28 protein-coding genes are annotated in these 46250 nt (G+C 57.7%); 12 read left to right on the plus strand and 16 right to left on the minus strand.

Features of this window, described 5'->3' with window-relative positions; genetic code table 11:
• Positions 1–97: 97 nt before the first annotated feature.
• From KGB27_RS19135 to KGB27_RS19160, 7 genes are all read right to left on the minus strand, one after another.
• Positions 98–1420 (minus strand): MFS transporter, encoded by a 1323-nt coding sequence (locus KGB27_RS19135; protein ID WP_008041981.1) that lies wholly within the window; start codon positions 1418–1420, stop codon positions 98–100.
• A gap of 287 nt (positions 1421–1707) precedes the next feature.
• Positions 1708–3033 carry a sigma-54-dependent transcriptional regulator gene (locus KGB27_RS19140; RefSeq protein ID WP_008031720.1) on the minus strand — a complete coding sequence of 442 codons (1326 nt, stop codon included), beginning with the start codon at positions 3031–3033 and terminating at the stop codon, positions 1708–1710.
• Entirely contained in the window at positions 3027–4835 is a 1809-nt protein-coding gene (locus KGB27_RS19145; RefSeq protein WP_411736708.1) for an ATP-binding protein, read from the minus strand. Before KGB27_RS19145 ends, KGB27_RS19140 begins: the two co-directional genes overlap by 7 nt.
• Before the next feature lie 24 nt (positions 4836–4859).
• Positions 4860–7688: an RHS repeat domain-containing protein gene (locus tag KGB27_RS19150; protein ID WP_223555813.1), complete on the minus strand. Its 2829-nt coding sequence runs from the start codon at positions 7686–7688 to the stop codon at positions 4860–4862.
• Between the two features lie 2 nt (positions 7689–7690).
• Positions 7691–9259 carry a hypothetical protein gene (locus KGB27_RS31625; RefSeq protein ID WP_411736709.1) on the minus strand — a complete coding sequence of 523 codons (1569 nt, stop codon included), beginning with the start codon at positions 9257–9259 and terminating at the stop codon, positions 7691–7693.
• A 72-nt stretch (positions 9260–9331) separates the two neighbouring features.
• On the minus strand, positions 9332–12337 hold the full coding sequence (locus KGB27_RS31630; protein ID WP_411736710.1) for a SpvB/TcaC N-terminal domain-containing protein: 3006 nt from the start codon (positions 12335–12337) through the stop codon (positions 9332–9334).
• Between the two features lie 185 nt (positions 12338–12522).
• A complete protein-coding gene (locus KGB27_RS19160) occupies positions 12523–14046 on the minus strand; it encodes a fumarate hydratase (protein ID WP_008041971.1) in 1524 nt (507 codons plus the stop codon).
• A 472-nt stretch (positions 14047–14518) separates the two neighbouring features.
• On the opposite strand from KGB27_RS19160, the gene KGB27_RS19165 reads away from it, so the two are divergent.
• Genes KGB27_RS19165 through KGB27_RS19175 form a run of 3 tightly spaced genes read left to right on the plus strand, consistent with a single transcriptional unit; the run spans position 14519 to position 17331 of the window.
• Entirely contained in the window at positions 14519–15625 is a 1107-nt protein-coding gene (locus tag KGB27_RS19165; protein WP_223555777.1) for a GGDEF domain-containing protein, read from the plus strand.
• Positions 15618–16553, plus strand: a complete 936-nt coding sequence (locus KGB27_RS19170; protein ID WP_223555779.1) for an iron-sulfur-binding ferredoxin reductase — start codon at positions 15618–15620, stop codon at positions 16551–16553. Before KGB27_RS19165 ends, KGB27_RS19170 begins: the two co-directional genes overlap by 8 nt.
• Positions 16554–16581: 28 nt before the next feature.
• The gene (locus tag KGB27_RS19175) at positions 16582–17331 is read left to right on the plus strand and encodes an enoyl-CoA hydratase-related protein (protein ID WP_223555782.1); all 750 of its coding nucleotides are present in this window, start codon (positions 16582–16584) and stop codon (positions 17329–17331) included.
• A gap of 212 nt (positions 17332–17543) precedes the next feature.
• On the opposite strand, the gene KGB27_RS19180 is transcribed toward KGB27_RS19175, so the two are convergent.
• Entirely contained in the window at positions 17544–18854 is a 1311-nt protein-coding gene (locus tag KGB27_RS19180) for a delta-60 repeat domain-containing protein (RefSeq protein WP_223555785.1), read from the minus strand.
• 397 nt (positions 18855–19251) lie between these two features.
• Here KGB27_RS19180 and KGB27_RS19185 point away from each other — a divergent pair, with 397 nt between their 5' ends.
• Positions 19252–22032, plus strand: a complete 2781-nt coding sequence (locus KGB27_RS19185; RefSeq protein WP_223555789.1) for an RHS repeat domain-containing protein — start codon at positions 19252–19254, stop codon at positions 22030–22032.
• Between the two features lie 75 nt (positions 22033–22107).
• Here the strand turns inward: KGB27_RS19185 and pyk are convergent, their stop codons facing one another.
• Complete coding sequence (gene pyk, locus KGB27_RS19190) at positions 22108–23559, minus strand: pyruvate kinase (protein WP_008031711.1); 1452 nt, start codon at positions 23557–23559, stop codon at positions 22108–22110.
• A gap of 157 nt (positions 23560–23716) precedes the next feature.
• Between pyk and KGB27_RS19195 the strand changes: the two genes are divergently transcribed.
• From KGB27_RS19195 to KGB27_RS19215, 5 genes are all read left to right on the plus strand, one after another.
• Positions 23717–24091, plus strand: a complete 375-nt coding sequence (locus KGB27_RS19195; RefSeq protein WP_008031709.1) for a tetratricopeptide repeat protein — start codon at positions 23717–23719, stop codon at positions 24089–24091.
• 252 nt (positions 24092–24343) lie between these two features.
• Positions 24344–24703, plus strand: a complete 360-nt coding sequence (locus KGB27_RS19200; RefSeq protein WP_223437210.1) for a PilZ domain-containing protein — start codon at positions 24344–24346, stop codon at positions 24701–24703.
• A 417-nt stretch (positions 24704–25120) separates the two neighbouring features.
• On the plus strand, positions 25121–30274 hold the full coding sequence (locus KGB27_RS19205) for a Tc toxin subunit A (protein WP_223555792.1): 5154 nt from the start codon (positions 25121–25123) through the stop codon (positions 30272–30274).
• 154 nt (positions 30275–30428) lie between these two features.
• On the plus strand, positions 30429–35000 hold the full coding sequence (locus KGB27_RS19210) for a neuraminidase-like domain-containing protein (protein ID WP_223555796.1): 4572 nt from the start codon (positions 30429–30431) through the stop codon (positions 34998–35000).
• Positions 35001–35093: 93 nt separating this feature from the next.
• The gene (locus tag KGB27_RS19215) at positions 35094–35630 is read left to right on the plus strand and encodes a hypothetical protein (protein ID WP_223555799.1); all 537 of its coding nucleotides are present in this window, start codon (positions 35094–35096) and stop codon (positions 35628–35630) included.
• A gap of 62 nt (positions 35631–35692) precedes the next feature.
• Here KGB27_RS19215 and KGB27_RS19220 read toward each other — a convergent pair whose 3' ends face one another.
• Genes KGB27_RS19220 through KGB27_RS19245 form a run of 6 tightly spaced genes read right to left on the minus strand, consistent with a single transcriptional unit; the run spans position 35693 to position 42412 of the window.
• A complete protein-coding gene (locus KGB27_RS19220) occupies positions 35693–37024 on the minus strand; it encodes a DUF58 domain-containing protein (protein WP_223555802.1) in 1332 nt (443 codons plus the stop codon).
• Complete coding sequence (locus KGB27_RS19225) at positions 37021–38022, minus strand: AAA family ATPase (RefSeq protein WP_008041951.1); 1002 nt, start codon at positions 38020–38022, stop codon at positions 37021–37023. The genes KGB27_RS19220 and KGB27_RS19225 overlap by 4 nt, the downstream gene beginning before the upstream one ends.
• Entirely contained in the window at positions 38019–39182 is a 1164-nt protein-coding gene (locus tag KGB27_RS19230) for a DUF4350 domain-containing protein (RefSeq protein ID WP_223555804.1), read from the minus strand. The genes KGB27_RS19225 and KGB27_RS19230 overlap by 4 nt, the downstream gene beginning before the upstream one ends.
• Positions 39179–40726, minus strand: a complete 1548-nt coding sequence (locus KGB27_RS19235) for a DUF4129 domain-containing protein (RefSeq protein ID WP_223555806.1) — start codon at positions 40724–40726, stop codon at positions 39179–39181. Before KGB27_RS19235 ends, KGB27_RS19230 begins: the two co-directional genes overlap by 4 nt.
• Positions 40713–41690 carry a stage II sporulation protein M gene (locus KGB27_RS19240; protein WP_223555808.1) on the minus strand — a complete coding sequence of 326 codons (978 nt, stop codon included), beginning with the start codon at positions 41688–41690 and terminating at the stop codon, positions 40713–40715. The genes KGB27_RS19235 and KGB27_RS19240 overlap by 14 nt, the downstream gene beginning before the upstream one ends.
• Positions 41687–42412, minus strand: coding sequence for an RDD family protein (locus KGB27_RS19245; RefSeq protein ID WP_223480238.1), 726 nt, complete (start codon positions 42410–42412; stop codon positions 41687–41689). The genes KGB27_RS19240 and KGB27_RS19245 overlap by 4 nt, the downstream gene beginning before the upstream one ends.
• Before the next feature lie 184 nt (positions 42413–42596).
• On the opposite strand from KGB27_RS19245, the gene sbcB reads away from it, so the two are divergent.
• A complete protein-coding gene (sbcB, locus tag KGB27_RS19250; protein WP_223555810.1) occupies positions 42597–44027 on the plus strand; it encodes an exodeoxyribonuclease I in 1431 nt (476 codons plus the stop codon).
• Positions 44028–44126: 99 nt separating this feature from the next.
• Here the strand turns inward: sbcB and mvaT are convergent, their stop codons facing one another.
• Positions 44127–44504, minus strand: a complete 378-nt coding sequence (mvaT, locus tag KGB27_RS19255) for a histone-like nucleoid-structuring protein MvaT (RefSeq protein WP_007933316.1) — start codon at positions 44502–44504, stop codon at positions 44127–44129.
• Positions 44505–44843: 339 nt separating this feature from the next.
• On the opposite strand from mvaT, the gene purU reads away from it, so the two are divergent.
• Both purU and KGB27_RS19265 read left to right on the plus strand, forming a co-directional pair.
• Entirely contained in the window at positions 44844–45692 is an 849-nt protein-coding gene (purU, locus tag KGB27_RS19260) for a formyltetrahydrofolate deformylase (protein ID WP_008031689.1), read from the plus strand.
• A gap of 86 nt (positions 45693–45778) precedes the next feature.
• On the plus strand, positions 45779–45970 hold the full coding sequence (locus tag KGB27_RS19265; protein WP_008041931.1) for a hypothetical protein: 192 nt from the start codon (positions 45779–45781) through the stop codon (positions 45968–45970).
• Positions 45971–46250: the final 280 nt, after the last annotated feature.

Here is a 46250-nt window from a genome sequence, read left to right on the forward strand (position 1 = left end):
ATCGCCAGCAAGCCGGCTCCTACAGGGTTTTGTGCTGGGGCAAAAAAAGGGGCAGACCCGCTAAGGTCTGCCCCATTTTTTTGTTGCGCTGACGAGCTTAGTCCGTCTCGATCCGCGAATGTTTGCGGGTGTCTTTCATGGTGATGTACACCAGCAACGACACGGCAATACACGCGGTGACATACCAGTAGTAACCGGTTTCCATGCCGATGCTCTTGAACCACAGCGCGATGTATTCAGCGGTGCCGCCGAAGATCGACACGGTCAGGGCGTACGGCAGGCCAACGCCCAGGGCGCGGATTTCGGTCGGGAACAGCTCGGCTTTCACCACGGCGTTGATCGAGGTGTAGCCGCTGACGATGATCAGCGCCGCCATGATCAGGAAGAACGCGCCCCACCACGACTGGATGGTGTGCAGGGTGGTGAGGATCGGCACGGTGAACAGTGTGCCGAGGATGCCGAAGGCGATCAGGATCGGCCGACGACCGACCTTGTCCGACAGCCCGCCGATGATCGGTTGCAGGCACATGAACAGGAACAGCGTGGCAGCGGAAATGGTGGTGGAGTCGGAGATGCTCATGCCGACGGTGTTCACCAGGTATTTCTGCATGTACGTGGTGTAGGTGTAGAACGCCAGGGTGCCGCCCATCGTCAGGCCGACCACGGTCATCAGTTCCTTGGGATGGCGCATCAGCGTGCGCATGGCGCTTTCTTTTTTCTCTTTCTTGACCTTGGTGAACGACTCGGTCTCTTCCATGCCACGGCGCAGGTAAAGCGCGACCACGGCACACAGCGCGCCGATGGCGAACGGAATACGCCAGCCCCACGCGTACAGCTCTTCGGTGGTCAGCACTTGTTGCAACACGATCAGCACCGCCAGTGCGATGAGCTGGCCAGAGATCAGGGTCACGTACTGGAAGCTGGAGTAGAAACCGCGACGCTCCTTGGTCGCCATTTCGCTGAGGTAGGTGGCCGAGGTGCCGTATTCGCCACCGACCGACAGGCCTTGCAGCAGACGGGCGAACACCAGCAGGATCGGCGCGCCGATGCCGATGGTTTCATAACCGGGGCTCAGGGCAATCAGCAGCGAGCCGAAGCACATCAGGTACACCGAGGCCATCAATGCGCGTTTACGCCCGGCCTTGTCGGCGTAGAGGCCCATCAGCCAGCCACCGATCGGGCGCATCAGGAAGCCCACGGCGAAGATCGCGGCGGTATTCAGCAGTTGGGCGGTGGTGTCGCCTTTGGGGAAAAACGCTTTGGCGAAGTACAGGGAGAAGGCGGCATAGACGTACCAGTCGTACCACTCGACCATGTTGCCGACCGAACCGCTGAAGATCGATTTGATACGACTGGCGGTGGTTCTTTCTTTGACCGGCACGGCAGCCGACCCAAGGGGCAGGGCGTTGGAGTTATCCATTGAAGGATCCTTCGTTTAATTGTTTTTGTGGAGCGCGTTTAAACGCAGCCTGCGAGGGCTATAGCAGGAGGTGTGCCAACGGGGGGAGGGCCGGTTTAGAGGGGGGTTGAGGTTTGAGTGAGCGGAAATCCGCTTATGGTTGGCGGAGTAACGAGCGAAAATCCGCGCATCTTCGTAATCCTGTAGGAGCGAGGCTCGCCCGCGAAGAACGATAATGCGGTGTTTCAGGTAGACCGCGCTGACTTCTTCGCGGGCAAGCCTCGCTCCTACAGGGTTTGTGTTGGCCGTTAGAGGAACATCTCGCGGGTCAGGCCATGCCGCTGCATCTTTTCATTGAAGGTGCGGCGCGGCAGTTGCAGCTCTTCCAGCACCGCTTTCACATCGCCCTTGTGCCGCGTCAACGCCGCGCGCAGGCAATGCGCTTCGAACGCTTCCTGCTGCGCTGCCAGCGACTGCCCCGGATCGATACCCGCAGGCGTGGGCTCTTCCAGCCCCAATACTTGCCGTTCGGCCACGTTCGCCAGTTCGCGCACATTGCCCGGCCAGTCGTGGCTCAACAGATGGCTCAACTGCGGGCCGCTCAGCGGCGCAATCGTGCGACCCAGTCGCTCGGCAGCCTTGTGCGCAAACGACTCGAACAACAACGGAATGTCTTCGCGTCGATCACGCAACGGCGGCAAGCGCAACTCGGCAACGTTCAGCCGATAGGCCAGATCCTCGCGAAAACGCCCGGCCCGCGCCTCGTCCAGCAAATCCGGTTTGGTCGCAGCAATGATCCGTAAATCCACGCGAATGCTCTGATTGGAACCCAAGCGCTCCAGCTTCTGCTCCTGCAACACCCGCAGCAATTTCACCTGTTGGGCCAGCGGCATGCTTTCGATTTCATCGAGAAACAGCGTGCCGCCATCGGCGTATTCAAGCTTGCCGATGCGTTTGCCCTGAGCGCCGGTGAACGCGCCGCTCTCGTGTCCGAACAGCTCGGCCTCGAACAATTGCTCGGGAATCGCCGCACAGTTCAGCGCGACAAACGGCTTGTCGGCACGCGGACCGAAGTCGTGCAGGCAACGGGCGACCAGCTCCTTGCCGCTGCCGGTTTCACCGCGAATCAACACGTTGACCGGCAACGCCGCCAGATCCAGCACTTGCCGACGCAATGTCTGCAAGCCACGGGACACGCCGAGCAAGGTCGCGTCGAGTTTGGCGCGGTTATCGGCCTGCTCGTGCAACGCGCGGTTTTCCAGCACCAGTCGGCGCTTGTCCAGCGCACGGCGCAGGCTGCCGAGCAGGGTTTCCGGGCTGAAGGGTTTTTCGAGAAAGTCGTAGGCGCCATCGCGCATCGCATCGACCGCCATCGGCACATCGCCGTGGCCGGTCAGCAGAATCACCGGCAAATCGGCATCGCGGCGCTGCACTTCGGCGAGCAGTTCCAGCCCGGTCATGCCGGGCATGCGCACGTCGCTGAGGATCACACCGGGGAAATGCTTGGGCAGCTGAGCCAGGCATTCATCGGCGCGGCTGAACAACTGCACCTCGAAACCCGACAGGCTCAGCCATTGTTCGACGGCGCTGCGGATGCTGCTTTCGTCGTCGACCACCATCACAGAATTCAGCATGCGCCAGGCGCCTCCGGATCGATGGGCAGGGTGAGGGCGAACACCGCGCCGTTGTCGTGATTAGCGGCGCTCAGGCGTCCGCCCGATTCGTGAACGATGGCAAAGGATACGGCCAGACCGATGCCCAGGCCATCGCCCACCGGTTTGGTGGTGAAAAACGGATCGAAGACCTTCGACAGATTTTCTTCGGCGATGCCGCCACCGTTGTCGATGACGCTCAGACGCCACAGTTGTTCGTCGGCTTCGAGGCGGATTTCCAGGCGTTTGCAGGGTTTATCCTGCATCGCATCCAGGGCGTTGCGCAGCAGATTGATCAGCACCTGCTCCAGGCGAATCGCATCGCCGCGCACCCACGCCGGGCGTGTCAGGTGCAGCACGGTGCTGACTTGCTCATCGCGCAGGCGCGTGTCGAGCAGTTGCAGCGATTGGTCCACCACCGAAGCCAGGTCCAGGCGTTCGCGCAAGCCGCTGGGGCTTTTGCGGGCGAAGGTTTTCAGGTGGCCGGTGAGGGCGGCCATGCGCGTCAGCATCTCATCCACCGGTTTCAGTGCCTTGTAGGCGTCTTCGACCCGGCCGTGATCCAGCAGCAACCGCAGCGTCGCCAATTGCATGCGCTGGGCGGTCAGCGGCTGATTGATTTCATGGGCCAGCGCTGCCGACATCTGGCCGAGAGCGGCCAGTTTGGCCGATTGCACCAGACCGTCCTGCGCCGTGCGCAGGTCGCGGGTACGTTCTTCCACTAACTGCTCGAGTTCTTCGCGACTGCGCTGACGCATCTTGGCCAGGCGCCAGCGCTGGTTGAGGAACAGCAGCAGAAACACCAGCGTCAGCCACAACCCGGCAGCGGCGAGGGCGGCATTGCGACTGTCTTCGAACGCCACCTGCGGACGACGCAGCAAGTGCAGCGTCCAGCCCTCGGCGGTCAGCGGCAGGGATTCCCACAGGTAATCCGCTTTGCCGTCCGGGCCTTCGACCCGCGCCAGTTCGCTGTTGTCGTCAAAGCGCCGCAATGTTTGATAGCCGAGCAGCGTCAGCGGCTGCTTGTCGTATTGGCGGGTGGCCTTGAGTTCGGCGTGGTCGCTTTCACTCAGCGGTTTCAACTGGCGATAGCGCCAGCCCGGCTGATTGGCGATGAAGATGATCCCGCGTGCATCGCTGACCAGCAGCGTGTCGCTGCCCTGACGCCATTCGCGCTCCAGTTCGGGAAATTCGAGCTTCACCACCATGGCGCCGAGAAACTTCCCGCCGTCATCGGTGACGGCGCTGGACAGGAAGTAACCGGGAATCCCGCTGGTCACGCCCACCGCATAAAATCGCCCGGTGCCTTGGGTGCGGGTCTGGCTGAAGTAGGGGCGAAAACCGTAGTTGTGACCGACGTAACTGCTGGGCAAACGCCAGTTGCTCGCCGCCACGGCGAGGCCGGTGTGATCGAGCAGTTCCAGGGTCGAAGACTCTGCTGCGCCATTGATCTTTTCCAGTTTGCGGTTCAGCGCGTCCTGCTGTTCCGGTGTCACCGGACCGTTTAGCGCCGAACGCAGCTCCGGGTCCAGCGCCAGCACGGCGGGCAGGGCGCGGTAGCGTTCGATCAGGGTGTGCAGGGACGTGGCGTACAAGCCCAGTTGCAGATTGGCGCGGGCGGCATCTTCCACCAGGGCCTGGCGCTCGGCGTGGCGCATGGCTAGCGTGGCGGCGATGGCGGCACCGGCAACGATGACAAGGGAGTAGAGTGTCAGGCGCACAGCGCGGGCAGTCTGGATCATGCAATGAGTAACACGCAGCCGTATGGGCGGGCACAATAGCATGTGTTTACAGAGGGTTCATTCTATTTACCAAGTGCCCATTCCTCCAGCATCTATATATCGGGAGAGTGGCATTAGTATGTCCGATTGCGTTATAAGCTCTTCGTTAAGGACCGTGGTTCTACCTGCCTCGTAATCAGCGAAGTGGGTGACAATACTGTCGAATACAGGGTCTCTTTGTCTTAAAATATCCGTCAGAACACCGGCACCCACCATTGATGTCAGAAGGTTTGTCCTGTCTAGTTTTTTGTCGTGAAGCGTCATGAAACCCAAGCCCATTGGGTCTAATTTTTCAACTGATTTAACTGCTTTATTATAACGTATGACCATTTCATCCAGTATTGCGCTTAATGATGCATTGTTTGCGTGGGCGGCGAATGAGCTGTTGTATATGTGAGGAGTTTTGTTCCAGTCACTAGTGCCAGGTAATAATGTAAGCACTTGATCGGGTTCTGCTTCCAGTGGCGTAGATCCTAGTCGGGAATATCTTCCCTTTTTGTTATCGTCGTAATAGATGTCGTCGGAGTCGGAGTAAAGGCCGCCGCGTTCGTTTACTAAATGCATTCTTAATACATCTACTGCAAACGCCAGATTTTTTTCGCCAGAATTCCTGAAATCGTCGTAGAGGGCCGATGCGGGAGTAGTGTAGAACTTGTTAAAGATATCACTGCCTTGCAATGAGTGCACCTCATGCACTTTTAGGTCTTTGAGGGTTTCGTTAAATGAATCCTCAACATAACTGTCCAGGAAAAGATGTACCTTGTAACCGTCGGCTTGTGAAACGATATTGTTAATGTTTTCTGAGCGATCTTTCAGTTTTTCAGGGTTTTCGCCAGCCCATATTAAAATTATCTCTTTGTTGATTGGAGTTTTTTCCCGACCTTGCATATCTCTGTACGCAACGGGGTTGTTGCCTACCATTTTAAAAAAATTAAGCCCATCAACATCTCCCGCAGGATCCGGATTCACCCACCGCCCCAACCACGGCGCAAAATACCGAAACCCATAATAATAAAGCCCACACGCATCCCGTTCCTTGCCCGAATACCGAACGGTCTTGTAATCCGCATCGACCTTCGAACGCGCCGCCCACCACGCCGTCCCGCCATAGGGGTAATAACCCTCGTGGCTGATCACACCCGCGTGTTTATCCAGTTCCAGGCTGCAAGACCCCAGATGATCGTCAACGCTGTAGCGCAACTGATCGGCCTCGATATCCCCGGGCTTGCCCTTGACCCAATGCAGGCACCGCACGCTGCCACGGGCCAGCGGAACGCAGATGACCTGAAGTTCTTCGTCGTCATCGCTGGTGCGCACTTCCAGCCCCGGAAGGTAATGAACGACACGCCGATGAGCCACGGCATGGGCCTGTTGGCTGCTGAACTTGGCCACCCGTTCACCGGCTGCGTTGTAGCGATACCCTTCAGCGTCATCGGCCTCGGTCGGGCGGCCGACGGTGGTCACGCTTTGCAAATGATTCAACGCGTCCCAGGACATCGGCTGTGCACCGGGGGCCAGATATTGCTGGTTGCCGTTTGCGTCGAAATTGCGTGGGAAGTCCGGCTCGTCTTCACCGTCGTTCCAGGGCAGGGCGCGGTTGCTCTGCGGATCGACGCGCAGCTGTTGCCTGAACGGATTTCCATCACTGACATGACGCAGTTCGGTGCGGTTACCACTGGCGTCGTACGCGTAGTATTCGGTGTAGTTGAGCAGCCGCCCGGGGTCGATGGGACTGGGCGTGATCAGTTCCGGCAGACCGGGGATCTGCCCGGCATTGGCAGTCTCACGACCCGTGGCGCAGATCAGTTGGTAAAGACTGTCGTAGGTGTAAGTGTTTTCTGCCGCTACACGCTGGTTGGCGAAAAACGTGACGGGTTGGGTATGGTCCACCAGTCGCAGGATGTTGCCGACCGGGTCGTACTCATAACGCAGGTCCTGCAAGCGAGCACATGCCGAGGTGGTGGCGGTCAAGCGCTTCAACCGGCCGCTCGCCGCCTCGTAGGTTGCGCTGCTGGTGACGTCGTTGCCGGTCACCTGAGTCAGCAGTTGGCCTTCGGCGTTGTAGCTCGCCGCTTTCAACAGCGGTTGCGGGCCTTGAGAGTCGAGGGTCAGGTCAATGCGTTGCAATTGCCCGGCGCGATCAACGCTGAAGTGTTGTCGATGACCACCGGCATCGGTCTGTTCAAACACTTGCCCCGACGGCCCGAAACGGCTCGCTGTGATGTAACCCGCGCCGGGTTGCAGCAGGGCGTCGCGTTCCGCTTCGTCAGCGGACCAATCGACCTGCACATCAGAATTTTCAGGTAAAAAGCGCCGGGTCTGGCGGATCAAACCACCGCTCAGCGCCTGTTGATTGAGCCAGACGCAACCGGCCCTATCATCGTGACGAATCACCTGTCCGCACTGATTGCGCTCCACGAACTCACCAGCGTTGTCTGCATAGGTCAGGCGTTCGACAGTACGTAAGGTCGAGCCTCGGGTTTGTTCAAGGACTGCGGTCAGCCGTCGCTGTGCGTCGTACTCATTCTGCCAATGACTGCCTCGACCATCCCAATGCTCGCGCATGTGCCCGGTCCTGTCCGGCAAGCCCAGACGCCATCCGGCGTCGCGACTTTCAGTGCACAACGCCGCGCCAGACAGGCTGTAAACCGTGGCCATGTTCGGGCGGGACGCGGGCGCGAGGAAGCGCGGATCCCGTTGCGCCACCAGGCGACCGGCGCCGTCATGCTCCTGAGCCGTCACCAGCGCTTCGGGCCTGAGCTCAGCCGCGTCTCGCCGCCAGTACGCGACCTGACGAACTGGCAGGCCACGGTTGTCGATGACCGCCAGTTGTGGCGTATGCGAATGGATGCTCATGTTCAATGGAGCGTTCTGTTGGTTCGGCGCTTTTCGGGTGGTGGCGGCTCAAACAGATCATTCTCGTCAAACGCCACGGTGCACCAGATCCAGTACCACATTTCCCGGCGCAGCGGTTTCAGCTCCGGTGGATCACCTTGCAGCATTTTTTTCGCCAGCACGGTTTCGGTCGGACGCCCTGCAGCATCGTAGAACTGCTGGTCGTGATAGGCGTGTTTACGCATTGAGTGGTCTTTGATGTTTATCCACCTATCCGCGAAATACGGCCGGTAGATCCGCACTTTTTCACCCTTGTTGTTGTATTCGACCGGCTCGCTGACCCGCCAGCGTCGCGCGGCTAAGGCTTCGTCCGGGGTGCCATCGTCCTTGAGTTTCAAGGTGCCGTCGTCCAACACCACCCAAGCCTTGCCCGGTTCGACCTCCTGCTTGGTTTGCAGTACCCGGCTGAAGCCGTCCTGATGGCTGATGGCGATGCGAATCTGTAACTCCGGATCGCCGGGATAACGGTCTGCTTGCAGGATCGCGATGTGAACCGGCTCACGATGGGCGGCGTCGACGTATTGCTGGAGAAGTCGCTCGGAGGGTGTGGGGGTTTCAAGTTCGTGCAGATGCTCGCGAGCGCGATCACAAAGGTGGCCGCTGGGTAGCACAAACCCTTCTGCCAGCGCCCAGGTCAGCCATTCCTCAGCGGGCGGCTCGGTTGTCGGCAGACGGCCCATCCAGCTGAACGCGTCGCTGAACATGGCCATGGCGTAATTGCCGATGGCGACAAAGGGCGATTCGATGGCATGGGCCGGACTGCGGTCGTCGGGGCGCACGTAGTCGCTCAGCGGGTCGAAGCCGACCGCCTCACCCAGTTCGGTGCCATAAAAACTGGTGACCAGCACTTCGCCAAAAGCGTTGTAGCGCGCTTCCTGGGTGTTTTGATTGGGGTCTTTGATCGCTGCGGGCAGAAACGTGCAGTAATCAGTGTCGACGATCTGAGTGATGCAACCGTCCGGCAATTCGATGGCTGTGTGCAGGCACCAGTAAGGGTCGTAGGTGACTTTGGTGATGCCGTGGCTTCGGGTTTGCTGGAAGGATTCGACGTTGTAGAAACCCTCGGAATCATAGTATTTCGGAAACCCTCGGTGAATCGACCACAGGTATTCCTTCGCGTCAGTCGGGTCGGTGGGCTCCGACTGCTCAACCTCAGGCAAGAACCACTTCATGATGTGGTAACCCACCTCGGGTGATTCGAGCTTCTCCTTGAGGTTGAAGGGCATGTTGCCGTCTTTGTCCTTGAGCTTGTCATAAGCGCTCAAGGCCCTGCGATACAGTTCGGCAATCACCACATGGGCCAGCAGCGCATGGACAGTCGCCTTGCCTTGTTCCAGTGTCTGACTGTTGAGAGGATCGGTGTAGAGCTGCATCGACATGCCCGCGAGCACCGACTGCTTCGCCCATTCACCCTCGTCCTTGCTCCACTCCAGAAAGTTCTCGTGGTGGATATCTTTGATACTCAACTGCGCCTTTTCCAGCACCAGCGCATTACTGCGCTCCCGATACGGCAACCCCAGTCGAAAAGGCATACCCGGCTTCCAGGTCGCTTCGTCGTACACGTGAATGAATTCGGCCTTGGACTCGGTCAAATACCAGCACTGCTACGCCTCATCGTGGGCATCTTTCCAATAGCGGTTTTTATGCTCGTCTTCAAAGGGCGGCGTTGCGTCGGTTTTGCGCCGGGCGTAGTAGACGATCATCGCGTGGAGTACGCTGCCGAACTCGTCCCATTTCAGGCTGAGGCTGTGTTCGCAGCGCGGGTCGTCCGCCAGTTCAGGTTCGTACTGATAGCTGATGGATTCCAGCGCCATGGGTTGCAGCACGGCATAGGGGTAATGCTCGCTTTTTGCCCGCAACAGGCGTACCTGATAGCGGGCTTCCGTCACTGCATACGGCACAACCGGGTTATCCCGAGCGAAAATTTCAGAGCGCAGCGTCGAGCCACTGAGCGCACGTGCGATCTGGCGGGCCGTTTCTTCGTCAGGCTCCAGCGGTTCGCCGGCCTTGTCGCGCGCGTGAAAACGTTCCAGTTTGGTGGCTTTCAGCGCAACGGCCTGCACATCGCTGCTGTAATACCCGTCCCTTGGCGGATCAATGGTCTTGCCCGTGTGAAACCAGGTTTTACTCAGGATCGGCGCGGTGAAGCCCAGGCTTCTGCGTTCCGCCTCGGTCGCTTCGGTATCGGTCTGCAATAACAGGCCAAAACCACGGAACTCCCGTTCGAAGGGGTCGTAATAACCCTGGCGGTAACTCATGAGCTGGGTCAGTTTATTGCCGGTGATTTCATCGATCTGGGTCTGGCGCTTGACCAGGTGCATGGCGAACGGCACACCGGACTCGACGACCTTGTCATTATCGATCTGATGGTGCTCGTATTCCTCGTCAAGGAACTCCTGTGCCGAACTGCGATAGTCGATGAGGCTGAGCGTGCCCATGTTGTTGTTGCTGCGGTTGACCAGATACGGTTTGGCTTTGACGAAATCGTAGCGCCAGTGCCGGGGCGACATGTGCGGTACGGTCAGGACCACACTGGTGCAGCCCAGTCCCAGCAGGTCGGCAGTCGTGACCTGGCACAACCGGTCGTAGCGCACGCCTTCAGGCCAGGGCAGATCAATCGACTCGGCGGCGAAACCCTTGCCACAGTGGTTCATGAACACCCGCATCCGATCGGATTCCAGATAAATCAGGTCAGTTGCCCCCGAACCATCCAGATCCGCCAGCAAGACTTGCGAAGCATTGAATGACTCGTAAGGAAACGTCGGGGTGCTGAGCACTATTCGATTACCAAAACGCCCGTGACCGAGGTTGGGCCAGCACTCCAGGCTGTTGTGACGGAGACGGAACAGGTGCTGTTTGCCGCTGCCCAGCACGTCACTGAAGCCCACCACTTCGGTTTCAGAATTGCTCGGCAGTGGCAGGGCATCGTCGTTGTCGTGCTCTACATTCCGGCCGGCACTGAACCCCTTGTCATCGCCCAGATTGGTGTACAACCGCACGCTGTTACTGCCGATCAGGGCCACGTGAGTGCGACCGTCGCCTACCAGGTCGGCCATCTGCGCCTGAGGATGGAAGTACTCCAGCGGGAAGGCTTTGTAGGGGACAAATCCTGACCACTGGCGGTCAGGGTTCATGGTGAAGCAGCCATTCATGGTCGGCGCGTGTACACCCCATTCGAGCTTGCCGTCACCGTTCAGGTCGGTGAGCGTCTGACGCAGCGATTTACTGCTGTCGGCCAGCGGAGTGTATGGCTGTTCAGTCAGGTCGCCGTAGCGAACGTCATCGCTGGGGTAGTTATCGCGCAACGGTTCGCGGTAGAACCAGGCCTTGTCGTAGCGACATAAAATGCCGGGCATGCCTTTACCGTACAAATCCACCAATTGGTAACGCTGACCGTCATTGAGGCCTGGCATCTGCGGGAACGCTTTCCAGCCGGGTTGATCGGCTTTTTTCAGATCGAAGGGCGCATAGCTGAATTCGAACGGCGGCCGGCTCTCGACTTTGCCTTGTTGATCGTAGGCCTGAAGATGAGCGGCAGTCAGGTGGTTGTATTCCAGCGCACCCTGGCGGTGCTGCAGAAAAAGCCGTTGGACCAGCGTTGGTGAGTCACCCAGTTCGTTGCGGAAATGGTGAAACATCAGCACCTGCCGACAGAGGCGCCGCGTGCCCAGTTCGAATCCGTAATCGTGATTCCAGAACGGGTCGCTGCGTTCGAGCCATTTGTCGTGCTGATCGCCTCCCTGCAAGTACTCGGGGCCATAGACCGGTATTTGCGTCAGGTCGTGGCTGCGTTCGCCGTAATCGAACAGCAGATGAAAGTGGAAGTCGACGTCCTTCCAGCCACCGTCTTTCAACGAATACAGCTCTGACTCCGCCACTGCATTGCCGTACAGCACTCGCTGCAAATACCTCTGGGCACGGTAGTCGCGAAAATCGGGCGCGACCGGATTCTGCGTTTCGGCTTTGTATTCATAGACGATGTGCTCGCCCCGAGGCGTGACGGTTTCGTCCAGCAGCCAGACTCCGACGCGTTCGGGCTCCTGGGGTTTGTTCTCGTCCCTGGGTTCTACCCGGCGCGAGGCCAGCGTCTTGCCATAGACATGGCGATTGCCGTCGGCGCTATGAATCAACCAGAAACCGGCCGCATCGTCGTCACTGACCAGCCGTTCGATTTTGGCAAAACCGCCCTCGATGCGTGGCTGATAGCGAATGGCTCGATAATTTGTTGTCCCGAGAGTGACGGGTCTGTCAACGATCTCGCCCTGGGCATCCAGCTCCGGCATCCAGGTTTCGCCATCGGCGCCGACCATCAGATCCTTGCGCTTGTCGTACAGTGGAACGCCCTTGCTCGTGCGCACCGTTATCGCATTGACGGTCAAATGCCAGCCGATACCGAAAATACTGTTGCCCACGTGGCTGCTGTAGCTCAGCGAAAGAGCCGGCACCATTTCCCGATTGGGAGCCTGGGAAATGGGCACCGGTATGGCCAACGAGGCCGAACCTGTAGTCCCCACTGCTCCCCAGCCGCCAAAACTGGCAATGGCGCCGCCGATTTTCGGTTGGGCGGGGGCTGAAATATTGATAGTGCCTTTTTGTTCTTCCGTGGCCATTTCCGTTTCCACCTGACAAGGACGCACAAGTGCATTCAACTTATCAGGGGCTGCGGCGGCTGTGACCTGTCATATCTGACAGGTCAGCCCTGTTAGCCGGGGAAATTCCGGGATTACTCCAGGCGAAAAAAAACCGGTCTGTCGTCACCAACAGGCCGGTTTTTTCAGGGGCGTTTCAGCGCAACTTACTGCACTTCTACCGCCAGACTCTCACTGATCTTTTTCTGCCAGATGGCAGGACCGGTGATGTGTACCGATTCACCTTTGCTGTCGACCGCAACCGTCACCGGCATGTCCTTCACGTCGAACTCGTAGATGGCTTCCATCCCCAGTTCAGCGAAAGCCACCACGCGGGATTTCTTGATGGCTTGTGCCACCAGATAAGCCGCGCCGCCAACCGCCATCAGGTAAACGGCCTTGTGGTCCTTGATCGCATCGATTGCGGTCGGGCCGCGTTCGGATTTGCCGATCATGCCCAACAGGCCGGTTTGCTCGAGGATCTGACGGGTGAACTTGTCCATCCGCGTCGCGGTAGTCGGGCCAGCCGGGCCAACCACTTCTTCGCGCACCGGATCAACCGGGCCGACGTAGTAGATGAAGCGACCTTTCAGATCCACCGGCAGGGTTTCACCCTTGTTCAGCATCTCGACCATGCGCTTGTGCGCGGCGTCGCGACCGGTGAGCATCTTGCCGTTGAGCAGGACGGTTTCGCCCGGCTTCCAGCTTTGTACTTCTTCCGGGGTCAGGGTGTCGAGGTTGACGCGACGGGCCGACGGGCCGGCTTCCCAGACGATTTCCGGGTAGGCGTCCAGCGGTGGCGCTTCCAGGGAGGCCGGGCCGGAACCGTCGAGCACGAAGTGCGCGTGACGGGTGGCGGCGCAGTTCGGGATCATGCACACCGGCAACGAAGCGGCGTGGGTCGGGTAATCCATGATCTTCACGTCGAGCACGGTGGTCAGGCCACCGAGGCCCTGGGCGCCGATGCCCAGTTGGTTGACCTTCTCGAACAGCTCCAGACGCATCTCTTCGATACGGTTGGACGGGCCGCGCTTTTTCAGCTCGTGAATGTCGATGGATTCCATCAACACTTCCTTGGCCATGACGGCGGCTTTCTCGGCGGTGCCGCCGATGCCGATGCCGAGCATGCCCGGTGGGCACCAGCCGGCGCCCATTTCCGGAACGGTCTTCAGTACCCAGTCGACGATCGAGTCGGACGGGTTGAGCATGGCCATTTTCGACTTGTTCTCGGAACCGCCGCCCTTGGCCGCCACGTCCACTTCCACGGTATTACCCGGAACGATGGAGTAGTGGATAACGGCCGGGGTGTTGTCCTTGGTGTTTTTACGAGCGCCCGCCGGGTCGGCGAGGATCGAGGCACGCAGGACGTTTTCCGGCAGGTTGTAAGCCCGGCGCACGCCTTCGTTGATCATGTCGTCCAGGCCCATGGTGGCGCCATCCCAACGTACGTCCATGCCCACGCGAACGAACACGGTGACGATGCCGGTGTCCTGGCAGATCGGGCGGTGGCCGGTGGCGCACATGCGCGAGTTGATCAGGATTTGCGCCATCGAGTCACGGGCCGCTGGCGATTCTTCGCGCAGGTAGGCTTCGTGCATCGCCTGGATGAAATCCACGGGGTGGTAATAGGAAATGAATTGCAGGGCGTCGGCAACGCTCTGAATCAGGTCGTCTTGCTTGATCACGGTCATGAGTCGCGCTCCTCTAAAAGACGGGAACATTCAATAAGGTGCTTGCAGCTTGGGTGCATCGGTCGGTTGCAAGCACCTTTCAAGGCACGCCGGGCATGCTGGCGCGACGCTAAAAAGGCGCGGCAGTATAACGCGCCTCGCAGGCGGGCACACGCGCCGGCAGTCAATCGTTGGTCGCATAGGCCCGTCAGGCGGATTCGGCTTGCGGGAGCGTTGTTCCCTGTAGGAGCCAGCTTGCTGGCGATGGCAATGGGGCAGTCAGCGTATTTGTATCTGTCAGACCGCTATCGCCAGCAAGCTGGCTCCTACAAAGGTTTGTGCGCAAATTCAGGGAGGGTCTAAAGTCATGCCCTTGACGCCGGTTTTCCGGCCTGAAAATTGAATGGTCATTTATCAGACACGCCACTAAAGTGGCATTCGGTCTGTAGAGTAGGACACTCGGTCAGCCTCCTTTCGCACGGTGAGTCAACGATTGACCCATAACGCTATCCAGCGCCTTTTGCTCAAACGTTTTGCCCTTGCGGCCGGCACCTACGCCCTGGCTCTACTGCTGCTGTGGCTGGCGTTTTTTACCGGTCATTACGATGAACCCCTGGCGAATGTCGCCGTCGGCAGCGCACTGGTGGTCATCAGTCAGGCGGCACTGTTCGCGGTGTTTTACAGCGGTTGCAACTTGCGTTTTTCCGACCCCAGCCTGACCGAAGCGCAAGTGTTGCTGGGGCTGGGCTGGCAAACCTGGCTGATCGCCAATCTGGATGAGGCACGCGGCGCGTTCCTGGTGTTCTACGTGCTGATTCTGTTGTTCGGGCTGTTTCACCTGTCGCGTCGGGCCTTTTTGCGGTGCGCGCTGCTGGTGTTTTTCAGTTTCAGTGCAATCACGCTGTGGGAGGGCTACAACTTTCAGTTGGCCGATCCGGCGCTGGCCGCGTTGCAGGTGTGCGTGCTGTTTATCGTGCTGGTCTGGCTGGAGCTTTACGCCCGTTACGTCCAGGCCTCACGCCTGCGGATGCGGCAGCGCCGATTTGCCTTGCAGGCGCATCAGGACACCCTGCGCGGAATGATGCGCCAGCTCGAAGACCTGGTGGCTACCGACGAATTGACCGGGCTGTTCAATCGCCGGCATTTCCTGCGCCTGGCCTCCCGCGAGCTCAACGCCATGGAACCCGGCGTGCTGCATGGCCTCGCGCTGATCGACCTCGATCACTTCAAACGCATCAACGACATGCACGGCCACGCTGCTGGCGATCAAGTGCTGCAAGCCTTCGCCGGTGTGGCCAGCGCCTGCCTGCGCGAGGGCGATGTACTGGCCCGCTATGGCGGCGAAGAGTTCGTGGTGTTGCTTCCCGATTGCAGCGGCGAACGCCTGACCTCCTGCTGCGAACGACTGCGCATTGCCTTCACCGATGTCGAGTTGATCGGCCTGAAGGTCGGCAATCTCAGCCTGTCGGCGGGCATGACGCTGCTGGAGCCGGGCGACGATCTCGACGATGCCTTGCAACGTGCCGATCAGGCGCTCTATCGCGCCAAACGCGACGGCCGCAATCGTTGCGCGGCGGCGTGGGAGAACGTCGATGCCTGAGTTGCGGGTCGGCGATCGCCAATGGTCGGTGGCAGTGGGCAGCAACCTGCTCGACGCGTTGAATCAGAACGGCGTGTCCGTTCCCTACAGTTGCCGCGCCGGCAGTTGCCATGCGTGCCTGGTGCAATGCACGCAAGGATTGCCGAGCGATAGCCGCCCCGATGCCTTGAGCGCAGAACAGCGTCAGCAAGGCTGGCGCCTGGCGTGCCAGTGTCAGGTGGTCGAGGATTTGCAGGTGCATGCCTTCGACCCGCTACAGGACGGCAGCCCGGCCGAGGTCGCCGCCGTCGATTGGTTGAGCAGCAGCGTGTTGCGTTTGCGCCTGACCCCTCAGCGTCCGTTGCGCTACAGCGCCGGGCAGCATCTGGTGTTGTGGGCCGGAAACGTGGCGCGGCCATACTCCCTGGCCAGCCTGCCGGGAGAAGACCGCTTTCTGGAGTTTCACCTTGATTGTCGCCAGCCCGGTGCATTCAGTGATGCTGCGCGTCAGTTGCAGATCGGCGACCCGCTGCGTCTCGGCGAACTGCGTGGCGGCGCGCTGCATTACGACGCCGACTGGCACACCCGACCGTTGTGGCTGATGGCCGCCGGCACCGGGCTGGGTCCGTTGTTCGGCGTTTTGCGCGAAGCCCTGCGTCAGGATCACCAGGGCGCCATCCGCGTCATTCACCTGGCCCATGATGCCGATGAGCATTATCTGGCCAAACCCCTGCAAGCCATGGCCGCCAGCCGCCCGAACCTCAGCATCGAGCTGTGGACGCCGACCGAGTTGCCCGCGGCTTTGGCGCAACTGCGGCTTGTTTCCCGGCAAACCCTGGCCTTACTCTGCGGGTCCCCCGACAGCGTCGACGCCTTCGCCCGGCGCCTGTACCTGGCGGGACTGCCGCGCAATCAACTGCTGGCCGACGTCTTCCTGCCCCGCGGTTGAGCGCTGATTTCCAGACGCGAGACCGACCATGACCGATGCCATCCAGATTGAACGCGAACGCGGCCTGCTGACCCTGCGCCTCAACCGCCCCGACAAGAAAAACGCCCTGACCCGTGCGATGTACAGCCACTTGGCCGAGGCGTTGAAACAGGCTGATACCGACCCCGAAATCAACGCCGTGCTGATCACCGGTTCCGCCGAGTGCTTCACCGCCGGCAACGACATCGCCGACTTCATTCAACAACCGCCGAGCAACCTCGACAGCCCGGTATTCCACTTCATGCTCAACCTGCTCGAATGCCGCAAACCGGTGGTCGCTGCCGTGGCTGGCGCCGCCGTGGGAATCGGCACGACGCTGCTGCTGCATTGCGATCTGGTGTATGTCGCCCGCGATGCGCGATTGCGCATGCCCTTCGTCAACCTCGGACTCTGCCCGGAGTTTGGTTCCAGCCTGCTTTTACCTCGATTGCTCGGGCATGCCAAAGCGGCGCAATTGTTGTTGCTCGGTGAAGGTTTCAGCGGTGAGCAAGCGGCCGATTGGGGCATTGCGACCGAAGCGCTGGGCAGTGGCGAAGCGGCATTGGCCAAGGCGCGGGAGATGGCGTTGCGGTTTGAGTCCCTGCCACCGGAAGCGGTGCGCATCAGCAAGCAGTTGATGAAAGCACCTGACCGCGAGCAACTGCGCAAAGTGATAGAAGAGGAGGGTGCGTTGTTCACTCAGCGGCTGCGCTCGCCGGAAGCGATAGCGGCGTTGTCGGGGTTTATCAACCGGCATTGAATTTGCGGTGCCTGATCTGGCCTCATCGCTGGCAAGCCAGCTCCTACAGGGTTATCACCGCTCTTGTAGGAGCTGGCTTGCCAGCGATGGGGTCCGCGAGAACAACACATCTTCCGGATCAGAAACCAAAAAGCCCCGCCATTCATATGGCGGGGCTTTCTTTTTTCAGCAACTGATCACTCAGACGATCGGATCGCCAGCTTGCAGGATCTTCATGCTGTTGCTGCCACCGATGGTGTGGTGTTCAGGAAGCGGGCGATGAGCGCTGCGTAGCTGACGCCGCTACCCCAATCGCCTAGTACCAGCACCTGCCCGTCTTTTTGCAAGGTCATAGTGTTAGCGACCGTGGAATGATTTTCGAATCGGGTTGAGCTCCAGCCTTTTCCGCGGCCAAAATCGGTATCCAATTTGCCGTTAATCAGGTAGCGCACCACCACGAACTCGGGGGTGTTGTCTTCTTGCCAAAACCTGCCTGATGCAATGATTTTTCCATCAACCAGTCCAACACCAAAAAACATCACCCCTTCTCCGAGGGATTGAAGCAGCACCTTTGCGTTATTGAATGTGGATTCAAACTCACCGTTTTCGGTGAGGCAGGCCAGCACGCCATGGCGTGGAGTCAACCCCCAACCTGCAACAAGAACACTTTTATCGGAGTACGGGGTGAGCTTTTCGAACGCGACGCCAAGGTTGTCGAACACTTTGAAACCCTTGTCTGCAAAGATCTGGTCGAAAGAGCCATCCTCATTCACACGAGCCACCATGCCATGACCTGCCAGTGTTCCGCACACGGTGATTTTTCCGTTGCGCACCAGAATGTCGCTGATGGTGCTGTTGCCCCAGTGTTGATTGGTCACGGCGACATAGCCACTCTTGTTGAAGCCGGTATCATACGAGCCATCAGGGTTGAGCCGGATCAGTAACGCGACCCTGGCAATCCAGATCGGCATGTACATTTCCATGACCACATAGATTTTCCCCTCCGCCACCGTGCAAGGCCCCGAGGCGCCGCTGCTGGTTGTCGTCAGCGGTGTAGAGCCCAGACCAAGGCTCTCGGAAAGGTTGGCGGGCAGTTTGACCGTTAGCTGACCTTTCACGCCAAAGCGTTCATCCACACGCCCGTCGAGATGAAGGCGAGCAAGTACCACCTCGCCTTTTTTCGTATCGATACCGGACAGCAGGATTCTTGTTTCACCCCCGACCGTCACAAACAGGATTTGCCGCAGATGGGTGTCCTGCATAGGGCCAAAACGTACGATTACGTACCCTTTGTTGCCAAAATCGACGTTCGGAGTGCCATCTTTGTGCAGGCAGGCAATACCTAACTTGTGAATGATGTCATCGCCGTCTGCATCGACGGCACCGCCGACATAGATGTTGCCGTCGGGGCCTTCGACAATACATTCGCCTGAAGTATCTCGGGCATCGAGGAAACGTAGAATCTTCTTACCGTCTTTATCGTCGCCAAATGTCGGGTCGAGATCACCGTCGGCGCGAGCGGTCAGGGCTGTGTACTGGCTCATCGTTCTATTCCTTTATTTGGAGTTTCCGGAGTGAGTTATCCATAGAGAACTGCCAATGACAGGCCGCAACAGCCAAGCGTGAGAAAACCTTGATGACAGCGATAGCAGGTGGACGGAGTCGATTAAAGGGGCTGAACGCAGGGGCGTCTACTGTCAGATATGACAGGTAGGAAGCGGTAAATCATCTATCAGACTGCCTTTAAACAAAAAAAAGCCCCGCCATGTAAATGGCGGGGCTTTTTGCTTCAAACGGTTTCATTGGGGTCTGCCCGTTCATCGACACTGTCAACTTTGACAGTAGCGTCTCCATGTCGGTGAGGGTAATGAGAGGGAAGTTGTTTTCTGGTGCCGCTATTTTACAGCAGTGTCACTGCTACAAAATGGATTGATAACGCTGATGCTCAATGCCATGCATACCTCACTGGATTCATTCACTCCGAAGGTATTATCAGTTGATCCTCGTGGATTGGCAGTCAGGATGATTGACTACCATCGTGCGCAAACAGGCTCGCCAGCAATGTCTAGAGTCACTCGGCAGAAGCATGACTGGCATGGCCGCTTGAGCGCCTCTATCGACCCTCGACTCGGGCGTCAAGCAGAGTCGGACCCGGCAGTGAAGGATAATTTTTGCAGCCATTTCAGCTTGTCCTCGGCGACGGTTTTTTCTGAAAGTGTTGATGCAGGTTGGCGCTTGATACTGTTCAACGAAGCCGGCGAATCAATAGTTTCCTGGGACAGTCGAGGGAATTTTCGACAGCTAACACATGACACGATGAACAGGCTTGTCGCTATGACAGAAACCATGCCGAATCAACCATCGGCAGTGGTTGAGCGTTTGAGCTACGGACACTCCGATGGCGAGTCGGCCAATCGAAATCAATGCGGACGACTCATTCGGCATGACGACACCGTTGGTAGCGAATTTACATCGGAGTTCGGAATGCTGGGCGCTCCTTTGGTGCAAGCACGACGGTTCACTGATTCCGTGCTCTCCCCGGACTGGCCTTTGGATGAAGAAGAGCGAGAGACGTTGCTTGAGCAGCAGCGTTTCATAACACGTTGGGACTTGAGTGCGCTGGGTGAAACACTTCGACAGATCGACTCCCGACAAAATATCCAGCGCAATATCTTTGACCTGACGGGAAACCTGAAACAAGCGCATCTACAGATCAACAGCGCAATCGAAAAGCCTGTAGTCGAGTTCATTGGCTACAACGCAGATAACAGGATTGTGCGCGAAGTCGCTGGTAATGGCGTCATTACCACTTGCGAGTACGATGATTGTAGTGGGCGGCTTGTTCATTTGCATTGCGCAGCCAATGTTCAACGGCCATTGCAAAGTTTGCGCTATGCATACGATCCGGTCGGTAATGTGGTGGAAATAAATGACGAGGTCACGGCGCCGGTTTACTTTCGCAATCAGCGAGTCGACCACCGTTGCACCTATGGCTATGACTCACTCTACCAATTGATTTGGAGTACGGGATTCGAAGCGCTCAATGCCCGGGACTCAGCGCAGGTGGCCAACTTTCGTGAAGACTATGAATATGATGAAGCCGGAAACCTGCACACGCTGGTGCATGCCGGTGGCAACCAGTACACCCGGCGAATGGTCACTGCGACTTACAGTAATCGCAGCCTTGCGGTTTACGACGATGATGCGCCTGGCGAGCCGGAAATTACCGCTGGTTTTGACCCTAATGGCAACAGCCAAGCCTTGTTGCGCGGACAGGTGCTGGAGTGGGATGGCAGGAATCAGTTACAGCGTGTGACACCAGTGTTCAGGTCCGATGAAGAAGACGATAGCGAAGTATATGGCTATGACAGTCAAGGGCAGCGTCTGCGTAAATCCAATACCCGTCTGAGCAAGTTCGGGAGTGTGATCCGGGAGGTTCGTTACTTACCAGGCATCGAGCTGCATACGGACTCAAATACTGGCAAGGCGCACCAGAGGGTCATGTTAGTGGCAGGGCTAACCAGGGTCAGCGTGATGCATTGGGAATCGGAACCGCCCTCGGGGATGGAGTCAGAGCATTGGGGTTACAGCCTGTCAAACCACCAGGGATCCAGCACTTTTGTATTGAGTGAGACAGCGCAGGTGCTGAGTCAGGAGTGTTATTTACCTTATGGAGGAACAGCGTGGTGGGTGGATAATGGGAGCGCTCATTCCAGTTACAAGACCATTCGCTATTCAGGAAAAGAACGCGATGCCAGTGGGCTTTATTACTACGGTTTGCGCTACTACGCACACTGGTTACAACGTTGGATCAGCCCTGATCCAGCAGGAGTTATTGATGGGCCTAATCTCTATCGCTTCGTCAGAAATAATCCCGTCACTCTGTTGGATACCAATGGCCTGGCTCCTGTCAGTCTGTTGTATGGATTTGAACACGCTAGGACTAGGGTACTGCCCAACCTTGTGGCAGCGTCCCCACAGCAGAGGTTTGTACGCATAGATGAAATTAATGATGCCCTGCAAATAAATATGGAAAACGCAGCTAAGGATTTTGAGGGGCTCAATGAAATGGTCAGGGACGGAGTCGAGATTGATGATGACAACATTGATTACTTCTTAAAAACCACCCCGAGTTATGGGGCGGCGCGTGGCGATGCCAAAAAAATTCTGCAAGGTTGGTCCGACTATTTGAAAACGCATTCCGCAGCGTTTGATATCAAGCGCAAACTTCAAACCTACGAAAACACTAATGAAAAGGATGTCTCCCAATTCTGGAAAAAAAACCTTCGTGAGTCAGTGAGTGAGCAGGAGGTTCAAGACTTCACTGCGGTGCTGCGAAAGGATCCAGGGCAGTTATTTTCTCAGCGAGATACCAGTTCTATCAGGGCAGGAGATGCAGTTATCAACTGGCAATTCAGGCAATTTTCAAAACTCGCACTGGACTGGGCGACCAGTACTGCAGATCTTGGTGAGGAGGCAGGGGTGGTGTTTCTTGATATTGTTGCCCGCTCCCCCCATTTTGTTTTCAAAGAGTTCTCTGAAAGCGTTTTTATGGCCAAGAGTTACAAGGAGTCAGGAGCTAAACTGGGCAAATCCTTCAATCCAATAACGCATTCCGAACGACGCCATCTACAGCGCAATACACTGACGCTCGACTCAAATTATGCGAAACGAGTCAGGTTCGTAAATCTTGCTCAAATCAGGAAGATGGAAAATAACTAATACGCAACAAACTGCAGGTGTAAAAAAGCCCCGCCATTCACATGGCGGGGCTTTTTGTTTTCAACAACCGATCACTCAGACCATTGGATCGCCAACGTGCAGGATTTTCATCCCGTTGGTGCCGCCGGTGGTGTGGTAGCTGTCGCCCTTGGTCAGGATGACCCAGTCGCCTTTTTCCACTACGCCACGCTTGACCAGTTCGTCGATTGCCGCCTGGCTGACTTCATTTGGAGCCAGCGAAGCCGGGTCGAACGGAATGGTGTACACGCCACGGAACATCGCCGCGCGAGCCTGAGCTTCGCGGTGTGGGGTGAACGCGTAGATCGGCACCGAGGAACGGATGCGCGACATGATCAGCGGGGTGTAGCCGCTTTCGGTCAACGCGATGATGGCCTTCACGCCCGGGAAGTGGTTGGCGGTGTACATGGTCGCCAGCGCAATGCTCTCGTCACAGCGCTGGAACTCTTTGCCGATACGGTGGCTGGAGGTCTTGCTGGTCGGGTGCTTTTCAGCGCCGACGCAAATGCGCGCCATCGCTTGCACCGCTTCCAGCGGGTACAGGCCGGCAGCACTTTCGGCCGAGAGCATCACGGCGTCGGTGTAGTCGAGCACGGCGTTGGCTACGTCGGACACTTCTGCACGGGTAGGCATCGGGTTCTGGATCATCGACTCCATCATCTGGGTCGCCACGATCACTGCCTTGTTGTGGCGGCGTGCGTGCAGAATGATCTTCTTCTGGATACCCACCAGCTCGGCGTCGCCGATTTCCACGCCCAGGTCACCACGGGCCACCATCACGGCGTCGGACGCATTGATCAGGCCATCAAGGGTTTCGTCGTCGGCCACGGCTTCGGCGCGTTCGATCTTCGCTACCAGCCAGGCAGTACCGCCGGCCTCGTCGCGCAGCTTACGGGCGTATTCCATGTCGGCGGCATCGCGCGGAAAGGACACGGCGAGGTAGTCGACTTCCATCTCGGCAGCGAGCTTGATGTCGGCCTTGTCTTTCTCGGTCAGGGCTGGAGCGGTCAAGCCACCGCCGCGACGGTTGATGCCTTTATGGTCGGACAGCGGGCCGCCGATGGTCACGGTGCAGTTCAGTTCGGTGGCGGTGGCGGTATCGACGCGCATCACCACGCGGCCGTCGTCGAGCAACAGCTCGTCGCCCACGCCGCAGTCTTTGACCAGGTCCGGGTAGTCGATGCCGACCACTTGCTGGTTGCCTTCGGTCAGAGGATGGCTGGTGGAGAAGGTGAATTGATCACCGATCTTCAGCTCGATCTTCTTGTTGGCGAATTTGGCGATACGGATTTTCGGACCTTGCAGGTCACCCAGCAGGGCAACGAAGCGGCCATGCTTGGCAGCGAGGTCACGCACCAGCTTCGCACGAGCCTTGTGCTCGTCGGGGGTGCCGTGGGAGAAGTTCAGGCGGGCGACGTCCAGGCCAGCCAGAATCAGCTGTTCGAGAACTTCCGGCGAGTTACTGGCCGGGCCAAGGGTAGCGACGATTTTGGTACGACGGACGGACATGCAAAGACTCCTGAGTTCAAGCGCTGAGTGAGGCTACTATGCTCTTGGGGTGTAGTCATTGTTCGTTTGCACTACTTATTCGTTTTTATCTTTAAATGAACATTCCTGAAGATTTTCGCCCACGGGTCGATACAGAGCTCAAGACAGGAGAACCCCCATGCGATTCGTGCTCATAGCCGCCCTTGCCCTCAGTGTCGTGGGCTGCACCCGTTTTTCGATGAACCATCATTTGAATAATGCCTACAGCGCTTATGACCGTGGCAATTGCGAGCAAGTGACGCTCGAACTGTCCAAAGTCGAACGCGCCAGCCGCGCGCGGCCTTATGTGTGGCCAGAAGTGTCGATGCTGCGCGGCTTGTGCCTGGAACGGCAGAAAATGTTCGTGGATGCGGCGCAAACCTACCAGTTCATCCAGGCATCGTACCCGCAAAGCGAGTACGCCTACCGCGCCCGCGCCCGGCTGGAAACCTTGCAGTCGCTGGGTCACTACCCGCTGCGCAGTGCGGCGGCGGTGCGGCCTACACGGTTCTGATTGCAGCGGTCATTCAACCACTGGCCCAGCGCCGGTGGTGAGCTATAGTCGAATAAACCGGTTTAGAGCCTTGTTTCTAAATCGACGTAACACCTGTGATCGGCAGGCGTAGGCGGCAGCGGTTTCATGGACTGCCGCACCGGGATCGGGGAGAGCGCGCTCATTGCCTGGCCCTTGTTTGATAACGGCAGGCAGGCCCGTTCCGAAGCATTAGTGCGGCCCTGCTTAAGGGCCTTGCGTAGCGAAATCAGCATGTTCACTGACCGCCGGATCGAGCGGCATCAACTGCCGTATTTTCTGAAAGTGTTCAACAGCGTCACCGACAAACCGATTGGTTTCCTGGGCAACGTCTCTGAAGACGGGCTGATGCTCATCAGTCAGTTACCGATGATGATCGGCGCCGATTTTGATCTGCGCCTGAAAATCCCCATGGCCGATGGCTGCCAGCAGATCATCGACCTCAAGGCCTGCTGCCTGTGGTGCCATGAAGATGCGACACCTCACCACTATGACGCCGGGTTCAGCCTGCAATGGGCACCGCCGGAGTTTGGGCAATTGGTGGAGGCGTTGAAGCAGTACTTCAGTTTTCAGCCGTTGCCGGCGTCTGCCTGAAACCTGCGCTGTACACCTATTTTGTGAACTCCACCGGTCAACTGTGGGAGACCGGCTTGCCGGCGAAGGCGTCAGATCTGACAACACATCCTTGACTGAGAGACGTTAAGTCGCGCTGATTGCGACCTCTTTCGCCAGCGAAACACCCCAATCGCCATGGGCATTTAGCGCCCCCTGTCGGCGAGGTCGAGGACGCCGTTAGTCCATGCCGCAAGCTGTAGTCAATGGACTACCTCTCTGTGCAGTTCCATGGCGATGAATACGCGCTCATACCCATACCACTCGTCGGGACTGTCAGTTTTCACAGGTGTGGCACTTGTGGATTTCCGCATAAATAAGATCTCGGATGCAGTCGCATATTCGCTCTCCAGCCTTCTGGCCCATCAGAGCGCACTTCCTGGCAGGCTGGAGGCAACGATGAGCAAGGATTTCACCAACCCACCTCTCAAGCAACTTTTCGAATTGGCGCCAGGCGTACCAGATGTGTCAGCCATGGAAAGCCTCGGACGCTTCATTGATGACGGCGGCTCGGTTTACAAGATGCTGAAGATGGGGCGTCAACGCGTGGTGGAGACGTTCGGGCTGCACAGCCAGGACGCACAAGTGTTGCTGGACAAAGCCATGGCCCTGGCGCTGCACACTGCGCGTGAGTTTCGTGAGCAGCGCCTGGTGAGGCCTGGGCCTCCCAATCCGCTGCATCGGACCGGCATCAGGGCGTGGGTGGAGGGGCCTACTTTCGAGGATTTGTTCGATCCAGACTGGGAAGGCGCAAGCCCTTCACAGAGCCCGGACTCGAGTATTTCCCCGGCGGCGTATTTTTTGCGCCTGGTAGTGTTGGCTCGGGATCTTGAAGCGCGATCCAAGGGTGCTCCGGGGCTGATTGCTTTCGAAACCCGGCGCCCCGATCTTGTCAAACTCATCATTGACACAACAAGCATGTTCCAGATCAAACCGACCGTGACCCTGGTCAGCGAAGTGCTGGAAAGCATCATCAAAACATTCCTCACGCCTGCAGCGCTGACCGACCGAGTGGTCGATGATCACTTGCTGGAAACACGTTTTCCATTCCGCTCCATGCCGTTCGAGTGGTATTTCGAACAATGGAAGCAGGTGTTGGAGGCGAACAAACTGTCGCTGGGGGAGGTCGTGCGGACCATCGATGAGTCAGCCCCCTACTTCAAGGAACCAGGTGCCCATGGTAACTTTTCGGATATTGCGCTTCATCAATCCTGCAACATCGGGCCTCAAGGGCAACGATTGCTGACCGAGAATTTTCTTTCATCCGACAGTCAATGGGCTGAGTTCTACAAAGACAACTTTGGATCGACGGAGGCGAACCTGAAGGACTCGGTGCATTTCTGTGCCAAGACCTCAATTGATGCAGAAGCGCTGACATCATTGTTGTCGATTGAAGGTTACGAACCGAAGCGTTCCAGCAATGTGGCGGGGCCGCAACCGGAGGAGCCAGAGGAGCCAGAGGAGCCAGAGGAGCCGAAGCTGTCCAACGTGTTTGGTTCGGCCTACATCAATGCTGGCACCACTCATCCGCTGGATCTGTCGGAGCCGGCGGCGGGCAAAACTCGCCAATTCACCAACGCCACCCACAACCGGTTTGAGCGGATGAACCGGATTCTTCGTCTCAGCCGCTGGCTGAAGTTGCCGGTGGACCAGTGCGATCGGCTAATCACGGCCGCGTTCAACGCAGAACTGCGGGGTGACATCCGTGACCCGGAGGCCCGCAAAGCCGCGCTGGCAACCAAACCTTCCCGGATCACCGCCAATACCCTGCGGGCCATCGGCCTGTTTCAAGAGTTTCGCCTGCGGTTCAAATGCTCAGTCGAGCAATTTGCGGCGTTGATTGATGAGATTTCCCCTTACAGCCGTGGGGAAGAACTTTCACAATTCGACCGCATCTTCAATGCACAGGCATTGTTCGATACACCATTGAGGGTGGACAACGGTTACTTCGCGATCGAAGCACAAACCCGCGCCGACAAGCGCACCGTCGACCAGATTTGCACCAGCCTGGGTATCAATCAGGAAACCTGGCGCTACCTCGCACGCTTCGTGGCCAAGAGCTACAACCTGAGGGACGAACTGCAACGCAGCCTGCCAATACTCTCCTCCTTGTATCGCCTGGTATTGCTGGCTTCCTTCCTGCGCATCAGCGCCATAGAACTGGCGGCATTGCTGGAGACCTTAAGCGAGAAAAACGGCAGCGAATTGCTGCAACGGGTGCTTGGCGAAGCCTTTTTGCTGGTCAGCGGCACTAGCGGCGTGGGCGATGTGTTGAGCGTGATGCAGGCGGCGCAGTCCTGTGTCCAGTGGGCGCAGGAAAACGACTTGAGTGTGCTTTGGCTGGTACAGAAAGTGGCGCCCGTGATTGCACCTCCTTTGGCCACTGAAGCAGAAGTCACGTTGCTGCAGGAAGTCCACAAGCGACTGCACCCGGTGCGATTTTCCGAGGACGCGCTTCGGGCCGCAGGTGTACCCCAGAGCAATAATTTCGACCAGACGGACTGGCTGAGACTGCTTTACAACGTCGTCGATTCTAATGGCCTGGTGTTGGGGAAAGAAGGCGATGAGGAGGACTACGAGCGGGTGGCTCGTGGAGAAATTCAATCGGCTGTCGAGTTGGCAGACCTGTCACCCGGTGATGTCGAAGGGGTTATCAACGTGATTCTGGCATTGCTGCTGCAGGCCAGGGATGCGCAGCGGGCGGTGGTGCAGGAAAGTTTGTCGGTGTATTTGAGCATTTCGCAAGACTTGGCACTGCCATTGCTCAGGTGGGTCGATACGAACGGTGTTTACCTGCTGCTGTTGGAGACTGCGCGGGCGCTGGATGCCGTCACGTCCGGTACGGAGAAGGTCAAGGTCGGTGATGATGTGCTCAGCTTGCTGGCACACCTGGTGCGGCGCGCTGAAGTCGTTCAACAACTGGGGTTGAGTTCTGCCATGCTGGTAGCCCTGACCCTGAGAGAGAACTGGGAATGGTTTGGTCTCAAGCATCCAAAAGAACTCACGCTCAGCACGTTGTATTACCTGACCCTGTTTCAGCGGGTGGTGGCGAATACCGGGCAGCCTGCCGAAAAACTCCTGCATTACCTGGAGTTGGTCAACGGGCTTCCGGAAAACCTGACACCTGAGGATGTACGTCTGATTCGTGATTCTGCGGCAAGCTTGCTGGCAGACGTGGTGCAGTGGGGCGTCAGGGAGGTGCTTGAATGCATTCTTTATCTGAAGCCGAATCCAAAGATCCCGGTGATTCGCGACATGACGTCCCTTGATACGCTACTCCGTATCCGTGCGCTGGCGGTGAGGACCGGGTTGGATGCCAAGGCCCTTATCGGGCTGGGTGCGCTCACGCCTGACAGCGACAAGTACGCCTGCCGAAGCGCAGCAGAACATGTGCTGGAAAAACTGTCCGAGTCGGCCATTCAGGGGCAGGCGCAGTTGATCGGTGAAGTGGGTCAGAGCGTGACCCACGAAATCAGGTGCATCAATGACACCCTGATCGCCAATGTGAATGGTCAATACGCCATGATCGAACTGACACTGCGTGATCTCACCAACCAGGTCGTGCCGAACGTCACGGTGAGCTGGAGCAGTGATCGTCCCGGGCTACTCGCCCGTACGTCGATCACCGACCATGAGGGGCGTGCGGTGGTTCGCTTCAAACCAGAGAAGTCGACGTGGATGGGGGGCGTGCAAGTCAAAGCCACTTATGGCCTGGCTCAAGTGGTGTACGCGCCGAAAATTCTCATTGATTGCGATGAGTTGACGCTGGGCTTCGAGATCAAATATATCGATCCCGTCGGCGAAGAGTTTTTGGCTGGCGGGCAGGCGTATTTCGCGGCGGCTGTTCTTCTTGTGGATAAATACGAAAACCCTGGGGTGGGTCGCACTGTGACATTTGCCGGTCGGGGGGTCGTGGCTGACCCTTGGTCGGTACGCACGGATGAAGAGGGTTATGCCCGCACCAGAATCACCAGTATCGAACCTATTGAGAAGGCAAGCGTAGTGGCCAGTTACAGCAACAAGGACCCGCTTGTCATCAATAGCATTACCTTTGTCGACCAGCCGTCTATAAAACTGTTGGAGGTGGTTTCGATGCCGGTTGCCGGGCAGCCGCTGGTGATTCATTGCCATGTGATTGGCCTTGGCAAACTTCCGTCGGTCGGTGAGGAGGTCGAGTTTTCTGGGACCGATACTGTCCCCGTTACAATTGTTACCAACGAAAACGGTATTGCTGAATTCACGGTAAGCACGCCGCAAGCAGGAAATCATTCCTTCACCGCCAAGGTGAAAATGGGTCAACAGCAACTCGACGTTTACGTGGCCAGCAGTGTGTTCATTCACGGTGAGTCCCTGGACTATAAATTCCCCGTGGCGGGTGCGCCCACCTCCTTGTGGGTCGAAACCCGGGAGGAAAAGCACAACCAGGCGAAAGTGGTTGCCAGATGCCCGATCTGGTGGACCGTGACCAAAAACACCGAGACGGTCCTGGAAGCGATTTCCTATCCGACGGACGCATTGGGGCGTTCGACTTTCCCTTACGAGTTTGAGGGGGCGGGTGAGTATGTGGTGACGGCAGAAAACCGAAGTACTCCGGAGGATAAACGCACCTTCAACATTACGGTCGTCCCGGCTATCGAGTGGGTGTACAAACTGACGGACCTCACGACGGCGACCGTCATCCGGCAAGTGACCGCCCGGGAGCGATTGGAGTTTATCCGGGGCCACAGCTATAAGCTCGAAATCGACATGCCGGAATCGGTCGACCTTTCAGACGCGCGGGCAATGCTGGCCTGGACCGGAGAGTTCTCCGCTGCTGGCCTGGGGATGGAGTTCAGTCCGCAAACCGGTGCCTATGTTCTGGTGGGCGACCTGAAGACCCTGAGTTGGGACATCGTCTGCAAGGATCTGCGCAACAGCACGTTTGACCTGACGTTCTCATGCAACCGGATCGACCAGCGCCTGGTGTTGCCAGGCCGTCTGGATGCACCGGCACCGGAGCTGTCGTATCCCGCCGATGGCTCGACAGAAGTGGAAGTCCAGCCGCTGCTTCACGGCAAGGGCAGTCCGTCGGCCCAGATCTACATCTTTGAAAATCGTGATGAGAAAGCCCTGCTGGCCCGGACCAGTGTGCGTGACGATGGCACATGGTCGGTGCGGTTGGCCGAAGTGCTGTCGCCAGGACCGCATGTGTTGACGGTCAAGCAGCGGCATATCGATACGACCGAGGCGTGGGCAAAAGACGCTCGCGTAACTGTGTCGGGCACCTTTGTCGATGTTCCAAAAGTCCTGAGACCCGCCACGGACAGCACGGTCAGGGCTGAGTCATGGATTGAGGGCTTGGGTTTGCCGGGCGTTCAAGTGCGTGTGGTGAAGGGTGGGTCCCCAAGGGTGATTTACGCCAGCGGGATGGTGGACAAAAACGGCCATTGGCGGGTCCAGTTCAAGCCGAACCTTGTGCCGGGTGAACATAGCTTGGCGGTTGGATTTTTTGTGGACAATGCAGAGCCGGCAAAGTGGACCGGCTACTCGTTGACAGTTGTTAAAAAATCTTAACAAGTTGGTTGCGACTCTGTTGTTGTAACGTTGATTGAAAGATGTTGATGCACTATCGAAACGCTGGAAACTGCAGTGCAGTTTCCAGTTTGTTTCGGGAACTTCATCATCCCGAACATTGCTCAGGGTCATGCAAAACTCCAGGAGAATAACAGTGGATAGTTCTATTATTGGCAATTTGGAAGAGCGTCGTTGCATGGCCCTCGCGGATTTCTATCTTGGGCAAGTTGCACCGAATCAAGAGGCAACCAAGAACCTTGATCTCACCTCTCTCGATGATTTGTATCACTACCTGCTGCTGGACAGTCAGGTAGGCCAGCAGCCCGAGACATCGCGCCTGGCTGAGGCGATTGCTTGTATGCAACAGTATATTGGCGCCATTTACGGCGGCCTGGAACCTGGGCATACCAAGGAATTTACCCGCGACGAGTTGGTTGCCTGGCATCAGCGCTATTGCAATATCAGCGACTGGGCGGGCTATCAGATGTTGAACGACTATCCGGAGAACTGGATAAATCCGACATTGCGCCTTACAAAATCAGAGTCATTCAAAGAACTTGAAAATAATCTCGGCCAAGCAAGCCTGAGCGATGCGGCCGTACAAATGGCTTTGTTTGAGCATTTGAAGAGTTTTGAAGAGATTTGCAACCTCGATATGTGTTCAGGGTACATCGACAGTATTGACGGTACAGGATCTGGAAAGGGCCAGAACTTCAAAAACGCGGACTATTACTTTATAGGTCGGCAAAGAGTTCAACCCTTTGGCTATTTCTGGCGTAAAGCCCATGTCGAGTTAAACACCGGCAGCACATTTCTCAACCCTGCGGCCTGGACCGAATGGAAACCCATTGGCATTCCCGCATCGGCGACAGTACTGGCAATGCGGCCGGTGTTTTTCGCCGGGCGTTTGATGATCGTTCAGGTCGAAGGGTTGAAAGGCCCGGACAGGGATGAAAAAGACAATGACGGCAACGACATCACTGTGCCGGGCACTTGGCAGGTTGAGGCCAAGCTGTCTTACCTGGCTGTGAACGGGATATGGTCGACGCCGTTGAGCCTGGGCAAAAAAGAATTTGCCAAGGCTTCCGAGGCGTCGTCGCGTCTGGTGGTGGTGACCTATACCGGGGTAAAAAAAGATGTCGACGATGTACTGGCGGTGTGCTTTACCACTACAGACTTGCCTGCGGGGTTAGCAACAGCGGAGGAAACGGATGAGCAGGAACTCGGATGGATTTTCGCTCAGCGTAATGCCTTGTTTGAGCCGCAATCCCCCGACATCGCAAGTCTGAAGGTATTGGCCAATGGGCGTTTTGCCAACCAGAATGGTTTACAACACAAACTTTTGCTTACCGAACGTGCGGTACTGAGTCAAAAACGTTTGCCTCCTTCAGTCGTGGCTGCTGTTGATCAAACTCGAGAAGGGAAGTTAAGTAAGTTTATTTCTTTGAATTTAAATTTTGCAAGTCGAAAAAGTGCGGTGGAAGGAGAGCTTCAGGCGGCCAATGTCTTGCAGGTTCAAGGTGTATATGATTTGGCTGGTTATGATTTTGAATTGCTGAAGTTGGATGTTATAGGTGTTATTTATTTGACGCCTGGACTTCGGTGGACTACATTTTATGAAATAAAAAAAGCCGGCCCTAAGTCAATTATTTTGCGCGTGCAGACGGAAAAGCCATTCGAGTTCTCGTTTTGTCTGGATGATGTGCATGGTAAGCCAGCTATAATAGAAACTTATTTGCCCAGTGACTTCGTATTAGTAAATAGTTGGAACGTATTATTTAAGGAAATTCATCTTACACCTAAGCAGATGGAAGCGCTTTGGCTAGTTAGACGTACAGAAATTGAGAAGGGGGCAGGGTTTAGTTTATTGATTCTTGAGAAATACTGGGAGCTAACACAGGAGGGAGATACTGAACATGAATTGTCTGTGTCGCGCTCCACTGAAAAAGTCGCAATGGCTCTCAAAATTCTGGACGGTAACACAGTGCTTCCAGGCCAATGGCAATCCCAAAGTACATTAGAAGGGTGGTTTGAAACCCCCTGGATTGAGTATCGCTGGACGGGTAACCCTGTTGGTAAAAAACTGAGCGTTGTATGGGGTGAAAATCCTGAAGGGCGTTATGGTCGAGACCGCTATGACATCGAGATCAAACAGGTACCCAACGCCAGCAACGTACCATTGCTCAGCAAACAGGCCTCAGGTGCGCAGTTTCTGGATACTCGGCCTCTGGGAGTCGATGGGGTCAAATGGATACGCCTCAACTCCACGTTCGGTCCGGAATTGGTGGCCAAGGCCGCTATCTCCATCGATGAAGTCTTGTCCCTGGCCACTCAGAACACCCTTGAGCCCGGGCCAGAGGGCGGCAAAACCGTTATCGATTTCAACAGTGCCCACGGGCAGTTTTACTGGGAGTTGTTCTTTCACCTGCCGTTCCTGGTTGCCCATCGCTTGTGCGAAGAGCGCAATTACCAGGAATCGCAGCGCTGGTACCAATACATATTCAACCCGCACACTCGAACCGCCCGTCCGGGCGAAAAGGATTCGAGTGAGCGCTTTTGGCTCTGCCGTCCGTTGCTGGAACCAGGAGATCCCAGCTACGAAGCCAATAGCCTGGTGGACCCCGACGCCATCGCGTTTTCGAACCGGATTCACTACCGCAAAGCCATTTTCATGGGGTACGTGTGCTGCATCATTGCCCACGCCGATTCGCTTTACCGACGGTTGACCCGCGACAGCCTGGTGGCGGCGAAACTCCAATACGTGCGCGCCTTGTCGCTGATGGGCCCGGCACCCACCGCAAAAGCCATGAGTCACTGGAAGCCTCAGTCGGCCGAAGACATTCTCAAAGCAAAAAACACGGTCGGTGCCTCGGCGCTGGAGACATTTGCACGATCACTGGACGTCGACGTCGCGAACCTGCCGGCGCGCGTCAATGGGACACCCGACTTCGAGATATTAGGGCTGGAAGTGTTTCGCCCCTTCACCAATGAGCAATTGCTCGACACCTGGAAATACATTGAAGAGTGCCTTTGGAACATGCGGCACAACCTGACCATCGATGGCAAACCAATGTCGCTGTTGTTGTATGCCCCTGCGACCAACCCGCTTGATTTACTGCATGCACAGGCCGGTGGCTCATCGGGAGCGTCGCGCAACGCGGGCGGCTGGCTGAACATTCCGCACTATCGTTTCCGCACGATGCTGTCCACGGCGCAAAACGCGGTGCAAACCCTTATCGGGTTCGGCCGTGAGGTGCTTCAGTTGATGGAACAGCGTGATCGAGGGCAGTTGGAAGAATTGCAACACAGCCATGTCATTGCACTGGGGGCGCATGCTGTCACCATTCAGGAGGAGACGATCAAGCAGTTAGAGGCTTCGAAGAACGGTCTAGAGAACAGCCGAAGCATGATTGAAGAGCGGGCTAAGCACTACAAAAGTCTCAACGGTAATGGGCTGCTGGGGCTGGAAATAGGTGGGGATGTCCTATCACTTGTAGGCAAGGTCCTGGGCGCTGTTGCCATGGCGCCACGTATTGCTGCGGCTGTGGCGGACTCGGGACCGAACATTCCGGGGCCTTTAGTTGTTGGTGGTAATTCGTGGGGCGCTACGCTGGACAAAGTCGGTCTGAATCTAACTACTGTGAGTGCTTTGGCTTATGCAGGGGGGGAAGCTCTCCAACGATCCGCTTTTTACGCGCGTCGAGGTCAGGAATGGACCTTCGCCGAAGCCCAGGCCAATAGCGAACTAAAGGTCGTCGAGGAAAATCTGAAGTCCCTGCATCACACACTCCTCGGAGCCGAAGAGAGCCTGGCTCAAACGAAAAAAGCCAACCAGCATGCCCAGGAAATCTACGCGTTCTACAAAACCCGGGCCACCAACGTCGAACTCTACCGCTGGTTATTGAGCCAGATGGCCACGTTGTACTTCCAGGCCTATGACGCCGTAGTGGGGTTATGCCTGAGCACGGAAGCCAGCTTCCAGTACGAAATGGGCGACTTTGACACGCGGGTAATTCGTCCCAACGTCTGGATGGACAATCGCCACGGTCTGAGCGCCGGGCAGTCGATGCTGCTTGACTTGCTGCGCATGGAACGCATGTTCCTGGAGCGCAACGAGCGTCGACTGGAGTTGACCAAGACGATTTCCCTGCGCCAGCTGTTCGAGCAAGGCAAGTACACACTTGTAAAAAGCTGGGACGACGTGATCAAGGATCTTAACGACGGAAAACTTGATTTCGAGTTCACCCAGCGGATGTTCGACAGCGATTACCCCGGTCATTACTGCCGACAGATCGCCACCGTCTCAGTGTCTTTGCCGGCGGTGCTGGGCCCGTATCAGGATGTTCGCGCAACCCTGACGCAAATCAGCAGCGCCACGGTACTGAAAGCCAACATCGACTCACTTGGTTATTTTTATGACCCCAAAGGAAACCAAATGCCGCCCCTCGATATTTTGCTCAACCCGCGCAGCCACCAGCAAGTGGGGGTCAGCCACGGAGTCGACGATCCCGGCATGCATCAGCTGACTTTCGGTGACGAACGCTATCTACCGTTTGAGGGGACCGGCTGTGTTTCGCAGTGGCGGCTCGCGTTTCCACGACCAAAATCAGTTGACCAGGCAAAGCTGATCAACAGTTTGACGGACATCATTGTGCACGTGCGTTATCTGGCGAAGGCCGGTGGCACGGCTTACACCGAGGCGGTGCTGGACAAGCTGGGCGATTGAGAGTGGCACGGCCCTGATGCCGGGGCGCTGGCAAATGGAATGAAAGGCAGTGGGCTGAATCGACAACCATGGATCAACTGAGGTGAAATCATGATGAGCGAAGACGAAATTCAGGGACGTAATCTGGTTAAAGATGGCAGATTCCCCGCAACGTGGAAAGGTTTCTGGACGCACGATGGCGTCGGGAACGTGGCGTTATTTGGGGACCCTGTTTTTGGTAACTACCTGACAATGAACCGGAAGGCTGGTGTTTCACAGACATTCAATACGGTGAACTTCACTGAAGAGCAACTGAAGGGGGCGAGCTATCGAGTTTCCTTTCAATATGAAAACTATGGGGACGGCGACAACGCCGGTGTGGAGATTGAAACCGGTTCCGGGAAAAATGATTTTATTGATTTGAGCGGCAAAAAAAACAGGCAGCCGCTAGCCGACTGGAATCTCTATCCCTCTTATGGGATCAGGGATGTGGTGGTAGCCGACGAAAATATTGCTCTGAAACTGAAGGGCTCTGATTTAGGTGGCTCATCGGGGTTGCGCATGACTGACATTAGAGTGGACCTGCATCTCGTGCCTCTTAAGTTGACAGGCCTCAAGGTCGACGACAGGCATTATGAAGTGCCAGCCTGAGTTTTCGTGTTGCTAAAACGTTGGTGATGGCAGGTAGATGAGGGGCAGGGCATGACAATCGGTTAACTCATCCCTGCTTTCTTCCAGCTCATGTAACGCGTCACCAACGCCGCCCCCAGTTCACCGGGCAGCGCATCCACCATCGGCACTCCATAAGCGTCCAACCGCTCATGGAGTTCGGCCCGCGCATTCAAGTAGTCCACAGTCCCGCAATACGTCAGCGCTTCGTGCAACGTTTGCACCGGTGACTGGCGCAGCGTGTCGAGCACGTCTTCCCTGAGGCTGGCGACCAACACTCGATGCTGCTTGCTCAGGCGATTGACGGCGGTGAGTAATTCTTCGTCGTCTTCGTCCCGCAGGTTGGTCACTACCACCACCAGAGACCGGCGTTTCTGTCGGGCCAGCAGTTGAGTAGCAGCGGCCTGATAGTCAGCGCTGCGTTGAGTGCTGTTCAGGTCGTAGACCGTGTTGAGCAATACGTTGAGCTGACCGGCACCTTTAACCGGTGCGAGATAACGCGGTTGATCGCTGGCAAAGGTACTCAGACCCACCGCATCACCCTGACGCAACGCCACGTAACTCAACAGCAAACACGCATTCAGCGCATGATCGAAATGCGCCAGTTCGCCATCATGACTGCGCATATGCCTTCCGCAATCGAGCATGAAGATAATCTGCTGATCGCGCTCGTCCTGATACTCCCGGGCAATCGGTGTGCGTTGCCGGGCGGTGGCTTTCCAGTCGATCTGGCGCAGGCTGTCGCCTTCGCGAAATTCCCGTAGCTGGTGAAACTCCAGGCCCAGGCCTCGTCGTTGCCGTTGGCGTACACCAAGCTGGCTGAGCCAGTTGTCCACCGCCAGCAGTTGGCCGCCGTAGAGGCGGGCGAAGTCGGGGTAGACGCGGGTGTGGTCGGTGACGCTCAGAAGCCGTTTGCCGGACCACAGGCCCAATGGGCTGGGCAGGTTGATTTCGCAGTGATCGAAGCTGAAGTGGCCACGTTTGAGCGGGCGCAGGCGATAGCCGACCTGGCTGTGCTGGCCGGGCTGAAGTTCGACTGACAGGGGGAGGTTTTCGAAGTTCAGGCCGTCGGGGACGTGGTCGAAAATCTGGACCGTCAGTGGTTGGGGAAAGTTGTGCTCAACGTCCAGTCGGACTTCGCTCCAGCGACCGAGGGCCAGGCTGCCGGGCATTTGTCGTGTTATCCGGGGCGAGTGCAGGCGTGTGAGGCGGGCAGCATCGAGTATTGCCAGGGCCAGTAGCGCCAGCAATAAACCCCATTGGATCGACAACAGGCTTGAGGGCAGCGCAATGTCCAGTGCGCGCAAGGTGCCCAGCACGATGCCGATGGCCAGCAGGATTGCGAGCCAGATCAGCAGCAGGCGCGAGGGTTTCACAGACGTGGCGCCGGCACTTGATCGAGCAGTTGCCGCAGCACGTGATCGACCTCCAGCCCTTCGATATCCAGCTCCGGTGCGATGCGTACGCGATGGCGCAACACCGCCAGCGCGCAGCCCTTGATGTCGTCCGGAATCACGAATTCGCCGCCGCGCAACAAGGCCCGCGCCCGAGCGCAGCGCACCAGCGCGATGGAGGCCCGAGGCCCGGCGCCGAGGGTCAGGCCGGGCCAGCTGCGGGTGGTGCGGGCCAGGCGTACGGCGTAGTCGAGGACTTGGTCGTCCAGGGGCAAATCACTGGCGATACGTTGCAAGGCCAGCACGTCCTTGGCTTGCAACACGGTGCGCAGTGGTTGCACATCGAGCATGTCGGCCCGGGTCGAACGGCTGACCTGACGCACCATGTTCAGCTCTTGCTCGGCGTCGGGGTAGTCCATGCGTACCTTGAGCATGAAACGGTCGAGCTCGGCTTCCGGCAGCGGATAAGTGCCTTCCTGTTCGATGGGGTTTTGCGTGGCGAGCACCATGAACGGTTGCGCGATGGGCAGGGCGCGGCCTTCGAGGGTGACTTGTCGTTCCTGCATGGCTTCGAGCAGCGCCGCCTGGGTTTTCGCCGGGGCGCGGTTGATTTCGTCGGCGAGCAACAGGTTGGTGAACAATGGCCCTTTGCGCAGTTTGAATTGCTCGGTTTGCAGGTCGTACACCGCGTGGCCGGTGACATCGCTGGGCATCAAGTCCGGGGTGAACTGAATGCGCGCGAATTCGCCACCGAAGCAGCGGGCGAGGGCGCGCACCAACAAGGTCTTGCCCAGCCCCGGCACGCCTTCGAGCAGCACATGACCGCCGGCAATCAACGCGGTGAGTACGTCATCGATCACCGTGTTCTGGCCGATCACGGCTTTTTGCAATTCAACTCTTATCGCTTGGGCCAGATAACTGGCGCGCTGGCGTTGCTGCTCGGCATGGCTAGGCGCGCCGGGCTCGATCTGTTCACTCATAAGGCGTTCCTCAAGGTTTGCAGGTGGGCGACCTGACGGCTGAATTCAACGCTGGACAGCCGTTGCTTCGGTCGCGGGCTCATGGCCTGGCTGATAGCGCGTGTGGGTTGGCCGGTCAGGCGTGCGAGCACCAGCCATTGTTCGGCGACGCCGAGTTGATCAAAACCGGGATGACGGCGCCGCACCCGGCGCAGGATGTCTTGCTGCAAGGCTTGCAGCAGACTGTCCTGACCGCTGCGGCGCAAGATGAAGTCGGCGCTGGCACGCAGGTGTTCCTGAAGTTGTCGACGGGCTCTCGGCGCCGGTTCAATCAATGGACCGTGGCGCACGCCGACATGCCAGAGGCCAAGGCCAATCAGGGCGATGAGCGCGACCAATGCCTGGGGGAAATAGCGCAGCAACAAGGTCAGCAGGCTGTCGTGATCCGTGTTGAACAGCAGCGTCACCTGGGTGTCCGCGGTCAGGTACCAGAGCAGCCAGGCATTGTCGTACTGGTCGATGGCGGGGGTTTTCCACAGGTCGGCGTCGGTGACCACGATGATCGAGCCGAGCCCTTGGTTGAGCTGCATCATGTGCGTGGCCTTGCCGCTGTTCGCCCAGGCTTGCGCGAGATTGTTCGGGTCCTCGAGATGGAACGCAGTATCGAAGGTGGCGTAGGCCGGGGCGTCTTCATCCTCAAGATACAGTTTGGTCAGGTTGGGGTAAGGATCCTCACCGGTAGCGGGTGGCGGGTCCTTGAGGTCTTTGCTCAGTGACTGGTGCACCTGCACCCGGTCGAGCAGCAGGTCATTGCTTTGGCCGAGTTTTTCATCCCACAGTGATTCGGCGATGAACAACAGGCGCCCACCGGCGCGGGTCCAGTTCATCACTTGGTCAATCTGCCGTGGCGTCATGTTTTGCCGGTCGCCGAGCAACAAAAGGCTGTGCTGGCGCGGGTCCAGCGTCGGCAGCACGTCGAGGCTGTTGGCATGGCCGACGGTAAGGCCCTGTTTGCGCAGGAAGTGTTCGGCGGCCAGATAAGGGTTGGCCTGGGCTTCGGGCGAAGGGCCGTGATCGATGTCTGCCTGATAGGGCGTTGCCTTGAAAAACAGATAAACACTCAGCGCAGCCAATAGCACCGCGATGAACACGCCGACCGCCAGCCAGAGACGCCGGTTCAATGCGCCGCTCCCGGGCCGAACAGCGCCCGCCAGCCATCACAGAGTTCCTGTTGCACCTGCGCGGGGGGCAGGCGATGCCCGTAGGCCATGTTCTGCCAGTGCCCCGTCAGTTTTTTGCTGAAAGTCAGCAGCGCGGGTTGCTGCAGGTGTTCAACGCGCTCGAGCACTTCACCTTCGGTGTCGGCCGGTTTCAGCGCCATGTTGTAGTCGTGCAGCAAGTGACTGAGCAGGGCGCGATAAAGCAATCCGAGAGCTTCACGCGGGTTGGTTTGCCAGAGGCTTTCCGCACTGGCGGCGATGTCGGCAGGCAGGGTTTCACGGTTGAGATCCAGGCCGAATGCTTGCTGTGGCAGCGGCCGTGCAACTTTGCGCGGCAACCTCGGTCGGCGACTGACGAACGCCTGCAACCAGTCGCGGTAACGCCAGATCAACAAACTGATGACCCCGATCACCGTACCCCACAGCAGCACTTCAATCAGGGTGGCCAATGCACCGAAACGCTGGTTATCCAGCAACTTGAGCAGCGCCTTCAGCCACTCGGGGGCCTTGCCATCGTCCGGGGTTTCGGCGGCCGGTTTGTCTTCGCCGCCAAAACGATAGCGGGTGACCGTTTCCTTGTTCTTGAATGGCGGCTGATCGAGGATCGCCTTGATGCTGTCCCGGGACGCCTGACTGGTCAGAGGCTGGTCCAGCAGACGCGGGCTGTCCGGTGAGATCGCGGGCTCGGCGGCCCACACGGTTTGCGCCGCTGGCATCAGCAGAAATGCCGCCAGCAGCAGGGCGACGGCGGTACTGCTCAGACGTTGACGCAGACGACGGAACACCAACTCGATATCCCAGGCCTCCAGCACCGTGCGCCGGTTCAGATAAAGGCTGAAGCCGCAGGCCACGTAAACCGGTTCCCACACCACGAGCACCAACACGTAAAACACGTTGGTCAGGTGTTCCAGCCAGCGCCAGTCTTGTGTGGCGGCGGACAGCAGCGTTTGCCAGCTCCAATCCAATTCAATCTGTGGCGGCAGGAACAGATAAAACAGCACCATCAGGCCGACCCACAGTGCACTTTCCAGATGTACGCCGATGATTGTCAGCCAGCGCGCTGCACCGCCGTCGCGTTGCAACAGCACCTGCAAACGCTGTTGCCGCGCTTGCCCACTCAGGCCTTCGAGTTGCACCACCGGCATCAGGAAACTGCGACTCAGACTCAAGCGTCGCCAGGTCAGACTGGCGAGCAGTTGTGGCTTGAGCAGTCGCGGCCATTGGCGCAGCGCCTGTTTCAAGGTGGGCGTTTCACCGAACATGGCTTTGGACAGGATGTACAGCGGCAGGCGTTCGAACGCCGGTTTCAGCCACCAGAAAATGAAGGCGGCGAGGGACGGTGAATCCCACAACAACAAGGTGAGCATGGCGAAAACCGGCAAGGTCACGATGGCCCAACTGGTCATCAACAGGCGTCGGTGCCGCTGGCTCAGCAAGACGCCGAGGTCCATGGCTTCCCAGGTTGTTCGAGGGCGGATCACCACGGTCGCGTCACTCAGGCGCATGACGAGTCCGTCCGGCAAACAGCAGATACATTGCTACCAAAAACCACAGCGTCGCGCCGACCAGATACTTGGTCATCGGCGCCGGCCCGGTCATGGATGACCAGTAGGCTTCGATGAATGCAGCGATCAAAAGAAACAGCATGACCCCGCAAATCAGTAATACGCTTTTGCGCGCCGCGACTCGCAAGGCTTCGGCGCGTGGCAGGCGCCCCGGTGCGATCAGTGCCCAACCCAGTTGCAGGCCGGCGGCACCCGCCAGGGCAATGGCGCTGAGTTCGAAAGCACCGTGGCCGATCACGAACGACCAGAAGGTTTGCCCGTAGCCGATCTGCGTCAGGTGCCCGGCCACCGCGCCGATCATCAAGCCATTGAAGAACAGGAAAAACGCGCTGCCCAGGCCAAACAGCAAACCGCTGGCGAACGTCTGAAAAGCGATGCCGATGTTGTGCATGATGTAGAAGCCGAACATCACCCAGTCTTCACTGGCCGCCCGTTCCGCCGAGCGACCCAGGTGTCCGGCGTTGGGGTCGTACATGCTTTGCATGTCGCTGACCTGTTGCGCCGGGATCAGGTTGTAGACCAGGTCCGGGAACAGATACACCAACAGTGCGAAGCCGATCAGGCTGCCGAAAAACATCAGGCTGGCGGCCAGCACGAAGTGCCACTGTTCGCGCACCAGCCGCGGAAAATCCGCGAGGATGAAGCCGAGCACATTGGCACCCAGGCGGCTGCGATGTCGATAAAGTTGTTGATGCCCGCGCAGGACCTGTTGCTGCAACGAGTCGATCAGGAAACTGCTGTATCCACGCTCCTGAGCCAGCGCCAGGTGCTGGCATAGCCGGCGATAGTCTTTCGCAAAACTGGTGACGCGTGAGGTGTCTTTGTTGCGCTCCAGCCTGTCGAGCATGAGGGAAAACTGCGCCCATTCAGCCTTGTGGCGATTCTCGAAAAGACTTTGCTTCATGCGGGACCCAACAAACCGCGGGCGATGCCGTTGAGTTCCGCCACCGCCCGTGGCGCTGCGACGTTCAACGGTTGGGCGAGGATAGAAGCGAGTTCATTGACCCGCGCTTCGGAGAGTTCACCCTGGCGTTCGGCAAACCCGAGGATGGCGCGTTGCTCGGTCAGCGTCATGGCGAAGGCCGGGCGTCGCGGTTCGGCGTCGGGCACTTGCGGTCGGGTGAGCGGCTGTTCGCGGTAGATGACCAGCGTGCCGGCGGCGAGGTCGCCGAGGCGTTTGAAGCTGGGGTGTTGCAGGCAACTGATGGCGCCGAGGAAATAGCCGAACGGCAACAGGTCGACAAATCGCAGCAGGTTGCGCAACAGCGAAGCGGACCAGCCGATCGGCGTGCCGTCATCCTGCACCACCCGCAGGCCCATCCATTGCTTGCCCGGCGAGCGTCCCTGATTGAGCACTTCGAACAACACCATGTACCACCAGCTCACTGCGAACAGCAGGATCGAGCCCAGCCCGGCGCCGAGTTTCCCCAGAAACGCGAGGACGATAAACAGCAGACCCAGAATCAGCCCGCGCAGCCCGAGGTCGATGGAGAACGCCAGCGCACGGACCATCAACCCGGCCGGGCGCAGTGGCAAGTCGATGCCTTCCGGCGTTTCAACCTGATACCGCGTATCCAGTGGCGGGGACAGCGTCGCTTTCCTTTGCAGTGCTGTGGTCTCGAGCATGGGCAACCTGGTGATGTGGCCTGATCGGGATTCTCTGTGTGTCCGATGCTAGCAGCCTCACGGGGGGAAACGACATAACTATGTATTGCACGGTGCGTGGTCAGAGGTGATTGAATGCAAGATTACTGGCCGGGGCGGGATGTGAACGCCTAGACTTCGCCGATCTTCAGTTCAGGAATAGCCCGTGACCTCGATCTTCTGGTACGACTATGAAACCACCGGCATCAACCCGCGTTGCGACCGTCCGCTGCAAGTGGCGGGGCTGCGCACTGACTTTGATCTCAATGTCATAGACGAGCCGGTCAATCTTTATTGCCAGCCCAGTGAAGACATCCTGCCGCATCCAGCGGCCTGCGCGATCACTGGCATCACGCCGGGCCAACTGACCGAACACGGTTTGAGCGAAGCCGATTTCATGACTCGGGTACACGCGCAACTGGCGGCACCGGGCACTTGTGGCGCGGGTTACAACACCTTGCGTTTCGACGACGAGATGACTCGTTACAGCCTGTACCGAAATTTCTTCGACCCCTATGCCCGCGAGTGGCAGGGCGGTAACAGTCGCTGGGACCTGATCGATGTGGTGCGTGCGGCGTATGCCTTGCGGCCTGATGGCCTGGTTTGGCCGACGGACGACGAAGGACGGGTGACGCTCAAACTCGAACGCCTGACCGCCGCCAACGGCATCGATCACGGCAATGCTCACGAAGCGCTGTCGGACGTTCGCGCGACCATCGCACTGGCACGGCTGATCCGGGAAAAACAGCCGAAGCTCTACGACTGGCTGTTTCAGTTGCGCAGCAAACAAAAGGTGATGGATCAGATTCGGCTGTTGCAGCCGATGGTGCATATTTCCGGGCGTTTTTCGGCGGCACGCAGTTATGTCGGCGTGGTGTTGCCGCTGGCCTGGCATCCGCGCAACAAGAACGCGTTGATTGTTTGTGACCTGCACCTGGATCCCCAAGGATTGCTCGACCTGGATGCCGAGACCTTGCGCCAGCGTTTGTATACCCGTCGTGATGAACTGGCCGAAGGCGAACTGCCGGTGCCGCTCAAACTCATCCACATCAACAAATGCCCGGTGGTGGCGCCGTTGCCGGTGCTTCGTCCCGATGATCAGCAACGACTGGGGCTGGATATGGCGCTTTATCAGGAGCGCACGCTGCGGCTAAGTGCCGCACAAACAATTTGGCGAGATAAAGTTCAGGCCATTTATGCCCGAGAGGATTTCGCTCAGAGCCAAGACCCTGAACAACAGTTATACGATGGTTTTATCGGTGATCGGGACCGGCGTCTTTGTGAGCAAGTCCGGGCGGCTGACCCGGCGCAATTAGCGCAAGAGCAATGGCCTTTCGATGATGAACGTTTGCCTGAATTATTGTTTCGATATCGCGCACGTAACTTTCCCGAAACGTTGAGTTTCGAAGAGCAAGAACGCTGGCGAGTATTCTGTCAGCAACGTTTGTCAGCGCCCGAGTGCGGGGCGCCCAATACCCTGGAAGCATTTGTAGAAGCCGCAGCCCAATTGAACATTACTGCGACGCCATTCCAGCAAGAGGTGCTCAATGAGTGGAACAATTATGTCCAGGTATTGCGCAAACGTTTGAATCTTTGAAAATGAAAATGCACGGGCCTGAATCTCGGGCATAAAAAAACGCCAGCGATTGCTGGCGTTCTTTTTTGTCGCGGATGGGTCTGCGACAAGCTTTGCGGCTTAGCCCAGCAGGGTAGCCCAGCCTTCAACCACGTCGCCGCCCCACTTGGCTTTCCACTCTTTCAGAGTTTTGTGGTTGCCACCTTTGGTTTCGATGACTTCGCCGTTGTGCGGGTTTTTGTATTGTTTAACTTTGCGAGCACGCTTGGTGCCAGTAGTTTTTACTGCGCCACCGCGTGGTGCTTTGGTTTTGGATTCTGGATCCAACAGCGCAATGATGTCACGCAGGGACTTGGAGTATTCGCCCATCAGGGTGCGCAGTTTGCCTTCGAATTCCAGCTCGGTTTGCAGTTTGTCGTCTTGGGACAGGTTCTTCAAACGGGCTTGCAGCTCTTTGATAGCTTCTTCGGTGGCACGATATTCGTTGATCAAGGACATGGGGACTACCTTATGTTGTGCGCTGGATGGCAGGGGACAGTGCGGCAATAATAGTCAGGGTGTTTCATCAAGTAAACATTTAACCGGGGTTTATTTAAATTAGTTGCGATGAATAGGGCGCAAATTGGATGTACAGTTAAATAGTGTGACGCAGGTATCACAGATATTCACAATTGAATGCTTGAAGAATGCTGACAGGATCACCATCGCGCAGGTAACCGACAGCCCTCAACGCTTGTGCCAGTGGCCTTCGTGCAACGCGAGGTGTCATCTATACTGCAGTTTTTTTGCGCAATCGCTAGAATGGCGGCCTTTGCGAAGTTCTGGAGTTTCCCCCTCATGCGCACTTTTCGGCTGGTGATTGCTTGCCCGGACCGCGTCGGCATCGTTGCTAAAGTCAGTAACTTTCTGGCGTCACATAACGGCTGGATCACTGAAGCGAGCCACCACTCGGACAATCTCAGTGGCTGGTTTTTCATGCGTCACGAAATTCGTGCCGACTCGCTGCCTTTCGGTATCGAGGCTTTCCGCGAGGCGTTCGCGCCGATTGCCGAAGAGTTCTCGATGAACTGGCGCATTACCGATACCGCGCAGAAGAAGCGCGTGGTGTTGATGGCAAGCCGTGAATCTCATTGCCTGGCCGACTTGCTGCACCGCTGGCACAGCGATGAACTGGATTGCGAAATCTCCTGTGTGATTTCCAACCATGATGATTTGCGCAGCATGGTTGAGTGGCACGGCATTCCTTACTACCACGTACCGGTCAATCCGCAGGATAAAGAGCCGGCGTTTGCCGAAGTCTCGCGTCTGGTCAAACAGCACGATGCCGAAGTGGTGGTACTTGCCCGCTACATGCAAATCCTGCCGCCCGAGTTGTGCAGCGAGTATGCGCACAAGGTCATCAACATTCACCACAGCTTCCTGCCGTCGTTCGTCGGCGCGAAGCCGTATCACCAGGCTTCCATGCGTGGGGTGAAGTTGATCGGTGCGACGTGCCACTACGTGACCGAAGAGCTGGACGCGGGCCCGATCATCGAGCAAGACGTTGTGCGCGTCAGCCACAGTGACAGCATCGAAGACATGGTGCGTTTCGGTCGCGATGTCGAGAAAATGGTGTTGGCTCGCGGTCTGCGTTATCACTTGGAAGATCGGGTGCTGGTGCACGGTAATAAGACTGTAGTGTTCTGACCGCCACACGACGCGGTTGAAATTCGAAGGGCCTGGGCGTTCAATCGTTCCAGGCCCTTCGCCGTTTCTGCACTGAGGACATGACCATGGCTGATCCACTGGACAAAGCTACTTCCAAGGCTCCCGCGACATTGGGGGAGGGGTGTTTGAGCCGTTATGATCCGGATGATATGAGTGCCGAAGACGGCACGGAATTTCCCGGTGCGGCGGAGTTGTGGGAGCAGTTGAATCCTGAGCCTGACCTTGTAGGCGCTGGTTTGCCGGCGAAGCGGTCTTGAGGTCTTGCGTTTGCTCGTTTTGATTGTGTACATATCCGTTTCTTTGGTAGCGGCGGCTATTGGTTTCGCCCTTACGGCGAGTCACTTGGAGAAGCGCCAAGTAACCAAGCGCTCTTGCCCCTTTCGTTCGGTGCCTCGCCTAGGCTCGGCATACCCTCGCTCCGGTCCTGCTCCGTGGGCCCGCCGCCATCGGCCATCCATGGCCGGGGGCGGCTAACCCGGCATCCATGCCGGGTTGCCCACTGCGCAGAACCTGCGCTCGGCCTCTCGAGGGGGCGTG

Origin of the sequence: Pseudomonas sp. BF-R-01 (assembly GCF_019946615.1) — a bacterium.
GTDB classification, from domain to species: Bacteria; Pseudomonadota; Gammaproteobacteria; order Pseudomonadales; family Pseudomonadaceae; genus Aquipseudomonas; species Aquipseudomonas migulae.

Coding starts and splice junctions, on each gene's coding strand:
- KGB27_RS19215 (WP_223555799.1), top strand. CDS start 35,094: ATGAGCGAAGACGAAATTCAGGGACGTAATCTGGTTAAAGATGGCAGA.
- KGB27_RS19245 (WP_223480238.1), bottom strand. CDS start 42,412: ATGCTCGAGACCACAGCACTGCAAAGGAAAGCGACGCTGTCCCCGCCA.
- KGB27_RS19140 (WP_008031720.1), bottom strand. CDS start 3,033: ATGCTGAATTCTGTGATGGTGGTCGACGACGAAAGCAGCATCCGCAGC.
- KGB27_RS19170 (WP_223555779.1), top strand. CDS start 15,618: ATGCCTGAGTTGCGGGTCGGCGATCGCCAATGGTCGGTGGCAGTGGGC.
- KGB27_RS19175 (WP_223555782.1), top strand. CDS start 16,582: ATGACCGATGCCATCCAGATTGAACGCGAACGCGGCCTGCTGACCCTG.
- KGB27_RS31630 (WP_411736710.1), bottom strand. CDS start 12,337: ATGGCCACGGAAGAACAAAAAGGCACTATCAATATTTCAGCCCCCGCC.
- KGB27_RS19150 (WP_223555813.1), bottom strand. CDS start 7,688: ATGAGCATCCATTCGCATACGCCACAACTGGCGGTCATCGACAACCGT.
- KGB27_RS31625 (WP_411736709.1), bottom strand. CDS start 9,259: ATGCCTTTTCGACTGGGGTTGCCGTATCGGGAGCGCAGTAATGCGCTG.
- mvaT (WP_007933316.1), bottom strand. CDS start 44,504: ATGTCCTTGATCAACGAATATCGTGCCACCGAAGAAGCTATCAAAGAG.
- KGB27_RS19265 (WP_008041931.1), top strand. CDS start 45,779: ATGGCTGATCCACTGGACAAAGCTACTTCCAAGGCTCCCGCGACATTG.
- KGB27_RS19240 (WP_223555808.1), bottom strand. CDS start 41,690: ATGAAGCAAAGTCTTTTCGAGAATCGCCACAAGGCTGAATGGGCGCAG.
- KGB27_RS19135 (WP_008041981.1), bottom strand. CDS start 1,420: ATGGATAACTCCAACGCCCTGCCCCTTGGGTCGGCTGCCGTGCCGGTC.
- KGB27_RS19205 (WP_223555792.1), top strand. CDS start 25,121: ATGAGCAAGGATTTCACCAACCCACCTCTCAAGCAACTTTTCGAATTG.
- purU (WP_008031689.1), top strand. CDS start 44,844: ATGCGCACTTTTCGGCTGGTGATTGCTTGCCCGGACCGCGTCGGCATC.
- KGB27_RS19185 (WP_223555789.1), top strand. CDS start 19,252: ATGCTCAATGCCATGCATACCTCACTGGATTCATTCACTCCGAAGGTA.
- KGB27_RS19225 (WP_008041951.1), bottom strand. CDS start 38,022: ATGAGTGAACAGATCGAGCCCGGCGCGCCTAGCCATGCCGAGCAGCAA.
- KGB27_RS19145 (WP_411736708.1), bottom strand. CDS start 4,835: ATGCTATTGTGCCCGCCCATACGGCTGCGTGTTACTCATTGCATGATC.
- KGB27_RS19160 (WP_008041971.1), bottom strand. CDS start 14,046: ATGACCGTGATCAAGCAAGACGACCTGATTCAGAGCGTTGCCGACGCC.
- KGB27_RS19180 (WP_223555785.1), bottom strand. CDS start 18,854: ATGAGCCAGTACACAGCCCTGACCGCTCGCGCCGACGGTGATCTCGAC.
- pyk (WP_008031711.1), bottom strand. CDS start 23,559: ATGTCCGTCCGTCGTACCAAAATCGTCGCTACCCTTGGCCCGGCCAGT.
- KGB27_RS19235 (WP_223555806.1), bottom strand. CDS start 40,726: ATGCGCCTGAGTGACGCGACCGTGGTGATCCGCCCTCGAACAACCTGG.
- KGB27_RS19200 (WP_223437210.1), top strand. CDS start 24,344: ATGTTCACTGACCGCCGGATCGAGCGGCATCAACTGCCGTATTTTCTG.
- KGB27_RS19195 (WP_008031709.1), top strand. CDS start 23,717: ATGCGATTCGTGCTCATAGCCGCCCTTGCCCTCAGTGTCGTGGGCTGC.